This is a genomic window from Nocardioides sp. 31GB23, assembly GCF_040012395.1.
In the GTDB taxonomy this organism is placed as follows: domain Bacteria; phylum Actinomycetota; class Actinomycetes; order Propionibacteriales; family Nocardioidaceae; genus Nocardioides; species Nocardioides salarius.
Window position 1 is genome coordinate 1 of record NZ_JBDYKJ010000002.1, and the last position, 56,306, is coordinate 56,306.

Annotated in this window: 54 protein-coding genes (1 of these 54 running past the window's edge); 34 read left to right on the plus strand and 20 right to left on the minus strand. The window is 73.1% G+C overall.

Going from position 1 to position 56,306, the window contains the following annotated elements; genetic code table 11:
- Nucleotides 1-864, minus strand: an 864-nt coding sequence (locus ABKW28_RS00640; protein WP_348605626.1) for an aquaporin, incomplete at its 3' end; no start/stop codon positions are given.
- A 153-nt stretch (nt 865-1,017) separates the two neighbouring features.
- Here ABKW28_RS00640 and ABKW28_RS00645 point away from each other — a divergent pair.
- The 6 genes from ABKW28_RS00645 to ABKW28_RS00670 all read left to right on the plus strand — a co-directional run bounded on the left by ABKW28_RS00645 (nt 1,018) and on the right by ABKW28_RS00670 (nt 7,549).
- Nucleotides 1,018-3,228 carry an NADP-dependent isocitrate dehydrogenase gene (locus ABKW28_RS00645; RefSeq protein ID WP_348605787.1) on the plus strand — a complete coding sequence of 737 codons (2,211 nt, stop codon included), beginning with the start codon at nt 1,018-1,020 and terminating at the stop codon, nt 3,226-3,228.
- Nucleotides 3,229-3,354: 126 nt separating this feature from the next.
- Nucleotides 3,355-4,557, plus strand: a complete 1,203-nt coding sequence (locus ABKW28_RS00650; RefSeq protein WP_193667042.1) for an MFS transporter — start codon at nt 3,355-3,357, stop codon at nt 4,555-4,557.
- Nucleotides 4,558-4,629: 72 nt separating this feature from the next.
- Complete coding sequence (trpS, locus tag ABKW28_RS00655) at nt 4,630-5,694, plus strand: tryptophan--tRNA ligase (RefSeq protein WP_348605628.1); 1,065 nt, start codon at nt 4,630-4,632, stop codon at nt 5,692-5,694.
- 17 nt (nt 5,695-5,711) lie between these two features.
- Nucleotides 5,712-6,242, plus strand: a complete 531-nt coding sequence (locus tag ABKW28_RS00660; RefSeq protein ID WP_348605630.1) for a 2'-5' RNA ligase family protein — start codon at nt 5,712-5,714, stop codon at nt 6,240-6,242.
- A 3-nt stretch (nt 6,243-6,245) separates the two neighbouring features.
- Nucleotides 6,246-7,271 (plus strand): YihY/virulence factor BrkB family protein, encoded by a 1,026-nt coding sequence (locus tag ABKW28_RS00665; RefSeq protein WP_348605632.1) that lies wholly within the window; start codon nt 6,246-6,248, stop codon nt 7,269-7,271.
- 2 nt (nt 7,272-7,273) lie between these two features.
- Nucleotides 7,274-7,549, plus strand: coding sequence for a hypothetical protein (locus ABKW28_RS00670; RefSeq protein WP_193667046.1), 276 nt, complete (start codon nt 7,274-7,276; stop codon nt 7,547-7,549).
- A 9-nt stretch (nt 7,550-7,558) separates the two neighbouring features.
- Here the strand turns inward: ABKW28_RS00670 and ABKW28_RS00675 are convergent, their stop codons facing one another.
- The 5 genes from ABKW28_RS00675 to ABKW28_RS00695 all read right to left on the minus strand — a co-directional run bounded on the left by ABKW28_RS00675 (nt 7,559) and on the right by ABKW28_RS00695 (nt 13,257).
- Nucleotides 7,559-8,302 carry a succinate dehydrogenase/fumarate reductase iron-sulfur subunit gene (locus ABKW28_RS00675; protein WP_341228780.1) on the minus strand — a complete coding sequence of 248 codons (744 nt, stop codon included), beginning with the start codon at nt 8,300-8,302 and terminating at the stop codon, nt 7,559-7,561.
- Nucleotides 8,299-10,326 carry a fumarate reductase/succinate dehydrogenase flavoprotein subunit gene (locus ABKW28_RS00680; RefSeq protein ID WP_341228779.1) on the minus strand — a complete coding sequence of 676 codons (2,028 nt, stop codon included), beginning with the start codon at nt 10,324-10,326 and terminating at the stop codon, nt 8,299-8,301. The genes ABKW28_RS00675 and ABKW28_RS00680 overlap by 4 nt, the downstream gene beginning before the upstream one ends.
- Nucleotides 10,327-10,339: 13 nt before the next feature.
- On the minus strand, nt 10,340-11,047 hold the full coding sequence (locus ABKW28_RS00685; RefSeq protein WP_348605634.1) for a succinate dehydrogenase cytochrome b subunit: 708 nt from the start codon (nt 11,045-11,047) through the stop codon (nt 10,340-10,342).
- Between the two features lie 85 nt (nt 11,048-11,132).
- On the minus strand, nt 11,133-12,200 hold the full coding sequence (locus tag ABKW28_RS00690) for a glycosyltransferase (protein ID WP_348605636.1): 1,068 nt from the start codon (nt 12,198-12,200) through the stop codon (nt 11,133-11,135).
- Nucleotides 12,201-12,339: 139 nt separating this feature from the next.
- Nucleotides 12,340-13,257 carry a hypothetical protein gene (locus ABKW28_RS00695; RefSeq protein ID WP_348605638.1) on the minus strand — a complete coding sequence of 306 codons (918 nt, stop codon included), beginning with the start codon at nt 13,255-13,257 and terminating at the stop codon, nt 12,340-12,342.
- A gap of 275 nt (nt 13,258-13,532) precedes the next feature.
- Here ABKW28_RS00695 and ABKW28_RS00700 point away from each other — a divergent pair, with 275 nt between their 5' ends.
- The 14 genes from ABKW28_RS00700 to ABKW28_RS00765 all read left to right on the plus strand — a co-directional run bounded on the left by ABKW28_RS00700 (nt 13,533) and on the right by ABKW28_RS00765 (nt 31,365).
- Complete coding sequence (locus ABKW28_RS00700) at nt 13,533-15,287, plus strand: methylmalonyl-CoA mutase family protein (RefSeq protein ID WP_348605640.1); 1,755 nt, start codon at nt 13,533-13,535, stop codon at nt 15,285-15,287.
- Nucleotides 15,284-17,458 carry a methylmalonyl-CoA mutase gene (gene scpA / locus ABKW28_RS00705; RefSeq protein WP_193667053.1) on the plus strand — a complete coding sequence of 725 codons (2,175 nt, stop codon included), beginning with the start codon at nt 15,284-15,286 and terminating at the stop codon, nt 17,456-17,458. The genes ABKW28_RS00700 and scpA overlap by 4 nt, the downstream gene beginning before the upstream one ends.
- A gap of 8 nt (nt 17,459-17,466) precedes the next feature.
- The gene (gene meaB, locus ABKW28_RS00710; RefSeq protein ID WP_193667054.1) at nt 17,467-18,456 is read left to right on the plus strand and encodes a methylmalonyl Co-A mutase-associated GTPase MeaB; all 990 of its coding nucleotides are present in this window, start codon (nt 17,467-17,469) and stop codon (nt 18,454-18,456) included.
- A gap of 27 nt (nt 18,457-18,483) precedes the next feature.
- A complete protein-coding gene (locus tag ABKW28_RS00715) occupies nt 18,484-19,614 on the plus strand; it encodes a ScyD/ScyE family protein (protein ID WP_348605642.1) in 1,131 nt (376 codons plus the stop codon).
- Between the two features lie 61 nt (nt 19,615-19,675).
- Entirely contained in the window at nt 19,676-20,905 is a 1,230-nt protein-coding gene (locus ABKW28_RS00720; protein ID WP_193667056.1) for an amidohydrolase, read from the plus strand.
- A gap of 173 nt (nt 20,906-21,078) precedes the next feature.
- Entirely contained in the window at nt 21,079-22,125 is a 1,047-nt protein-coding gene (locus ABKW28_RS00725) for a BMP family ABC transporter substrate-binding protein (protein WP_193667057.1), read from the plus strand.
- A gap of 121 nt (nt 22,126-22,246) precedes the next feature.
- Nucleotides 22,247-23,779, plus strand: a complete 1,533-nt coding sequence (locus ABKW28_RS00730) for an ABC transporter ATP-binding protein (protein ID WP_193667058.1) — start codon at nt 22,247-22,249, stop codon at nt 23,777-23,779.
- Nucleotides 23,776-24,897, plus strand: a complete 1,122-nt coding sequence (locus tag ABKW28_RS00735) for an ABC transporter permease (RefSeq protein WP_193667059.1) — start codon at nt 23,776-23,778, stop codon at nt 24,895-24,897. Before ABKW28_RS00730 ends, ABKW28_RS00735 begins: the two co-directional genes overlap by 4 nt.
- Complete coding sequence (locus tag ABKW28_RS00740; protein ID WP_193667060.1) at nt 24,894-26,153, plus strand: ABC transporter permease; 1,260 nt, start codon at nt 24,894-24,896, stop codon at nt 26,151-26,153. Before ABKW28_RS00735 ends, ABKW28_RS00740 begins: the two co-directional genes overlap by 4 nt.
- Nucleotides 26,153-26,551, plus strand: a complete 399-nt coding sequence (locus ABKW28_RS00745) for a cytidine deaminase (RefSeq protein ID WP_307823048.1) — start codon at nt 26,153-26,155, stop codon at nt 26,549-26,551. The genes ABKW28_RS00740 and ABKW28_RS00745 overlap by 1 nt, the downstream gene beginning before the upstream one ends.
- The gene (locus tag ABKW28_RS00750) at nt 26,523-27,692 is read left to right on the plus strand and encodes a cytochrome P450 (RefSeq protein ID WP_193667061.1); all 1,170 of its coding nucleotides are present in this window, start codon (nt 26,523-26,525) and stop codon (nt 27,690-27,692) included. The genes ABKW28_RS00745 and ABKW28_RS00750 overlap by 29 nt, the downstream gene beginning before the upstream one ends.
- A 14-nt stretch (nt 27,693-27,706) precedes the next feature.
- Nucleotides 27,707-29,002: a thymidine phosphorylase gene (locus tag ABKW28_RS00755; RefSeq protein ID WP_348605644.1), complete on the plus strand. Its 1,296-nt coding sequence runs from the start codon at nt 27,707-27,709 to the stop codon at nt 29,000-29,002.
- A 25-nt stretch (nt 29,003-29,027) separates the two neighbouring features.
- Complete coding sequence (locus tag ABKW28_RS00760; protein ID WP_348605646.1) at nt 29,028-30,482, plus strand: fused MFS/spermidine synthase; 1,455 nt, start codon at nt 29,028-29,030, stop codon at nt 30,480-30,482.
- A gap of 28 nt (nt 30,483-30,510) precedes the next feature.
- Nucleotides 30,511-31,365, plus strand: a complete 855-nt coding sequence (locus ABKW28_RS00765; protein ID WP_348605648.1) for a hypothetical protein — start codon at nt 30,511-30,513, stop codon at nt 31,363-31,365.
- Nucleotides 31,366-31,368: 3 nt separating this feature from the next.
- Here the strand turns inward: ABKW28_RS00765 and ABKW28_RS00770 are convergent, their stop codons facing one another.
- Complete coding sequence (locus tag ABKW28_RS00770) at nt 31,369-31,824, minus strand: MaoC family dehydratase (RefSeq protein WP_193667064.1); 456 nt, start codon at nt 31,822-31,824, stop codon at nt 31,369-31,371.
- 51 nt (nt 31,825-31,875) lie between these two features.
- Here ABKW28_RS00770 and ABKW28_RS00775 point away from each other — a divergent pair, with 51 nt between their 5' ends.
- The 4 genes from ABKW28_RS00775 to ABKW28_RS00790 all read left to right on the plus strand — a co-directional run bounded on the left by ABKW28_RS00775 (nt 31,876) and on the right by ABKW28_RS00790 (nt 35,441).
- Nucleotides 31,876-32,979, plus strand: coding sequence for an adenosine deaminase (locus tag ABKW28_RS00775; protein WP_348605650.1), 1,104 nt, complete (start codon nt 31,876-31,878; stop codon nt 32,977-32,979).
- A complete protein-coding gene (locus ABKW28_RS00780) occupies nt 32,976-33,437 on the plus strand; it encodes a DUF3592 domain-containing protein (protein ID WP_348605652.1) in 462 nt (153 codons plus the stop codon). The genes ABKW28_RS00775 and ABKW28_RS00780 overlap by 4 nt, the downstream gene beginning before the upstream one ends.
- A gap of 188 nt (nt 33,438-33,625) precedes the next feature.
- The gene (locus tag ABKW28_RS00785) at nt 33,626-34,903 is read left to right on the plus strand and encodes a DUF222 domain-containing protein (protein ID WP_348605654.1); all 1,278 of its coding nucleotides are present in this window, start codon (nt 33,626-33,628) and stop codon (nt 34,901-34,903) included.
- Between the two features lie 61 nt (nt 34,904-34,964).
- Nucleotides 34,965-35,441 (plus strand): hypothetical protein, encoded by a 477-nt coding sequence (locus tag ABKW28_RS00790; protein WP_348605656.1) that lies wholly within the window; start codon nt 34,965-34,967, stop codon nt 35,439-35,441.
- A 16-nt stretch (nt 35,442-35,457) separates the two neighbouring features.
- On the opposite strand, the gene ABKW28_RS00795 is transcribed toward ABKW28_RS00790, so the two are convergent.
- The 5 genes from ABKW28_RS00795 to deoC are packed head-to-tail and all read right to left on the minus strand — an operon-like array spanning nt 35,458 to nt 39,924.
- On the minus strand, nt 35,458-36,015 hold the full coding sequence (locus ABKW28_RS00795; protein WP_348605658.1) for a hypothetical protein: 558 nt from the start codon (nt 36,013-36,015) through the stop codon (nt 35,458-35,460).
- Entirely contained in the window at nt 36,008-36,622 is a 615-nt protein-coding gene (locus tag ABKW28_RS00800) for an ATP-binding protein (RefSeq protein WP_307823049.1), read from the minus strand. Before ABKW28_RS00800 ends, ABKW28_RS00795 begins: the two co-directional genes overlap by 8 nt.
- Nucleotides 36,619-37,491, minus strand: a complete 873-nt coding sequence (locus ABKW28_RS00805; RefSeq protein ID WP_348605660.1) for an aldehyde dehydrogenase family protein — start codon at nt 37,489-37,491, stop codon at nt 36,619-36,621. Before ABKW28_RS00805 ends, ABKW28_RS00800 begins: the two co-directional genes overlap by 4 nt.
- Nucleotides 37,488-38,924 (minus strand): aldehyde dehydrogenase family protein, encoded by a 1,437-nt coding sequence (locus tag ABKW28_RS00810; protein WP_348605662.1) that lies wholly within the window; start codon nt 38,922-38,924, stop codon nt 37,488-37,490. Before ABKW28_RS00810 ends, ABKW28_RS00805 begins: the two co-directional genes overlap by 4 nt.
- A 4-nt stretch (nt 38,925-38,928) precedes the next feature.
- Nucleotides 38,929-39,924: a deoxyribose-phosphate aldolase gene (deoC, locus tag ABKW28_RS00815; RefSeq protein ID WP_348605665.1), complete on the minus strand. Its 996-nt coding sequence runs from the start codon at nt 39,922-39,924 to the stop codon at nt 38,929-38,931.
- An 81-nt stretch (nt 39,925-40,005) separates the two neighbouring features.
- On the opposite strand from deoC, the gene ABKW28_RS00820 reads away from it, so the two are divergent.
- On the plus strand, nt 40,006-40,632 hold the full coding sequence (locus ABKW28_RS00820; protein ID WP_348605667.1) for a hypothetical protein: 627 nt from the start codon (nt 40,006-40,008) through the stop codon (nt 40,630-40,632).
- Nucleotides 40,633-40,639: 7 nt separating this feature from the next.
- On the opposite strand, the gene ABKW28_RS00825 is transcribed toward ABKW28_RS00820, so the two are convergent.
- On the minus strand, nt 40,640-42,310 hold the full coding sequence (locus ABKW28_RS00825) for a phospho-sugar mutase (RefSeq protein ID WP_348605669.1): 1,671 nt from the start codon (nt 42,308-42,310) through the stop codon (nt 40,640-40,642).
- Nucleotides 42,311-42,392: 82 nt separating this feature from the next.
- On the opposite strand from ABKW28_RS00825, the gene ABKW28_RS00830 reads away from it, so the two are divergent.
- Complete coding sequence (locus ABKW28_RS00830) at nt 42,393-42,665, plus strand: hypothetical protein (protein WP_348605671.1); 273 nt, start codon at nt 42,393-42,395, stop codon at nt 42,663-42,665.
- Between the two features lie 30 nt (nt 42,666-42,695).
- Here the strand turns inward: ABKW28_RS00830 and ABKW28_RS00835 are convergent, their stop codons facing one another.
- Genes ABKW28_RS00835 through ABKW28_RS00845 form a run of 3 tightly spaced genes read right to left on the minus strand, consistent with a single transcriptional unit; the run spans nt 42,696 to nt 44,839 of the window.
- On the minus strand, nt 42,696-43,712 hold the full coding sequence (locus tag ABKW28_RS00835) for an aldo/keto reductase (protein WP_348605673.1): 1,017 nt from the start codon (nt 43,710-43,712) through the stop codon (nt 42,696-42,698).
- A gap of 8 nt (nt 43,713-43,720) precedes the next feature.
- Entirely contained in the window at nt 43,721-44,122 is a 402-nt protein-coding gene (locus ABKW28_RS00840; RefSeq protein WP_193667075.1) for a MerR family transcriptional regulator, read from the minus strand.
- Between the two features lie 54 nt (nt 44,123-44,176).
- Nucleotides 44,177-44,839 carry a biliverdin-producing heme oxygenase gene (locus ABKW28_RS00845; RefSeq protein WP_348605675.1) on the minus strand — a complete coding sequence of 221 codons (663 nt, stop codon included), beginning with the start codon at nt 44,837-44,839 and terminating at the stop codon, nt 44,177-44,179.
- A 185-nt stretch (nt 44,840-45,024) separates the two neighbouring features.
- Here ABKW28_RS00845 and ABKW28_RS00850 point away from each other — a divergent pair, with 185 nt between their 5' ends.
- From ABKW28_RS00850 to ABKW28_RS00875, 6 genes are read left to right on the plus strand one after another with little or no spacing between them, the layout of a single operon-like run.
- Complete coding sequence (locus tag ABKW28_RS00850) at nt 45,025-46,155, plus strand: ABC transporter substrate-binding protein (RefSeq protein ID WP_348605677.1); 1,131 nt, start codon at nt 45,025-45,027, stop codon at nt 46,153-46,155.
- Complete coding sequence (locus ABKW28_RS00855; RefSeq protein ID WP_348605679.1) at nt 46,152-47,222, plus strand: iron ABC transporter permease; 1,071 nt, start codon at nt 46,152-46,154, stop codon at nt 47,220-47,222. The genes ABKW28_RS00850 and ABKW28_RS00855 overlap by 4 nt, the downstream gene beginning before the upstream one ends.
- A 20-nt stretch (nt 47,223-47,242) precedes the next feature.
- Nucleotides 47,243-48,055 (plus strand): heme ABC transporter ATP-binding protein, encoded by an 813-nt coding sequence (locus ABKW28_RS00860; RefSeq protein ID WP_348605789.1) that lies wholly within the window; start codon nt 47,243-47,245, stop codon nt 48,053-48,055.
- The gene (locus ABKW28_RS00865; protein WP_348605682.1) at nt 48,028-49,200 is read left to right on the plus strand and encodes a hypothetical protein; all 1,173 of its coding nucleotides are present in this window, start codon (nt 48,028-48,030) and stop codon (nt 49,198-49,200) included. The genes ABKW28_RS00860 and ABKW28_RS00865 overlap by 28 nt, the downstream gene beginning before the upstream one ends.
- A complete protein-coding gene (locus tag ABKW28_RS00870; protein ID WP_348605683.1) occupies nt 49,184-50,419 on the plus strand; it encodes a hypothetical protein in 1,236 nt (411 codons plus the stop codon). The genes ABKW28_RS00865 and ABKW28_RS00870 overlap by 17 nt, the downstream gene beginning before the upstream one ends.
- A complete protein-coding gene (locus tag ABKW28_RS00875) occupies nt 50,419-51,810 on the plus strand; it encodes an HtaA domain-containing protein (protein ID WP_348605685.1) in 1,392 nt (463 codons plus the stop codon). The genes ABKW28_RS00870 and ABKW28_RS00875 overlap by 1 nt, the downstream gene beginning before the upstream one ends.
- On the opposite strand, the gene ABKW28_RS00880 is transcribed toward ABKW28_RS00875, so the two are convergent.
- Genes ABKW28_RS00880 through ABKW28_RS00895 form a run of 4 tightly spaced genes read right to left on the minus strand, consistent with a single transcriptional unit; the run spans nt 51,797 to nt 54,374 of the window.
- Nucleotides 51,797-52,360: a TetR/AcrR family transcriptional regulator gene (locus tag ABKW28_RS00880; RefSeq protein WP_341229027.1), complete on the minus strand. Its 564-nt coding sequence runs from the start codon at nt 52,358-52,360 to the stop codon at nt 51,797-51,799. The genes ABKW28_RS00875 and ABKW28_RS00880 overlap by 14 nt on opposite strands.
- 26 nt (nt 52,361-52,386) lie before the next feature.
- Entirely contained in the window at nt 52,387-53,022 is a 636-nt protein-coding gene (locus tag ABKW28_RS00885) for a TetR family transcriptional regulator (protein ID WP_193667083.1), read from the minus strand.
- A 1-nt stretch (nt 53,023) separates the two neighbouring features.
- Nucleotides 53,024-53,863, minus strand: a complete 840-nt coding sequence (locus ABKW28_RS00890) for a purine-nucleoside phosphorylase (protein WP_341229029.1) — start codon at nt 53,861-53,863, stop codon at nt 53,024-53,026.
- A gap of 58 nt (nt 53,864-53,921) precedes the next feature.
- On the minus strand, nt 53,922-54,374 hold the full coding sequence (locus tag ABKW28_RS00895) for a gamma-glutamylcyclotransferase family protein (RefSeq protein ID WP_193667085.1): 453 nt from the start codon (nt 54,372-54,374) through the stop codon (nt 53,922-53,924).
- 46 nt (nt 54,375-54,420) lie between these two features.
- Here ABKW28_RS00895 and lpdA point away from each other — a divergent pair, with 46 nt between their 5' ends.
- Both lpdA and ABKW28_RS00905 read left to right on the plus strand, forming a co-directional pair.
- Nucleotides 54,421-55,824 (plus strand): dihydrolipoyl dehydrogenase, encoded by a 1,404-nt coding sequence (lpdA, locus tag ABKW28_RS00900; RefSeq protein ID WP_348605687.1) that lies wholly within the window; start codon nt 54,421-54,423, stop codon nt 55,822-55,824.
- 28 nt (nt 55,825-55,852) lie between these two features.
- A protein-coding gene (locus tag ABKW28_RS00905; RefSeq protein ID WP_348605689.1) for an NAD(P)H-quinone dehydrogenase crosses the window boundary here: on the plus strand, nt 55,853-56,306 show its beginning. Its footprint extends 941 nt past the window's final position; 454 of the gene's 1,395 nt are visible here — the first part of the coding sequence; the start codon lies at nt 55,853-55,855; the stop codon falls past the right edge of the window.

Consider the following 56,306-nt stretch of genomic DNA (forward strand, 5'->3'; position numbering starts at 1 on the left):
CGCCCGCGCGACGCGCGGGCGGCGCCTGGTCGAGCGGGCGCCACTGGTGGGCCACCGGGTCCCACTGCCAGCCGTCCTGGATGATCGGCGCCTGCTGGCCCGCCTGACCGGCCTGGCCCGCCGCGGCACGCCCGACCCGGCGACCGGCTCGGCGTCGTGCCCGAAGATCATCGGGTAGGCCAGCCCGGCCACCGCCGCCCCGAGCAGCGGGGCCAGCACGAAGAGCCACAGCTGGAGCACCGCGTCGGTCCCCGAGAGCAGGCCCGGGCCGATCGAGCGGGCCGGGTTGAGCGAGGCGCCGGTGGCCGGCAGCGCGACGAAGTAGCCGGCCGCCAGGCTCAGCCCGATCACCACCGGCGCCAGCGCGCGGTGCTCCTGGCGTGCGTCGGTCGCGGCCAGCACCACCCCGACGACGACCGCGGTCAGCAGCATCTCGAGCGTGAAGGCCGCCCAGGCGGCGTACCCGCTGCCCTGGTCGCCGAACGAGTTCTGGGCCAGCCCGCTGCCCGCCTCGAAGCCCGCGAACCCCTGCGCCAGCCCCAGCAGCACCGCGGCGCCGGCGACGGCGCCCGCCAGCTGCGCACCGACGTACGCCGGCACCTCGCGCCAGGCGAGCCGCCCGCTCAGCGCCGTCGCCAGGGTGGTGGCCGGGTTGAAGTGGCCGCCGGAGACCCGCCCGAAGGCGTGGACCATCACCACCATCGCCAGCCCGAAGGCCAGGGCGATGGTGGTGGTCGTGCTGATCGCGCCCACCTCGCGGGCGTAGACGATCGAGCCGCAGCCGAGGAGCACCAGGACGAACGTCCCGATGGCCTCGGCCGCGGCCTTCTGTGCGGTGGTGGGGGTGGCGCCGAGCTCGCTCATGGGCAGGAGACTAGTGCCGCGGAGGTCGCCCCGAGGGGCGTTGCCGGGTGAGCCCCCGGCTGCGAGGGTGGGGACGGATCGCGCGGCGCGCGGTCAGGTATCTTGACGTCAAGAAATCACTTGCACTCGATCGCCGAGGAGTCGCCCCGCACCATGGCCACCATCATCTACACCCACACGGACGAGGCGCCGCTGCTGGCGACCTACTCCTTCCTGCCGATCATCCAGGCGTACGCCGCGAAGGCGGGCGTCGAGGTCGAGACCCGCGACATCTCGCTGGCCGGCCGCATCCTCGCGCAGTTCCCCGAGCGCCTCACCGAGGAGCAGCGCATCGGCGACCACCTCGCCGAGCTCGGCGAGCTGGCCACCAAGCCCGAGGCCAACATCATCAAGCTGCCCAACATCTCCGCCTCCACCCCGCAGCTCAAGGCCGCGATCAAGGAGCTGCAGGAGAAGGGCTACGACCTGCCGGCCTACCCCGAGAACCCGCAGAACGACGAGGAGAAGGGCGCCCGGGCCAAGTACGACAAGGTCAAGGGCTCCGCGGTCAACCCGGTCCTGCGCGAGGGCAACTCCGACCGCCGTGCGCCCGCCGCGGTCAAGGGCTACGCCAAGAAGTACCCCCACCGCATGGGCGAGTGGAAGAGCGACTCCAAGACCGCCGTGGCCACCATGGACGGCGGCGACTTCCGCTCCAACGAGCAGTCGGTGGTCATCGAGTCGCCCGACATCCTCTCGATCGTGCACGTCGGCGCCGACGGCACCGAGACCGTGCTCAAGGACGCCCTGCCCGTCGAGGCCGGCGAGGTCGTCGACTCCACCTTCATGAGCGTCGCCGCGCTGCGCCGCTTCCTGACCGAGCAGATCGCCCGCGCCAAGGCCGACGACGTGCTCTTCTCGGTGCACCTCAAGGCCACGATGATGAAGGTCTCCGACCCGATCGTCTTCGGCCACGCCGTGCAGGCGTTCTTCCCCACCCTCTTCGAGCAGTACGGCGAGCAGCTGGCCGCCGCGGGCATCTCGCCCAACGACGGCCTCGGCGCCCTGATGTCCTCGCTCGACCAGCTGGCCGACGGCGAGGCGATCAAGGCCTCCGTCGAGCAGGGCCTGGCCGAGGGCCCGCGGATGGCCATGGTCGACGACCGCAAGGGCATCACCAACCTGCACGTGCCCTCCGACGTCATCATCGACGCCTCGATGCCGGCGATGATCCGCATCGGCGGCCACATGTGGGGTCCCGACGGCCAGGAGGACGACTGCCTGGCGGTCATCCCCGACTCCTCCTACGCCGGGGTCTACGCCGCGGTGATCGAGGACTGCAAGGCCAACGGCGCCTACGACCCCTCGACCATGGGCTCGGTGCCCAACGTGGGCCTGATGGCCCGCAAGGCCGAGGAGTACGGCTCGCACGACAAGACCTTCGAGATCCCGGCCGCGGGCACCGTCGAGGTGCGCAGCGGCGCCGGCGAGGTCCTCACCTCCCACGTGGTCGAGCCGGGCGACATCTGGCGCGCCTGCCAGACCAAGGACGAGCCGATCCGCGACTGGGTCAAGCTGGCCGTGACCCGGGCCCGCGCCAGCGGCTCGCCGGCCGTGTTCTGGCTCGACGAGACCCGCGCCCACGACGCGAACCTCATCGAGAAGGTCCGCACCTACCTCCAGGACCACGACACCGACGGGTTGACCATCGAGGTGATGGCCCCGGCCGAGGCGACGACGTACTCCGTCGAGCGCATCCGCCGCGGCGAGGACACCATCTCGGTGACCGGCAACGTGCTGCGCGACTACAACACCGACCTGTTCCCGATCCTCGAGGTCGGCACGTCGGCGAAGATGCTCTCGATCGTCCCGCTAATGAACGGTGGCGGCCTCTTCGAGACCGGTGCCGGCGGGTCGGCGCCCAAGCACGTGCAGCAGCTCATCGAGGAGAACTACCTGCGCTGGGACAGCCTGGGCGAGTTCTTCGCGCTGGCCGCCTCCTTCGAGCACCTCGCCGGGTACGCCGACAACCGCGGCGCGCAGGTCCTGGCCGACACCCTCGACGCCGCGACCGCGACGTTCCTGGAGGAGGACAAGTCCCCGACCCGCAAGATCGGTGGCATCGACAACCGCGGCTCGCACTTCTACCTGGCGCTCTACTGGGCCCAGGAGCTGGCGAAGCAGGACGTCGACGCCGACCTGGCGGCCGCGTTCAAGCCGCTGGCGGAGAAGCTGGCCGCCGCGGAGGAGGCCATCGTCTCCGAGCTCAACGGCGTGCAGGGCAGCCCGGCCGACGTCGGCGGCTACTACCAGCCCGTCGACGAGAAGGCCGACAAGGTGATGCGTCCCTCGAGCACGCTCAACGAGGCGCTCGCCTCGCTCTGAGCCACCCGCACCACCCCGCACGAGCCCCGGACCGGCCACGGTCCGGGGCTCGTCGTGGAATAGCGGTAAACCATGGCGGTGTTGGACCATGGTGACCCGCCCTCCCACGTCTCGGAAGTCCCTCGCATGACTGCTCTCGCCCAGGCCGCCCCGGCCGCCGAGCCGGTGACCCGCGCCCGCTTCGTGCTGGCCGTGGTGGCCCTGGCCACCGGTGGCTTCGCCATCGGCACCACCGAGTTCGTCACGATGGGCCTGCTGCCCCAGATCGCGGGCGGCATCGGGGTCACCATCCCGCAGGCCGGCCACCTGATCTCGGCGTACGCCCTCGGCGTGGTCGTCGGCGCCCCGACCCTGGCGGCCCTGGGGGCGCGGCTGCCCCGGCGCGCCCTGCTGGTGTGGCTGATGGTCGCCTACGCGGTGCTCAACCTGCTCAGCGCGGCCGTCTCCCACTACGGCCTGCTGGCCTTCGTGCGCTTCCTCGACGGCCTGCCGCACGGCGCCTACTTCGGCGTCTCGGCGCTGGTGGCCTCCGGCATGGTCAGCCCCGAGCGGCGCGGGCGCGCCCTGGCGCTGGTGATGATGGGCATCCCGGTCGCCAACCTGGCGGGTGTCCCCGCCGCGACCCTGCTCGGCCAGGCCTACGGCTGGCGCGCGGCGTACGTCGCGGTCGGGCTGGTCTCGGTGCTCACCGTCGTGCTGATCCTGGCCTTCGTGCCCAGCACCCCCGGTGACGCGAGCGCCACCGGTCGGCGCGAGCTGGCCGCGCTGCGCCACCCCCAGCTCTGGTACGCCGTCGGGGCCGGCGCGATCGGCTTCGGCGGCCTCTTCGCCCTGGTCTCCTACATCGCGCCGATCACCACCGACGTCGGCGGCCTGCCCGAGTCGGCCGTCGCGGTCTTCCTGCTCGTCCTGGGCGTCGGCATGGTCGTGGGCAACGTGGTCGCCGGCCGGCTCGTCGACTGGTCGATCGAGAAGTCGCTGCGCGGTGCTGCCGTGGGCCTCGCGCTGGCGCTGATGCTCTACTTCGTGCTCGCCCCCACCGGCTGGTGGGCGGTGCTGGCCGGCTTCCTGGTCACCGTCATCGGCTCGGTGCTGGCGCTGGGCTTCATGGCCCGGCTGATGGACGCCGCCGAGCACGCCCAGACCCTGGGTGCGGCGATGAGCCACGCCAGCCTCAACATCGGCAACGCCCTCGGCGCCTGGCTCGGCGGCCTGGTGATCGCGGCCGGCTACGGCCTGCGCGCGCCGCTGGTCGTGGGCGCCGGGCTCGCGCTCGCCGGCCTGGTCGTGCTGGTCCTGGCGCGCCGCGCCCACCTGCTCGCCGACTAGCCCCCACGACCAGCGGCCCGGGGCGTCGACCCCGGCCCCGCGGGTGTGGCGGCAGTCGGGGAGAATGGCGCCATGGCAGCCACCACCCAGCCCGAGGTGTCCGTGCCGGCAGCACCGCCCTCGGGTGCCCGACCGCGGGTGCTCTCGGGCATCCAGCCGACGGCCGACTCCTTCCACTTCGGCAACTACCTGGGCGCCCTGCGCCAGTGGGTGGGCCTGCAGCACGACCACCAGCCGTTCTTCTTCATCGCCGACCTGCACGCGATCACCGTCGAGCAGGACCCCAAGGTGCTGCGCGAGCGGACCCTGCGCGCGGCCGCCCAGCTGCTGGCCATGGGCATCGACCCCGAGCGCTCCGCGATCTTCGTGCAGAGCCAGGTGCCGGCCCACGCCCAGCTCGGCTGGGTGCTGCAGTGCCTGACCGGCTTCGGCGAGGCGCGCCGGATGACCCAGTTCAAGGACAAGTCCGCCAAGGGCGGCGAGGGCGCGGCCAGCGTCGGGCTGTTCACCTACCCCGTCCTCCAGGCCGCCGACATCCTGCTCTACCGCCCGCACTTCGTGCCCGTGGGCGAGGACCAGCGCCAGCACCTCGAGCTGACCCGCGACCTCGCGCAGCGCTTCAACCACCGCTACAAGAAGACCTTCCGGCTGCCCGAGCCCTACATCCTCAAGGCGACCGCCAAGATCGCCGACCTGCAGGAGCCCACGGCCAAGATGTCGAAGTCGGCCTCGTCGGCCGCCGGCATCATCGACCTGCTCGACCAGCCGTCGGTCAGCGCGAAGAAGATCCGCTCCGCCGTCACCGACTCCGACAACGAGATCCGCTTTGACCGCGAGGCCAAGCCGGGCGTGAGCAACCTGCTCACCATCTACTCGGCCCTGACCGGCGAGGGCGTGGCCGACCTCGTCGAGCAGTACGCCGGCCGCGGCTACGGCGACCTCAAGAAGGACCTCGCCGAGGTGGTGGTCGACGTGGTGACGCCGTTCCGCGACAAGACCCTCGAGCTGCTCGACGACCAGGCCCACCTCAGCGACGTGCTCCGCCGCGGCGCCGAGCAGGCCGGCGCGGTCGCCGAGGCCACCCTGCGCGACGTCTACCAGCGCGTCGGGTTCGTGGCACCGAGCCGCACCTCGTGACCGCTAGGGTCGCAGGCGTGGTCACGATCGGAGTCGCCGTCGCCATCCCCGAGCCCTGGGGGAGCGAGCTGCAGGACTACCGCACCGCCATCGGTGACACCACCGCCACCCAGATCCCGACCCACATCACGCTCGTCCCGCCGACCGAGGTCGACGCCGAGGCGGTGCCCGACGTCGAGCAGCACCTCGCCCAGGCCGCGGCCGTGGTCGATCCGTTCGTGGTCCGACTGCGCGGCACCGGCACCTTCCGCCCGGTCTCGCCCGTGGTCTTCGTGGCCGTCGCCGAGGGCATCGCCGGCTGCGAGCAGCTGGCCGGCGCCGTACGCCGCGGCCCGCTCGACATCGAGCTCTCCTTCCCCTACCACCCGCACGTGACGGTGGCCCACGAGCTCGACGACCCGGTGCTCGACGAGGTCTTCGAAGACCTCGCCCGCTTCGAGTGCCGCTTCGACGTCGACGCCTTCCACCTCTACGTCCACGACCACCAGCACGGCTGGCAGCCGACACGTGAGTTCCCGCTCGCCGAGAGCCCCCACGGGCAGGAGTGAGCCGTGACCTCCCTCAAGGAGCGGGCCAGCGACGTCCGTGAGCAACGCCCGCTCGTCGACCACCTGGTGCGGATGCAGGCGCACTACGGCGAGGCGCGGGCCAGCCAGCACGCCGGCGCGATCACCTACTTCGCGTTCCTGTCGTTCTTCCCGATCCTCGCGCTGTCCTTCTTCGTCGTCGGCGTGGTCTCCGAGGTCTGGCCCGATGCCAACCAGACGCTCGTGGAGGCGATCCAGTCCCTCTTCCCGGGCATCATCGGCACCGGGGAGGGCCAGCTCGAGCTCGCGGACTTCCGCACCTTCACCGGCCTCGCCGGTGTGGCCGGCTTCCTGGGTGTCCTCTACTCGGGCCTGGGCTGGATCTCGGCGTTGCGCCTGGCGCTCTTCGCGGTCTTCGAGCCGCCCGAGCAGGCGATCCCCAACTTCGTGATGGGCAAGCTGCGCGACCTGATGACGCTGGCCGTGATCGGGCTGACGCTGCTGGTGGCGGTCGCGGTGACGGGGCTGGTCGCCTCGTTCTCCGAGGAGATCCTCGGCTGGGTCGGGCTCGGCGAGGAGCTGGCCTGGCTCGTCGTGCTGATCACCGTGGTGCTGGGCCTGATGGCCAACGCGCTGCTGTTCTTCACCATGTTCCGGCTGCTGGGCCAGCCGCGGGCCCCACGGATCTCGCTCGTCAGGGCCTCGCTGCTCGGTGCCGTGCTCTTCGAGGTGCTCAAGCAGCTCTCGAGCAAGCTGATCGCCGCCACGCAGGGCCAGCCCGCCTTCCAGGCCTTCGGCATCGCGCTGGTGCTGGTGGTGTGGATCAACTACTTCAGCCGGGTGGTGCTCTACGCCGCCGCCTTCGCGCACACCTCGCCCGAGGCCCGCGCGCTGCGCCCCGACGACGAGCCCGCCCCCGTGCAGGGCCCGGCGCTGCCCAGCGGCCCCGACGCGATGGCCGTGCTGGTCGCCAGCGCGGCCCCGGCGCAGCCGGAACCAGGTCCCCGGCGGGGGCTGCTGCGGCGTCTTCGAGACCGCGGGAGGGGCTGAGCGTGCGGTTCGAGCGCAAGCACGGCTGGTTTCTGCTGGCCGTCGCGGGCTGGGGCTACTACAGCTGGGCCATGTTCGCGCGGAACCTGTGGAACGCGTGGTCGGCTGGGGAGGAGCGCCCAGGCGGCTACTGGGTGGCCCACACCGGCCTGATCGTGGTCAACGTGGCGCTCGCCGTCGTCTTCACCGTGTGGGGCCTGCGGGTGCTGCGCGCGGTCCGCGACGCCGAACGCCCCGCCTCCCCGGCCGAGGCCGGGCAGACGGGGCGTCAGGAGTAGCGCTGCTGCTCAGTACCCCGCGCGCAGGGCGTCGCGCAGGTCCTTGTTGAGCTGCGAGATCACGTCGAGCGGGATCTCCTTGGGGCAGGCGGCGGTGCACTCGCCGATGTTGGTGCAGCCGCCGAAGCCCTCGGCGTCGTGCTGGGCGACCATGCTGGCCACCCGGCCCATCCGCTCGGGCTGGCCCTGCGGGAGCTCGCCGAGGTGGGTGATCTTCGCGCCCAGGAACAGCGAGGCCGAGCCGTTGGGGCAGGCCGCGACGCAGGCGCCGCAGCCGATGCAGGTGGCGACGTTGAAGGCACGCATGGCCTTGTCACGCGGGGCCGGCACCGAGTTGGCCTCGGGGGCCGAGCCGGTGTTGACCGAGATGTAGCCGCCGGACTGGATGATCCGGTCGAAGGCCGAGCGGTCGACGATCAGGTCCTTGACGACCGGGAACGCACCCGCGCGCCACGGCTCGATGGTGATCGTCTGGCCGTCGGAGAACGAGCGCATGTGCAGCTGGCAGGTCGTGGTGACCTCCGGGCCGTGCGCCTGGCCGTTGATCATCAGGTCGCAGGACCCGCAGATGCCCTCGCGGCAGTCGTGGTCGAAGGCGATCGGCTCCTCGCCGCGCTCGTTGAGCTGCTCGTTGAGGGTGTCGAGCATCTCCAGGAACGACATGTCCTCCGAGATGCCCTCGACGGCGTACGACTGCATCGAGCCGGACGACTGGGCGTCCTTCTGACGCCAGATCTTGAGAGTGAGGTTCACTTGTAGCTCCGCTGCTTCATCTCGATGGCGGTGTAGATCAGGTCTTCCTTGTGCAGCACGGGCTGGCCGCCCTCGCCGCCGAACTCCCAGGCCGCGACGTAGGCGAACTCCTCGTCGTGGCGCAGCGCCTCGCCGTCCTCGGTCTGCGACTCCGCGCGGAAGTGGCCACCGCACGACTCGCGGCGGTTCAGCGCGTCGATGCACATCAGCTCACCGAGCTCGATGAAGTCGATGACGCGACCGGCCTTCTCGAGGCTCTGGTTGAGGGAGTCGGCGGTGCCGAGCACCTTCAGGTTGCTCCAGAACTCCGCCTTGAGCTCGCGGATCATGTCGATGGCCTTGCGCAGGCCCTCCTCGGAGCGCTCCATGCCGCAGTACTCCCACATGATGTTGCCGAGCTCCTTGTGGAAGGAGTCGGCCGAGCGGGAGCCGCCGATCGAGAGGAACTTGTCGATGCGCTCCTCCACCGAGGTGCGCGCCTCGACCACGGCCGGGTGCGACTCGTCGACCTGCTCGAACGGGCCGTCGGCGAGGTAGTCGCGGATGGTGTTCGGCAGCACGAAGTAGCCGTCGGCCAGGCCCTGCATCAGCGCCGAGGCGCCGAGGCGGTTGGCGCCGTGGTCGGAGAAGTTCGCCTCGCCGGTCACGAAGAGGCCCGGGATGTTGGACTGCAGGTCGTAGTCGACCCACAGGCCGCCCATGACGTAGTGCACGGCGGGGTAGATCCGCATCGGGACCTGGTAGGGGTTCTCACCCGTGATCCGCTCGTACATGTCGAAGAGGTTGTCGTACTTCTCGCGCACCGCGTCCTCGCCCAGGCGGGCGATCGCGTCGGCGAAGTCGAGGTAGACGCCGCGACGGAAGTCGCCGACCATCGGGCCCACGCCGCGACCCTCGTCGCACATGTTCTTGGCCTGGCGCGAGGCGATGTCGCGGGGCACCAGGTTGCCGAACGAGGGGTAGATCCGCTCCAGGTAGTAGTCGCGGTCCTCCTCGGGGATGTCGCGCGGGTCCTTGGTGCAGTCCTCCTTGTTCTTCGGCACCCAGATCCGGCCGTCGTTGCGCAGCGACTCCGACATCAGCGTCAGCTTCGACTGGTGGTCGCCGGAGACCGGGATGCACGTGGGGTGGATCTGCGTGTAGCAGGGGTTGGCCATGTAGGCGCCCTTGCGGTGCGCGCGCCACGACGCGGTGACGTTGGAGCCCATCGCGTTGGTGGAGAGGTAGAAGACGTTGCCGTAGCCGCCGGAGGCCAGCACGACCACGTCGGCCAGGTGGGTCTCGATCTCGCCGGTGACCAGGTCGCGGGCGATGATCCCGCGCGCCTTGCCGTCGACGACGATGACCTCGAGCATCTCGTGGCGGGTGTACTGGGTGACGGTGCCGGCCGCGACCTGGCGCTCCATGGCCTGGTAGGCGCCGATCAGCAGCTGCTGGCCGGTCTGCCCGCGGGCGTAGAAGGTGCGCGAGACCTGCACGCCGCCGAAGGAGCGGTTGTCGAGCAGGCCGCCGTAGTCGCGGGCGAAGGGAACGCCCTGGGCGACGCACTGGTCGATGATGTTGGCGCTGACCTCGGCCAGGCGGTAGACGTTCGACTCGCGCGAGCGGTAGTCGCCGCCCTTCACGGTGTCGTAGAAGAGGCGGTAGGTGGAGTCGCCGTCCTCCTTGTAGTTCTTGGCCGCGTTGATGCCGCCCTGGGCGGCGATCGAGTGCGCCCGGCGCGGGGAGTCCTGGTAGCAGAAGGACTTCACGTTGTAGCCGGCCTCGCCGAGGGTGGCCGCGGCGGCGCCGCCGGCCAGACCGGTGCCCACGATGATGATGTCGAGCTTGCGGCGGTTGGCCGGGTTGACCAGCCGGTTGTCCATCTTGCGGGTGGTCCAGCGGTCCTTGATCAGGCCGGTGGGCGCCTTCGCGTCGACGAGCTTCTCGGGCGCCGGCGTGTAGTAGCCGTGGGCGTCGTCGGAGCGCTGCTCGGGAGGGCCGTTGAGGACGGTCAGGCCGCTGACGTCTGCGGTGGATGCCATGAGTCGATCTCCCTTAGTCGATGACGCCGAAGAGCGTGAAGAGGGGCACCAGCGAGAAGCCGCCGGCGACCACGACCGCCAGCACCCAGCCGGCGGTGCGGGCGCGGGTGCGGGACGCGGCGGTGTTGGTCCAGCCGAGCGTCTGGGCGGCGCTGAAGGTGCCGTGGTGCAGGTGCAGGCCGAGGGCGGCCATCGCGGCGAGGTAGATCAGCGTCATCCACCACACGCCGAAGGTGTCGACCATCAGCTGGTAGGGGTTGTTGGTCTCCCCACCGGTCGGGTTGACCTTGACGATCGTGAAGTTCAGCAGGTGCCAGACCAGGAAGAGCAGCAGCGTCAGCCCGCCCCAGCGCATGGTGCGCGAGGAGAGGGAGGAGTTGCGGCGCTTGCTCACCTCGTACTTGACCGGCCGGGCCGCCTGGGCGCGCTTCCACAGCACGACCGCGGCGTAGACGTGCACCACGAGCGCGATGATCAGCGCCGCGCGGAACACCCACAGGAAGCCGGAGTAGGGGAGCATCGGCTCGCCCAGCTCGCGCAGGTGCTCGGCGTACTCGTTGAAGGCGCTCTCTCCCGAGAACGCCTTCAGGTTGCCGTACATGTGCGCGAGCACGTAGAGGATGAACAGCGCTCCGCTGCCAGCCATCATGATCTTCAGGGTGATCGTCGAGCGCGAAGCGCGCGCTCCTCTGACGAGAGTCGAGGTTGCCACGGCGGTCACGTTACCTCTCGGCGCACGGACGTTCGGTCGCCGGGAGTGTGACAAATGCCCCTTCGGGGCTTGCGTACTGCTGGGTGAGGGTACCCTAACCCGCTGCCCTGGCCCCGGCCCCGGGGCGGAGCAGCGTCTCGAGCTCGTCGACGGCGACCGCCCAGGTGCGCTGCGTGGCCAGCTCCCGGGCGCGTGCGCCGAGCAGGGAGCGGTGCGGGTCGGCGGCCACGGCCGCCACCGCGCGGGCCAGGGCGTGGGCGTCGCCGGGCTCGTGCAGCGCGCCCGTCTCGAGGTGGCGCACCACCTCGAGGGCACCTCCGGCGCGCGGCGCCACGACCGGCACCCCGCTGGCGGCGGCCTCGCGCAGCACGTGCGCGCAGGTCTGCGCCTCGCCGGGGTGGACCACCAGGTCGGTGCTGGCCAGCGCCACCGCGAGGTCGCCGGTGGCCAGGGTGCCGGTGAGCTTGGCGCCGGGCAGCCGGCTGCGCAGCCACTCGCGCTGCGGGCCCTCGCCGATGACGACCGGCCGGATGCCGGGCACCTGCGCCAGCGCCGCGAGCCGTCGTACGCCGTGACGCTTGTGCAGGCTGCCCACGAACGCCACCACGACCAGCGGGCCGTCCTTCGACGACGCCCGCGACCAGTGCCGGTGCAGCCACTCGTCGCGCAGGGCCGGGGTGAAGGCGTCGGTGTCGACGCCGGGCAGCCAGGTGGTCGTGCGCACCCCCAACGACTCCAGCCGCGCCGACATCCACGACGCGGTCACCACCACCGTGTCGGCGCGGTCGGCGACCCGGGTGCGCCAGTAGTCCCAGGCCAGGTCGGGCACCGGCTGCTGCTGCAGGACCACGGTGCGCACCCCCGCGGCACGGGCGTGCTTGAGCGCCTTGCGGCCCAGGCCACCGGGGGTGGTGGCGGGGCTGGTGGCGACCACGACGTCGGGACCGAAGCCGTCGACGGCGGCGCGCACCTGGGCGCCGGGCTGCGCCAGCGGGCTGATCCGCACCACCGCGCTGCCCCGGTAGCAGCGCAGCCCCGGCGCGGGCGCCACGAACCGGACCTCGTGGCCGCGGTCGATCAACCGGTCGGCCAGCGCCTTGACGGTCGTGGTGGTCGCGTCGCTCGCCGGGAAGAAGGTCTCGGTCACCAGCAGGATCCGCACGCCGCCACCCTCCACCCCCCGCCGGGCCCCCCGGCCACACCGCGGTGACGACCAGACGAACGCCACGTGACCGGCGGCGTCCGAGTGGTCACGAACGACAGGGGAGCCCAGCTCGGAACCGTCGTTCGTGACCACTGCGTCAGCTGAGGTCGGGTCGCCAGGTCTTGACCAGCGCTCGAGTGCCCGCCGCGCTGAAGAGGGAGCACTTCAACAGGTCGTGCCAGGCCCGGATCCGCTCGGGGTCGTGCTGACGTCCGAGCGCCTCGTCCGCCGCGCGCAGGATGCTGACGGCGCGGTGCAGGACGTCGCCCGACGTGTAGCCGTTGCGCCGCCAGCCCACGTCACCCAGCCTTCGCTCGCGGCGTCGGTCGTCGGCGTACTGCCCCGCCTCGAGGTGGACGCCGCCGTCGTACTCCTGCAGGCTGCGGCTGCCCACCACCCAGAGGTCGCCGCGGGCGACGAACCCGCCGTGCTCGTCCCGCACCTCGTGCTGGCTGACCACAGGGACCTCGCACACGACGTGCAGGACTCGCAGCAAGCTCTCCCACGCTGACTCCGACGCCGGGTCTGCGAGATCGAGGGCCCGCAGGAGGCGGGGGGAGCCACGCCGGCGCCGGGCTGCGGCGAGGATCTCCTCCCTGGTCGTGCCGGCTCGCAGCGCCGCGTCGAGAAGGACCACGAGATCGAGCACGCCGAGGTCCCGGGCGCAGGACGCCAGCGTCTCAGCGGGCGACGTCACCCGGAGAGCGTCGATGGTGACCGAGGTCGGAGGTGCCGGGTGGCGGGTCACCACCAGCTCCGGGCGCCGAACGCGGGGGGCGGACCGTGGCATGGCGACGAAGACCGGGAACTCGTCCGGAAGGGGAGGCAACCACCAGCCGTGGACCTGCGCGGCACTGAGGTGGCTGAAGACGGCCGACGACGGGAGGACCTGCTGCCAGGCGTGCAGGTCGGCGTACGGCGCCGTGCTCGCGACGCGACGGTGCACCCCGTGGCCCACCCGCTGCCACTCCTTGGACCGCGTCCTGCCCAAGCGCACCTCGACCACCTCGTCCATGCCCTGACGCTGCCCGGCAACGACGACGGGCGCCTTCCCGGGTCCTGTCGCTGGGGATCGACCGGTCGCGCCGCGAGTACGTGGAGAAATGGTGGCTCACCGGGTGGTGGGGGCACGCTGGTGTAGCCGAGTGGTCACAGACGACAAGGGCAGGTGCCCCTGGGTGTGACCACTGCGAGGCCAGCTGCCTCTCGCGCAACCACTCGGTGGACTGCCGGCGCGGAAAACATCACACTCTGTGGCCGACGCCACGCCGGGCTCCTAGGGTTCGGCTCATGACCTCACCCGAAGGTGCCGTGGAGGGCGGACTCGACGAGCCCACCGGCCTGGAGCCGGAGCAGGGCTCGCTGGAGCTGCTCGGACCCGACGACGACTGGCGACCGGCCGACTGGGAGCAGGCGACGGCGGCGGTGCTGCGCAAGTCGCGCCGGATGCGCGAGGAGGACCCCGACTCGCTGGTCTGGGAGAAGCTGACGCGCACCACGCTCGACGACATCCCCGTCACCCCGCTGGGCACCGCCTCGCTGCTCGACGACCTGCTCACCGCCGGGCGGCCCGCCCGCGCCGGCGACTGGGACGTGCGCGCCCACCTGGCCGCCGGACCGGAGAAGGCCGGCAACGAGGCGCTGCTGGTCGACCTCGAGGGCGGGGTCACCTCGGTGTGGGTCGAGGCCGACGCCGGCACCGACCTGGGGGTGCTGCTCGACGGGGTGCTGGTCGACCTGGCCCCCGTCGTCCTCGACGCGCCGACGGCCCCGCTCGTGGTCGCCGAGGCGTTCCTGGCCCACGTCGGCGACACCGACCTGCCCGCCGGCACCAACCTCGGGGTCGGCGCCACCGCCCCGGCCGACGACCTGGTCGCCGTGGCCCGTCTCGCCGCCGAGCGCGGCGTGCTCGGCGTGGTCGTCGACGGCACCGCCGTGCACGACCGCGGCGCCTCCGACGCCCAGGAGCTCGGCTGGTCGATGGCCGCCGCGGCCCGGGTGCTGCGGGTGCTCACCGAGGCCGGCATGGGCGTCGACGACGCAGCCGGCCTCGTCGAGCTGCGCTACGCCGTCACCGACGAGCAGTTCGCCTCGATCGCCAAGCTGCGCGCCGCCCGCCGGCTCTGGGCCCGGGTGCTCGAGCTCAGCGGAGCCACGAGCAGCGCCGCGCAGCGGGTGCACGCGGTCACCAGCCGGCCGATGATGAGCCGCTACGACCCCTGGGTCAACATGCTGCGCACCACCGTGGCCGCCTTCGCCGCGGGCGTGGGCGGCGCCGACGCCGTCACCGTGCTGCCCTTCGACGCGCCCCTCGGGCGCCCCGACGCCTTCGGGCGCCGGATCGCTCGCAACACCTCGCACCTGCTCGTCGACGAGGCGCACGTCGCCCACGTGGCCGACCCCGCCGGCGGCTCGTACGCCGTCGAGAAGCTCACCGACGACCTGGCCGTCGCCGGGTGGGAGGTGCTGGGCCGGCTCGACACCCCCGAGGGCCCCGACGAGCAGGCGCTCGAGGAGATGGTCGCGCGCACCGTCGAGCGGCGCGACCAGCAGGTCGCCACCCGCGAGCGCCCGCTGACCGGCCTCACCGAGTTCCCGAACCTGGCCGAGGAGCTGCCCGAGCGCGAGCCGTACGACGGCTGGGCCGGGGTCCGCTCCTACGGCGCGGCGTTCGAGGCGCTGCGCGACGAGCCGCCGGCCGCCCGCGTGCTGCTGGCCACCCTGGGCCCGGTCGCCGCGCACACCGCGCGCGCCACCTTCGCCACCAACCTGCTGGCCGCCGGCGGCGTGGCCGTCGACGTGGCCGGCCCCACCGAGGGTCCCGACGACCTCGTGGCCGCCCACGACGGCCACACCGTGGTCTGCCTGGCCGGTGCCGACGCGGCGTACGACGAGTGGGGCCAGGCCGCGGCCGAGGCGCTGCGCGCCGCGGGCGCCACCCGCGTCGTCGTCGCCGGCAAGCCCCGCGAGTGGGCCGACGACTCCTGCGCGACGGGCGTCGACGCCCTTGCCTTCCTGACCCGCACCCGAGAGGCGCTGGCATGAGCATCCCGAAGTCCTTCAGCGGCCTGCCCCTGGTCGGCGACGGCCCGGCGCCGTCGACCGGCACCCCGGCCCACGACCTGTGGACCGCGCCCGAGGGCATCCAGATCAAGACGTCCTACGGCCCCGAGGACCTCGACGGCCTCGACGCGCTCGACACGCTGCCGGGCCTGAGCCCGTTCCTGCGTGGGCCCTACCCGACGATGTACACCACCCAGCCGTGGACCGTCCGGCAGTACGCCGGCTTCTCCACCGCCGAGGAGTCCAACGCGTTCTACCGGCGCAACCTGGCCGCGGGCCAGAAGGGCCTCTCGGTCGCCTTCGACCTGGCCACGCACCGCGGCTACGACTCCGACCACCCGCGGGTGCGCGGCGACGTCGGCATGGCCGGCGTGGCGATCGACTCGATCTACGACGCGCGCACCCTCTTCGACGGCATCCCGCTGGACAAGATGTCGGTGTCGATGACCATGAACGGCGCGGTGCTGCCGGTGCTGGCGCTCTACATCGCCGCCGCCGAGGAGCAGGGGGTGGCGCCGGAGCAGCTCGCGGGGACCATCCAGAACGACATCCTCAAGGAGTTCATGGTCCGCAACACCTACATCTACCCGCCGGCGCCGTCGATGCGGATCATCTCCGACATCTTCAGCTACACCTCGGCGAAGATGCCGCGCTTCAACTCGATCTCGATCTCCGGCTACCACATCCAGGAGGCCGGGGCGACCAACGACCTCGAGCTGGCCTACACGCTGGCCGACGGCGTGGAGTACATCCGCGCCGGCCTGGAGACCGGGATGAGCATCGACCAGTTCGCCCCGCGCCTGTCGTTCTTCTGGGCGATCGGGATGAACTTCTACATGGAGGTCGCCAAGATGCGCGCGGCCCGGGCGCTGTGGGCGCGGCTGGTGCGCCAGTTCGACCCGCAGAACCCCAAGTCGCTCTCGCTGCGCACCCACTCGCAGACCTCCGGCTGGAGCCTGACCGCGCAGGACGTCTTCAACAACGTCCAGCGCACCTGCATCGAGGCGATGGCCTCCACCCAGGGCCACACCCAGTCGCTGCACACCAACGCCCTCGACGAGGCGATCGCGCTGCCGACCGACTTCTCGGCCCGCATCGCCCGCAACACCCAGCTGCTGCTGCAGCAGGAGAGCGGCACCACCGGCACGATCGACCCGTGGGCCGGCTCGTACTACGTCGAGCGGCTGACCCACGACCTGGCCGAGCGGGCCTGGGCGCACATCCAGGAGGCGGAGAAGGCCGGCGGCATGGCCAAGGCCATCGAGCAGGGCATCCCCAAGATGCGCATCGAGGAGGCGGCCGCCCGCACCCAGGCGCGCCTCGACTCGGGCGCGCAGAAGCTCATCGGCGTCAACACCTACCGCCTGGCCGCCGAGGACAAGCTCGACGTGCTGCGCGTCGACAACGACGACGTCTACCGCCAGCAGGTCGCCAAGCTCGAGCGGCTGCGCGCGGAGCGCAACGACGACGACGTCCGCTCGGCCCTCGAGGCGCTGACCCGCTCGGCCGAGCAGGGCCCGCGCCAGGGCTCGCTCGAGGGCAACCTGCTCGCGCTGGCCGTCGACGCCGCCCGCGCCAAGGCGACCGTCGGCGAGATCTCCGACGCCCTCGAGAAGGTCTACGGCCGCCACCAGGCCGTGATCCGTACGATCAGCGGCGTGTTCCGCGACGAGTCCGCCAACGCCGGCGAGGGCGGTAGCCTGGTCACCCAGGTGCTCCAGGCCACCGAGGAGTTCGAGGAGGCCGAGGGTCGGCGCCCGCGCATCCTGGTCGCCAAGATGGGCCAGGACGGCCACGACCGCGGCCAGAAGGTGATCGTCTCCGCCTTCGCCGACATGGGCTTCGACGTCGACGTGGGGCCGCTGTTCTCCACGCCCGAGGAGGTCGCCCAGCAGGCCGTCGACGCCGACGTGCACATCGTCGGCGTCAGCTCGCTGGCCGCCGGCCACCTCGCGCTGCTGCCGGCGCTGCGCGAGGCGCTGGCCGAGCAGGGCCGCCCCGACATCATGGTCGTCATCGGCGGGGTGATCCCGCCCGACGACGTCCCGACGCTGCGCGAGATGGGGGCCGCCGAGGTGTTCCTGCCCGGCACCGTCATCGCCGAGTCGGCGCTGTCGCTGCTGGCCAAGCTCCGCGACGCGCTCGGCCACTGAGGAGCGGCGTGGCAGAGGACCGCGTCGCGGCGCTCGTCGCCGGCATCCGCGAGGGGCGCCGGGCGGCGGTGTCGCAGGCCATCACCCTGGTGGAGTCCTCGCGCCCGCAGCACCGGCTGCAGGCGCGCGAGCTGCTCACCGCCCTGGCCGAGGAGTCGGGGGGCGGCGACGTGGTGCGGGTGGGGATCTCGGGCGTGCCCGGGGTCGGCAAGTCCACCTTCATCGAGGCGCTCGGCACCCGGCTCACCGCGGCCGGGCACCGAGTGGGCGTGCTGGCCGTCGACCCCTCCAGCGTGCGCACCGGTGGCTCGGTGCTGGGCGACAAGACCCGGATGGGCCGCCTGGCCACCGACCCCGACGCGTTCATCCGTCCCTCGCCCTCGGCCGGCACCCTGGGCGGCGTCGCCCGTGCCACCGTGCAGGCGATGGCGGTGCTCGAGGCCGCCGGCTACGACGTCGTGCTCGTCGAGACCGTCGGCGTCGGCCAGTCCGAGGTCACCGTGGCCGGCATGGTCGACACCTTCCTGTTCCTCACCCTGGCCCGCACCGGCGACCAGCTGCAGGGCATCAAGAAGGGCATCCTCGAGATCGCCGACGTGATCGCGGTCAACAAGGCCGACGGCGACCGCGCCCAGGAGGCGCGCGCCGCGGCCCGCGACCTGGCCGGCGCGCTGCGGATGGTGCGCGGCAAGGGGGAGTGGGCCCCGCCGGTGGTGACCTGCTCGGCGCTGGAGGACGTCGGCGTCGACGACCTGTGGGAGCGGGTGCTGGCCCACCGCGACCACCTCGGCGACGAGGGCCTGCTCGCCAAGCGCGCCGAGCAGCAGCTCGACTTCACCTGGGCGATGGTGCGCGACGAGCTCGACCAGCGACTGCGCCTCTCGCCGGGGGTGCGCGGGGTGCGCGACGAGGTCCGGGCCGCGGTGCTCGCCGGCGAGCTGCCCGCCACGGTCGCGGCCGACCGGCTGCTCGCGGCGTACGACGCCGACCCGAGGTAGCGCAACCCCGGTTCACCACTACTGGGCATGCCCAGGCGCCCGCCGAGGTCCACCATCGAGTCGACCTTGAGCGTGGAGGGCCCCCCTCCACCCGACAGTGGAGGAACCCCATGCACCGTCTCGTCTCGGCCCTCGTGCTCGTCCCGGCGCTCGGCGCGCTGGCCACCGGCCCCCTGCTCGTCCCCGCCGCGACCGCGGCCGCTGACGGCCAGGCTCAGGGGGGTCGTCCACGTCTCCCAGAACTTCGCCGGGCTGCTGACCCGTCAGTCGCCGGGCGGCAAGCAGCGGGTGATCGCCTCGGCCGCCCGCGGCGGCGAGGTCGGGGCCGTCTCGGTGCGCCGCGGCGTCGTGACGTACGCCGTCTCGCGCGGAGAGAACGAGGTCGGCAAGGTCCGCCAGGTCCGGCGCGACGGCACCGACCGCGGGCTCGCCGACCTCGGCAGGCACGAGCGCCGCCACAACCCCGACGGGGCGACGACCTACGGCTTCGAGGGCCTGGGCGAGAAGTGCGAGTCCCGGCTGCCCGACGACCTGCTCCCGGCGACGTACGACGGCCGCGTCGAGACCCACCCCTTCGCGACGACCAGCGTGGGCGAGACGGTGTACGTCGCCGACGCGGGCGCCAACGCCGTGCTGGCGATCGACGGTGACGGCGACGTCTCCACCGTGGCGGTCGTGCCCCCGGCGGTGGCGAAGGTGACCAAGAAGGTCGCCCGCGCCACGGGCCTGCCGGGCTGCACGGTCGGCTCGCGCTACCGCTTCGAGTCGGTGCCCACCGACGTGGAGGTCGGCCCCGGCGGCCAGCTCTACGTGACCTCGCTGCCCGGTGGCCCCGAGGACGGCAGCGTCGGGCGCCTGGGCTCGGTGCACCGCGTCGACCCCGCCACCGGCACGACCACCCGGGTCGTGCGCGGCCTGCTGAGCGCGACCGGGCTGGCCGTGGCCGACGACGGCGACCTCTACGTCGCCGAGCTCTTCGGCGGTCGCATCGTGCGGGTCCCGGCCGGCACGGCGAGACCGACCACGCTGCGCCGCGTGAGCATGCCCGGTGACCTCGAGATCGCCGGCGGCCGGCTGTGGGCGACCACCGACGTGCTGGTCGGCACCGCTCCCGGGCAGCGCCCCGGTGGCACGGTGCGCAGCTTCCCGCTGCCCTAGCGGCGGGCCAGCGGCGGGCCAGCAGCGGGGCGGTCGGGCGCGGCGCACTAACCTGGGCCCGATGTCCAGCGACGCACGCCCCGACGCCCGGCTCCGCGACCTCGTCCGCGACGAGGTGGAGTCGGGTGCCGAGGCGCTCTCGCTGCTGCGCCGCGACCTGCACGCCCACCCCGAGCTGTCGTGGCAGGAGACCCGCACCACCGCGGTGGTCGCCGAGCGGCTCGAGGCCCTGGGCTGGCGCATCGAGCGGCTGGCCGGCTCGGGCCTGGTCGCCGACCTGGGGGAGCCGGGCGCGCGCCCGGTCGTGGGGCTGCGCGCCGACATCGACGCGCTGCCGGTGCAGGAGACCACCGGCGACCCGTGGAGCAGCACCGTGCCCGGTGTGGCCCACGCCTGCGGCCACGACGTGCACACCACGGCCCTGGTCGGCGCCGCGGGCGCGATCGCGCGCGCCCACGCGGAGGGGTTGCTGACCGGGCGGGTGCGGCTGTTCTTCCAGCCGGCCGAGGAGGTGATGCCCGGGGGCGCCCTGCGCCTGATCGGGCTCGGCCTGCTCGACGGGGTCGACCGCGTCTTCGCGCTGCACTGCGACCCCGGCGTCGACGTGGGCCAGGTGGGCCTGCGCCTGGGCCCGATGACCAGCGCGGCCGACCAGGTCGACGTGCGCTTCGAGGGCGCGGGCGGGCACACCTCGCGGCCCCACCTGACCGCCGACCTGACCTTCGCGCTGGCCAAGGTCACCACCGAGCTGCCCGCGATCCTCTCGCGCCGCTTCGACCCCCGCTCCGGCGTCTCGGTCGTGTGGGGCCGCATCGAGGCCGGCAGCGCCCCCAACGTGATCCCCGAGCGGGGCCTGCTGTCGGGCACGGTGCGCATCCTCGACGCCGCTGCCTGGGCCGACGCCGAGAAGATGGTGCGCGAGATGGTGCACGAGATCGTGCGCCCCTACGGCGTCACCGCCCACGTCGACTACGTGCGCGGGGTCCCGCCGGTGGTCAACGAGGCGGTCTCCCACAAGTTGCTCGGCGACGCCGTGGCCTCCGTGCTCGGCCCCGACGGCCGGGTCCTGGCCCCGCAGAGCCTCGGGGGCGAGGACTTCGGCTGGTACGTCGACGAGGTGCCCGGCGCGATGATGCGCCTGGGCACCCGCACGCCCGGGGGTGCGACGTACGACCTGCACCAGGGTGACCTGCGCGTCGACGAGCGCGCCATCACCATCGGCGCGCGGCTGCTCGCCGAGGTGGCGCTGCGCGCGCAGACGGTGGGCAAGCGCGGTTCTCGACAAGGCTGAGGCGTCGGTCTTGGCGGAGGTTGGCGTGGCTGCGGGGTCCTTGGTCACCGCCAGGTAACAACAGGGACAAGAACGGCCGTTCGCCACCCCCGCGCGGGTGCGTGCGTCCTAGGGTGACCCGATGTGCCCCCTGGCGTGAGGGGGCGGCGTGATCAACCCTTCAGGAGGATGCCGTGAAGAAGACGGCCCGTTTTGCCGCGGTGGCGATGGTTGCCGCACTTGCCCTGTCCGCGTGCGGTTCCGACGACACCGAGTCGTCGACCGGCACCGACGGCGGCGACGCCCCCAGCAGCGACGTCAAGGTCGGCATGGCCTACGACGTCGGTGGTCGTGGCGACCAGTCCTTCAACGACTCCGCCGCCGCCGGTCTCGACCAGGCGATGGAGGAGTTCGGCATGGAGTCGCAGGAGTCCGAGGCCGAGGACGGCGAGGCCGAGGCGGCCCGCGAGGAGCGCCTGCGCACCTTCGCCGACGCCGGCTACGACCCGATCATCGCCGTGGGCTTCGCCTACGGTCCCTCGGTGGGCAAGGTGTCCGAGGAGTACCCCGACGTGCACTTCGCCATCATCGACGACTCCAGCGTCGAGGCCGACAACGTCGCCAGCCTGGTCTTCGCCGAGGAGCAGGGCTCCTTCCTCGTCGGTGCCGCCGCCGCCCTCGAGAGCGAGACCGACCAGGTCGGCTTCATCGGTGGCGTCGAGACCCCGCTCATCCAGAAGTTCGAGGCCGGCTACGTGGCCGGTGCCGAGGCCGTCAACCCCGACATCCAGGTCGACGTCACCTACCTGACCCAGGCCCCCGACTTCTCGGGCTTCGCCGACCCGGCCAAGGGCAAGACCGCCGCCCAGGGCATGTTCGACAACGGTGCCGACGTGGTCTACCACGCCGCCGGTGGTTCCGGCGGCGGTGTCTTCGAGGCCGCGTCGCAGTCCGACAACTGGGCCATCGGCGTCGACTCCGACCAGTACGAGACCGCTGACTCCTCGGTGCAGGACGCGATCCTGACCTCGATGCTCAAGAACGTGAACGTCGCTGTCTTCGAGTACCTCTCCGAGGTCAACGACGGCACCTTCCCGGCCGGCATCACCACCTACGACCTCGCGGTCGACGGTGTGGGCTACTCCACCAGCGGTGGCTTCGTGGACGAGTACACCGACCAGCTCGACGAGTTCAAGCAGCAGATCATCGACGGCGAGATCACGGTCTCCACGACCCCGTGACCTGCGCCTGACCCGTTCGGACGACGACGGGGTCACGGGCCCGCCTACCGCGGGCCTGTGGCCCCGTCGTCGCGCGGCGGCTAGCGTCACCCCGAGCCCGACCATCCCGAAAGGGGACCGCGTGTCCGAGACCGCACCCGCCCCGGCGTCCTCCGCGCCTGCCGTCCGCCTGCGCGGCATCGGCAAGCGCTTCCCGGGCGTGATCGCCAACGACGACATCAACATCGACGTTGAGCCGGGCACCATCCACGCCGTCGTCGGCGAGAACGGCGCCGGCAAGTCGACGCTGATGAAGATCCTGTACGGCGTGCAGGCGCCGGACTCGGGGACCATCGAGATCAACGGCCGCCCGGTGTCCCTGGGCTCGCCCGCCGACGCCATCGGGCACGGCGTCGGGATGGTCTTCCAGCACTTCATGCTGGCCGACAACTTCACCGTGCTCGAGAACGTCGTGCTGGGCGCCGAGAAGCTGCACGGCATCGGTGCTGCGGCCAGGGCCGAGATCATGCGCATCTCCGACGCCTACGGCCTCGACATCGAGCCCGACCGCCTCGTCGAGGACCTCGGCGTCGGCGCTCGCCAGCGCGTGGAGATCCTCAAGGTCCTCTACCGGGGCGCGCGCATCATCATCCTCGACGAGCCGACGGCGGTGCTGGTGCCGCAGGAGGTCGACGAGCTGTTCGACAACCTGCGCGAGCTCAAGGCCGAGGGGCTGGCCGTCATCTTCATCTCCCACAAGCTCGACGAGGTGCTGGCGGTCGCCGACACCATCACCGTCGTGCGCCGTGGCACCACGGTCGCCACCGTGTCCCCCGACGAGGTCGACTCGCGCCAGCTCGCCGAGCTGATGGTCGGCTCCGAGCTGCCGAGCCCCTCGACGGAGTCCTCGACGGTCACCGACACCGTCACCCTCTCCGTGCGCGGGCTGCGGCTGCGTGGCGAGGGCCGCCCGCTCCTCGACGACGTGGGCTTCGAGATCCACGCGGGCGAGGTGCTGGGGATCGCCGGTGTCGAGGGCAACGGCCAGGCCGAGCTGGTCGAGGCCATCATGGGCATGCGCCCGGCCGCCACCGGCGCCGTCGAGCTCGCCGGCCGCGACCTGACCAAGACCTCCACCCGCCAGCGGCGCGAGGCCGGCATCGGCTACGTGCCCGAGGACCGGCACCGCCACGGGCTGCTGCTCGACTCCCCGCTGTGGGAGAACCGGGTGCTGGGCCACCAGTCGCGCGAGCCCGTGGTGCGCCGCGGCCTCATCGACCGGCGCGCCGCGCGTGCGGACACCCAGCGCATCATCGAGCAGTACGACGTGCGCACGCCCGGCACCGACGTGCTCGCGGGAGCGCTGTCCGGCGGCAACCAGCAGAAGCTGATCGTGGGCCGCGAGATGAGCGGCGACCCGATCCTGCTCATCGCCGCCCACCCCACCCGTGGTGTCGACGTCGGCGCCCAGGCCGGCATCTGGGACCACATCCGCGACGCGCGCCGCGCCGGGCTCGCGGTGCTGCTGATCTCCGCCGACCTCGACGAGCTGATCGGCCTCTCCGACCGCATCGAGGTCATCCTCCGGGGCCGCCTCGTCGGCTCCTTCGACCCCAGCCAGGTCACTCCCGAGCAGCTCGGCTCGGCGATGACCGGCGCAGGAGGTGCCGCATGAGCGGCCTGTCGCCCCGTCTGACCCGGCTGCTCCTGGGGCTCAGCGCCCCGGTGCTGGCCCTCCTGGCGGCGTTCGCCATCACCAGCCTGGTGCTCATCGTGGCCGGCGACCCGGTGGGCGGGGTCTGGGGCGAGATCCTCACCCTCCCCGAGACGCGCAACCTGGCCAACATCCTCAACAACGCCACGGTGCTCTACCTCTCCGGGCTCGCGGTGGCGGTCGGCTTCCGGATGAACCTGTTCAACATCGGTGTCGACGGCCAGTACCGCGTGGCCGCCTTCGTGGCGGCCGTCGTGGCCGGCGAGGGCTGGCTGCCGGGCGCGGCCAACATCGTGCTGGCGATCGCCGCGGCGATGCTGGCCGGCGCCGCGTGGGCGGGCATCGCCGGCGTGCTGCGCGCCAGCCGTGGCGTCAGCGAGGTGATCGCCACGATCATGCTGAACTTCATCGCCACCGGCCTGGTCGCCTTCTTCCTGCGCAAGGTCGCGGTGCGCGAGGCCGGCAGCAACACGATCGGCACCAAGGAGATCCCCGAGGGCAGCCGCATCCCCGGCTTCGAGATCGGCGACGGCTCGACCACCGAGGTCTACGGCTTCATCTTCATCGCCGCGCTGGCCGGCTTCGCCTACTGGTTCGTGCTCAACCGCACCCGCTTCGGCTTCGAGCTGCGCGCCACCGGCGCGTCGACGACCGCCGCGGTGGCCAGCGGCATCAACGTCAAGCGGATGACCATCACCGCGATGCTCATCTCCGGTGGGCTGGCCGGCCTGGTCGGGCTGCCGATCCTCTTCGGCGACGCCTACGCCTACGGCTCGACCTTCCAGAGCGGCCTGGGCTTCGCGGGCATCGCGATCGCGCTGCTGGGCCGCAACAACCCGATCGGCATCGCCGTCGGTGCGCTGCTCTTCGCGTTCCTCGACGAGCAGTCCAACGCCCTGCAGATCCTGGTCGGGGTCTCGCCCGACATCGTGGCCATCACCCAGGGCGTCATCGTGCTGACCGTGGTGATCTCCTACGAGGTGGTGCGCCGCTACGGCGTCCGTCTCGAGCAGCAGCGCGTCGCCGGCGCGCTCGAGCAGGAGCACCGTTCCGCCGCCGAGCAGGAGACCTCCGCATGAGCACCACCACGTCCCCTCGTCCGGGCACTCCCGCGAAGCCCACCAAGCGGCGCCTGCCGCGCTGGTGGTGGCTCGGCGCCATGCTCGGCGTGCTCTTCGTCGTCTCGGTGCTCGAGGTGGTCACCGGCGCCGACGACCTGGCCTCCTCCGGCACTGTGCGCGCCACCCTGATCGCCCTGGTGCCGATCATGCTGGCCGGTCTCGGCGGCCTGTGGTCGGAGCGCGCGGGCATCGTCAACATCGGCCTCGAGGGCATGATGATCCTGGGCACCTACGGCGCCGGCTTCTTCGGCTACCACTACGGCGCCTGGGCCGGCATCGCCGGCGCCCTGCTGATGGGCGCCCTCGGCGGCCTGGTGCACGCCATCGCCACCGTCGTCTTCGGCGTCGACCACATCATCTCGGGCGTGGCGATCAACATCATCGCGCTCGGTGCGGTGCAGTACCTGGCCTCCCTGACCTTCGCCGGGCTGCCGGGCGGCGGGTCGACGCAGTCGCCGAAGCTCGAGAACGTGCCATCGGTGACGATCGGGCCGCTCAGCGACGCGCTGGGCGACCTCGAGGGCCAGGACATCTTCTTCCTCTCCCAGCTGGCCGCGGTGCTGCGCGCCATGGTCACCAACCTCTCGCTCTTCGTGCTGCTGGCCTTCGCGCTGCTCCTGCTGACCTACGTCGTGCTGTGGCGCACCACCTTCGGCCTGCGGCTGCGCTCGGTGGGCGAGAGCCCCTCGGCCGCGGAGTCGCTCGGCGTCGCGGTGCTGCGCTACAAGTTCAGCGCCGTGCTGGTCTCGGGCGCGATGGCCGGCCTGGCCGGTGGCTTCCTGGCGATGGTCGCCTCCTCCAACTACCGCGACGGGCAGACCGGTGGTCGTGGCTACATCGGCCTGGCGGCGATGATCTTCGGCAACTGGCGCCCCACCGGCCTGCTGGCCGGCTCCGGGCTCTTCGGCTACACCGAGAGCGTCGGGCTGCGCCAGGGCGGCACCTCGGTGCACGCGCTGCTGCTCGGCGTCGGGGTGCTCGCGATGGGCCTGGCCGCCTACCAGCTCTACCGGCGCAACGTGACCCAGGCCAGCGTCATCCTGGGCATCGGTGCGCTGGTGATGGTCGTCTGGGCCTCCATCGACACCGTGCCGGGCGACTTCACCAGCATCACGCCCTACGTGATCACGCTGCTGGTCCTGGCCTTCGCCTCGCAACGACTACGGATGCCCGCCGCCGACGGACAGATCTACCGCAAGGGGAGCGCGGGCTAGTGGGCACGAGCGACGACTTCGACTGGGCGGCCCTGCAGGGGGCGGCGACCGAGGCCATGCGCCACGCCTACGCGCCGTACTCGCGCTACCGCGTCGGGGCGGCCGCGCGCGTCGACGACGGGCGGCTGGTCACCGGCTGCAACGTCGAGAACGCGGCGTACGGCGTCGCGCTGTGCGCCGAGTGCGGCCTGGTCAGCCAGCTGCACCTGACCGGCGGCGGCCGGCTGACGCACTTCGTGTGCGTCGACGGCGAGGGCGCGGTGATCATGCCGTGCGGGCGCTGCCGCCAGCTGCTGTGGGAGAACGGCGGGCCCGACCTCGAGCTGATGACCGTCTCCGGGCTCCGATCGATGAAGGAGGTCCTGCCCGATGCGTTCGGTCCCGACGACCTCGCTTGACCTGACCGACCCGGCCGTCGCCGCCGACCCCTACCCCTTCTTCGCCGAGGAGCGCGCGCAGCACCCCGTCGCCTGGCACGAGGGCACCGGACGCTGGCTGACCTTCGCGCACGCGAGCGTGGGTGCGGTCCAGCGCGACCGGCGACTGGGCCGGCTCTGGACAGACAAGGAGCCCGCCTCCTACCTCGAGCCGTTCAACCTGCTGCACCGCAACCAGATGATGGAGAACGAGCCGCCCGAGCACACCCGGCTGCGCCGCCCGGTGGCCTCGGCCTTCAGCCGCGGCCACGTGGAGCGGCTGCGCCCGCGGGTCCGCGAGATCGCCGCCGGCCTGCTCGCCGAGGTGGGCCACGACGACTTCGACGTGGTCGGCGCCTACGCCGAGCCGCTGCCGGTGCTGGTGATCGCCGAGCTGCTGGGCGTGCCCCGCAGCCACGTCGACGACCTGCGCGACTGGTCGCAGGCGATCGTGCGGATGTACGAGGTGGCGCCGTCGGCCGAGGTGGTCGACGACGCGGTGCAGGCCTCGGTCGACTTCGCCTCCCTGGTGCGCGACCTGGTCGCCGTACGCCGCCGCGTGCCGGCCGACGACCTGGTCACCGACCTCGCGGCCACCGACCTCAGCGACGACGAGGTGGTCGCGGCGGTCGTGCTCCTGCTCAACGCCGGTCACGAGGCCTCGGTGAACGTCTTCGGCAACGGGCTGGTCGCGATGCTGCGCCGCGGGCTGCGTCCCGGCGCCGACGTGGCGGCCTGCGTCGAGGAGATGCTGCGCTTCGACTCGGCCCTGCAGCTCTTCGAGCGCACCGCCACCGAGCCGGTCGAGATCGGCAGCGGCGCGCAGGCGGTGGTGGTCGAGCCCGGCCAGCGCATCGCCGCCCTGCTGGGCGCCGCCAACCGCGACCCGGCGGTCTTCGAGCAGCCCGACGAGTTCCGCGTCGACCGCGAGCGCAACCCGCACCTGGCCTTCGGGGTCGGCGTGCACTTCTGCCTCGGTGCGCCGCTGGCTCGCATGGAGCTCGCCGAGTCGCTGGCGGTGCTCTTCGAGCGTCTGCCGGGCCTGTCGCTGGCGGGAGAGCCCGAGAGCCGGGGCACCTTCGTGCTGCGCGGGTTCCGTAGGGTGCCCGTGGCAGCACGGTGAGGGAGAGGAACCCCATGAGCAAGCACGACGCGGTCGAGGTCATCCAGGCCAAGCGCGACGGCCACGGCCTGAGCGACAGCCAGATCGACTGGGTGGTCGACGCCTACACCCGCGGCGAGGTCGCCGACGAGCAGATGTCGGCGCTGGCCATGGCGATCCTGCTGCGCGGCATGGACCGTGGCGAGATCAGCCGGTGGACCCGCGCGATGATCGCCTCGGGCGAGCGCATGGACTTCTCGTCCCTCTCCCGGCCCACCGCCGACAAGCACTCGACCGGCGGCGTGGGCGACAAGATCACCCTGCCGCTGGCGCCGCTCGTCGCGGCCTGCGGCGTGGCGGTGCCCCAGCTCTCGGGGCGCGGCCTGGGCCACACCGGCGGCACCCTCGACAAGCTCGAGGCCATCCCCGGCTGGCAGGCCGACCTGTCCAACGCCGCGATGCTCGAGCAGCTCGAGGAGATCGGGGCCGTCATCTGCGCCGCCGGCTCCGAGCTGGCCCCGGCCGACAAGAAGCTCTACGCGCTGCGCGACGTCACCGGCACCGTCGAGGCGATCCCGCTGATCGCCTCCTCGATCATGAGCAAGAAGATCGCCGAGGGCACCGGCGCGCTGGTCCTCGACGTCAAGGTCGGCACCGGCGCGTTCATGAAGTCCCTCGAGGACGCCCGCGAGCTGGCCGAGACCATGGTGGCGCTGGGCAACGACGCCGGGGTCACCACCGTCGCGCTGCTCACCGACATGTCCACCCCGCTGGGCCTGACCGCCGGCAACGCGATCGAGGTCGCCGAGTCGGTCGACGTGCTCGCCGGCGGTGGCCCCGCCGACGTGGTCGAGCTGACCGTGGCCCTGGCCCGCGAGATGCTGACCGCCGCCGGCGTCACCGACGTCGACCCCGCCGACAAGCTCGCCGACGGCTCGGCGATGGACGCCTGGAAGGCGATGATCCGCGCCCAGGGCGGCGACCCCGACGCCGAGCTGCCCCGCGCCGAGGAGGAGCACGTCGTCGAGGCGCCCGCCAGCGGCGTGCTGACCCGTCTCGACGCGATGGCCGTGGGCATGGCCGCCTGGCGCCTGGGCGCCGGCCGCGCCCGCAAGGAGGACCCGGTGCAGGCCGGGGCCGGTGTCGTGTGGCACGCCCGCCCGGGCGACGAGGTCACCGCCGGCCAGCCGCTCTTCACGCTGCTCACCGACGAGCCCGCACGCTTCGAGCGCGCGCTGGCCTCGCTCGAGGACGGCTACGACATCAGCGACATCAGCGACGCGGGAAGTGACTTCACCCCCGACCCGCTGGTGATCGACCGCATCGGCTGAGCGGGCAAACCGTGGACGAGCAGCCGTGAACGAGAAGGGCGCCGTCGCCCTGGTGTTCGGCTCCTCGGCGGCCGTGCTGGTCGTCGAGCTGGTGGCGCTGCGGCTGCTGGCGCCGTACCTGGGGCTGACGCTCGAGACCAGCACCCTGGTCATCGGGCTGGCGCTCTCGGCGATCGCGCTCGGCTCCTGGGCCGGCGGCCGGGCCGCCGACCGGGTGCCGCCGCGGCGCACCCTGGGGCCGCTGCTCGGCATCTCCGGGGTGGTCGTGGCGCTGACGCCCCTGCTGGTGCGCGGGGGCGCCGAGACCGGGGCCGGCACCCTGGTCGTGCCGGCCGCGATCGTCACGATCGTGGTGCCCGGAGCGTTGCTCTCGGCGATCACGCCGATGGTCACCAAGCTGCAGCTCACCAGCCTCGAGGAGACCGGCACCGTGGTCGGCCGGCTCTCCGGCATCGCCACCGCCGGCTCGATCGCGGGCACCGTGGTCACCGGCTTCTTCCTGGTCTCGCTGGTGCCGGTCAGCGCCATCCTCGTCGCCCTGGGCGTCACCCTCGTGCTCTGCGGGGTGCTGGTCGACTGGCGGGTGCGCGGCTGGCGCACCGTGGCCGCGCCGGTGGCCCTGCTGGTGCTCGGTGGCCTGGGGGCGGCCGCCGCGCCCGGGGGGTGCGACGTCGAGACGACCTACCACTGCGCGGTGGTGCAGCAGGACCCCGAGCGCGACGGCGGGCTGGTGCTGGTCCTCGACGGCGTGCGGCACTCCTACGTCGACCCCGGCGACCCGACCCACCTCGAGTTCGCCTACGTGCGCGCGGCGGCGGCCGCGATCGACTCGGTGCGACCGGCCGGCGAGCCGCTGGAGGCCTACCACCTGGGCGGCGGCGGGCTGACCCTGCCGCGGTGGCTCGAGGCGACCCGCCCCGGCACCCGCAGCCTGGTCTCCGAGATCGACCAGGGCGTCGTCGACCTCGACGTCGAGCGGCTCGGGCTCGAGACCGGCCCCGACCTCGAGGTGCGCGTCGAGGACGGCCGGCTGGGGATCGAGCGCCTCGACGACGCGGCGTACGACGTGGTGGTGGGCGACGCCTTCGGCGGGCTGAGCGTGCCCTGGCACCTGACCACGCTGGAGGCGGTGCGCGAGGTGCGGCGCGTGCTGGTCGACGACGGGGCCTACGTGCAGAACCTCATCGACCGCGGCCCGCTGGCCTTCGCTCGCGCCGAGCTGGCCACGCTCGACGCGGTCTTCCAGCACGTCGCCCTCCTGGCCGACCCCGCCACCCTCGCCCGCGAGGACGGCGGCAACCTGGTCGCCCTGGCCTCGCCCGCACCGCTCGACCTCGAGCAGGTGCAGGTCGGCCTCGACGAGCGCGGCACCGGCTGGGGCCTGCTCACCGGCGCGGACCTGCGGGAGTGGGTCGACGGGGCCGAGGTGCTCACCGACGACCACGCGCCGGTCGACCAGCTGCTGACGCCGTACGGCTGAGATCGCCAGGCCTGACAGCATGGGGCCCATGACCTCCCGTGTGCTGCTCGCGACGTTCTGCCTGATGCCCGAGGGGGAGCCCGGCGGCTCGCTGCTCGTCGACGCCCTCGCCGAGCGCGGCGTCGAGGCCGCCTGGGCGACCTGGGACGACCCGGCGGTCGACTGGGCCGGCGCCGACCTGGTCGCGGTCCGGTCGACCTGGGACTACCAGCGCCGGCTGCCGGCGTGGCGCGACTGGGTACGCCGGGTGGAGGCCTCGACGGGCCTGCTCAACGGGGGTGAGGTGTTCGACTGGAACACCGACAAGGCCTACCTCGAGACCCTCGGCGAGCACGTGCCGGTGGTGCCCTCCGAGCTCGTCGACGACGAGGACCTGGTCGGGGGGCTGGGCCGCGCCCTGGGCCGCTGGGGGAGCGTGGTGGTCAAGCCGCGCATCGGCGCCGGCGGCGTGGGCGTCGTGGTCGTCGACTCGGTGGAGGACGACCGGCTGGTCGGGCTGACCCCGGGGCCGTGGCTGGCGCAGCCGCTCGTGGAGTCGGTGCGCACCCGCGGCGAGACCTCCGTGGTGGTGCTCGACGGGGTGGCGCACACGCAGGTCGACAAGGTCCCCGGCGCGGGGGAGGTGCGGGTGCACACCGAGCACGGCGGGCGCAGCACCCTGGTCGAGGTCGACCCCGAGGCGGAGCGGCTGGCGCTCGACGCCGTGCGCGCGGCCGAGGCGCTGCTCGAGCAGCGCCTCGACTACGCACGCGTCGACATGATGGAGCTCGACGGCCGGCTCGCGGTCAGCGAGCTCGAGCTCATCGAGCCCGGTCTCTACCTCGACCTGGCGCCCGGATCGGCCGGCCCCTTCGCCGACCTGGTGGTCGACCGGCTGGGCTGAAGATCAGTCGGTGAGCAGCAGCACGACCGACTCGGCGACGCAGGCCGGCTTGTCGGCGCCCTCGATCTCGACGGTGTAGCGCACGGTGGCCTGCTTGCCGGCCGGGATGTCGGTGACCTCGCCGAGGGTGACCGTGGCGCGGATCCGGCTGCCGACGAGCACCGGGTTGGGGAAGCGCACCTTGTTGACGCCGTAGTTGAGCTTGGCGCCGGGGGTGTCGAAGCTGAAGACCTTGCTGCCCAGCCACGGCACCAGCGACAGCGTCAGGTAGCCGTGGGCGATGGTGCCGCCGAAGGGGCCCTCCTTCGCGCGGTCCACGTCGACGTGGATCCACTGGTGGTCACCGGTGGCGTCGGCGAAGGTGTCGACCCGCTGCTGGTCGATCTCGACCCACTCGCTGGTGCCGAGCTCCTGGCCGGCGGCCTCGGAGACCTCGTCGAGGGAGGTGAACACGCGCATGGACTGCTCCTGTCTGGGGGGTGCCCGGTGGTGGGGTGCGAGGATGCCGCCATGAGCGGCACTGCCACCGAACCTATCGTCCCCACCCCCGACCAGGTCGCCCGCGCGCCCAAGGTCGTCCTGCACGACCACCTCGACGGCGGGCTGCGCCCGGCGACGATCCTCGAGCTGGCTCACGAGGTGGGCCACGAGCTGCCGGCGGGCACCGTCGAGTCGCTCGCGCGCTGGTTCGCGGAGTCGGCCGACTCGGGGTCGCTGGAGCGCTACCTCGAGACCTTCGCCCACACGGTCGCGGTGATGCAGACGGCGCCGGCGCTGACCCGGGTGGCCCGCGAGTTCGTCGAGGACCTGGTCGCCGACGGGGTCGTCTACGCCGAGGTGCGCTACGCCCCCGAGCAGCACGTCGAGGAGGGGCTGAGCCTCGACGAGGTGGTCGCGGCGGTGCAGCAGGGCATCGACGAGGCGGTCGTCGCCGCCGACGGCGCGATCGTGGTGCGCCAGCTGCTGACGGCGATGCGCCACCAGGCCCGGTCGATGGAGATCGCCGAGCTCGCGGTGGCCTGGCGCGACCGCGGCGTGGCCGGCTTCGACATCGCCGGCGCCGAAGCCGGCTACCCCCCGACCCGCCACCTCGACGCCTTCGAGTACCTCCAGCGCGAGAACGGGCACTTCACCATCCACGCCGGCGAGGCCTTCGGGCTGCCCTCGATCTGGCAGGCGCTGCAGTGGTGCGGGGCCGACCGGCTCGGGCACGGTGTGCGCATCGTCGACGACATCGAGGTCGCGGGCGACGGCAGCGTCAAGCTGGGCCGGCTGGCGGCGTACGTGCGCGACCGGCGGGTGCCGCTCGAGCTGTGCCCGGCCAGCAACGTGCAGACCGGGGCGGCGACCTCGATCGCCGAGCACCCGATCGGGCTGCTGACGCGGCTGCGCTTCCGGGTCACGGTCAACACCGACAACCGGCTGATGTCGGACACGTCGATGACCAAGGAGATGACCGCGCTCGTCGACGCGTTCGGCTACACCCTCGACGACCTGCGCTGGTTCACGATCAACGCGATGAAGTCGGCCTTCCTGCCCTTCGACGAGCGGCTGGCGATCATCGACGAGGTCATCAAGCCCGGGTACGCCGCCCTGGCCGCGGAGGGCGCATGAGCCTCGCGCTGAGCGTGGTGATGCTGGGCGCCGCGGTGCTGGCGCTGCTCGTCGGCGTGGTCCTGGCCGCCCGCGGCCTGCACCAGCGGCGCGAGGCGGCCGGCTTCGGCGAGCGCTCCGAGCCGACCACGGCCGAGGTGCTCGAGTCGCTGCCCAAGGACGTGGCGATGGCCGGCGAGCCGGTCACCATCTACTACCAGCAGCTGCGCTACCGCGCCGGTGAGCGCGACGTCGAGGCGCAGACCATGACCGGCGTCGAGCCGCCCGTGCCGCACGTGGGGGAGCAGGTCGAGGTCCGCTACGACCCCCGCCACCCCTCGCGGGTGGTGCTCGCCAGCGCCGACCCCACTGCCGGCGCCGGCGCCACCTCCCTCGCCCTGGCCCGCATCATGCTCGGCCTGGGCATGTCGCTGCCCGTCGCCTGGGTCGTCATCCTCGGCATCGCCCGCACGCTGTAGCGGCCGCCGCGTCGGGGGCGGCGTGCTGACGGCCGAGCAGTCACTTTTGCACCACCGACAGGTCAGTTCTGCACCATCGACCAGTCGCTTTCGCACCCTCGAGAAGGTCTCGAAAAAAGTTTCGATCCGCCTGTGGAAAACGGCTTCTGACCTGGTGCTTTGTCGGTGGGCCCTGAGATACTTCACTCATGGCCACCACCGCGACGCACCCCATCGGCGGCGCTGTCGCGCGGGTGCACGCCACCCTTGACGAGGTGGCCGGTACGCCGGCGTGGTCGATGAGCCAGGCCGCAACAGCAGAAGCGCTGGTCGAGATCGCTCGGGCCGAGGCCCGGTTGGTGGAGGTGCGCTCGCAGCTGTTGTCGCACGCCGAGACGGTGGCGGTGGCGGAGACGAATGCGTCGCCGTCGGTGGCGGTGTGGCACTCCAACGCGACGCGGTCGACGAAGCGGGAGTCGTTCCGCCAGGTCCGCCTGGCCGCGGGTCTGGATCGGTACGACCTGGTGCGGGAGGCACTGGGGCGTGGCGAGGTGGTCGCGGAGCAGGCGTCGGTGATCTGCACGGCGTTGGACGAGCTGCCTGACGACCTCGAGCCGTCGATCTTGGAGCAGGCGACCAAGGCGCTGGTGGCGTACGCGGAGGTCCACGACGCGAAAGCGCTGCGGGTGCTGGGGCGACGCATCCTGGAGGTGGTCGCACCCGAGGTCGCCGAGGCGTGGGAGGCCGAACAGCTCGACCGCGAGGAGCGCGAGGCGGAGAAGTCGGCGGTGTTCCGGATGCGCGAGGACGGCCACGGCCGGATCAAGGGGTCCTTCACGGTGCCGCTGCTGGCCGGGCAGATGCTGGAGCGGGCGCTACTGGCGTTCGCCGCCCCGAAGCACCAGATCGCGAATCGCGCCGCCGCCGATGAAGGCGAGCACGAGGGGCAGAGCGAGGCGCCGGTGCCGGTACGCCGCCCCAGCGCCCAGCGGTTGGGCGCCGCGTTCGTCGAGCTCGTCGAAAGGCTCGACCCCAAGGACCTGCCGAAGGCGGGCGGGGTGAACGCGACCGTCGTGGTGACGATGACCCTCGACTCGCTCAAGGACGGCCTGGCGGCCGCCACTCTCGACACCGGTGACCGGCTCAGCGCCGCCACCGCACGCCGCCTGGCGTGCGAGGCCGGCGTCGTCCCTGTCGTGCTGGGCGGCAAGAGCCAGCCGCTCGACGTAGGTCGCGCGAAGCGGTACTTCACCCCGGGCCAGCGGATCGCGATGGGTATCCGTGACGGCGGCTGCACCGCGAAGGGCTGTGATGCCCCACCGGCGATGTGCCACGGCCACCACGACGACCCCTGGTCGTGCCACGGCCACACCGACCTCGACCGGGGGCGGCTGTTGTGTCCCTACCACCATCGCCGCATTCACGATCCCGAGTACGAGGCCGACGTCGGCGCCGACAACCAGGTCACCTTCCACCGACGAACCTAGGCTCCTCCTGAGTGGCGGCGAGGCGACAGCTCTCGCGCCGCCGTGGTGCGAGAGTGCCGTCGTGCGTCTCTTGCGATCCGAGGTGGCCCGGTGGCTGCTGGTCAGCGTGGCGGTCCTCTGCCTCGGGGTGGGTGGCATGGTGCGCACGCCCGGCACCGCGCACGCCACCTGGGGCGAGGTCGCCGGCTTCGGGTTCACGATGGGTAGCGGCGAGTGCTACCTGACGGTCTCCTACTCCGTCGACGGCACCGCCTTCCGTCTCCGGACCCCCCAGCAGGAGCGATGGTGCGACTACAGCCTGGCGAGCCGGCCCCGCGGATTCGTCGGCACCGTCCCCCTCCCCGTCCTCGTCTACTACGACGCAGCCGATCCCGGGTCCGCGACGCTGACCCCCCGGGGTGCTGTCCCCGGCGCGACGGCGCTCGTCGGCCTGTCCGGCATCGCCGTCGTCGGTCTGCATCTGCTGCGTCGCCGGCGCCGGAGCGATCTTCCTCGCTCGGCCCCGGACCCTGCCGAGCACGCGGCTCCCGAGCACTGAGCGGGACGCCGTGGCGTCAGCCGGCGAGCCAGCGTGGGGTGACCACGAACCACGGCGTGCGCCAGCGACCGAACGGCAGCCGGCCGGTCTCGAACGCCTCCCGGGTCACGCGCATCGTCGCGCCGCGCGCGGGGTCCCACACCACCAGCTCCTCGCCGCCGGCGCCGACCACCAGCACCACGTGGCGCGGCAACAGTCGGGAGCCGACGTACAGCGGCAGCGGCACACCGTGGCGCGCCAGCACCAGCAGCGAGTCGAATGACCCGGCGCCGAGGCGCAGCAGCCGGGTGCACCACCGCCCGCCGGGCCGGCGCCCCAGCCGCCGCCCGACCGCCCACGGGGGAGTGCCCAGCAGTCGCGGCCACGGGGCCCCCACCCGGCCGGCGTCCCGCAGCCCGGTCACCTCGCGGTGCGTGCGTTGCACCTCGGCGGGCCAGAGGCCGGGGTCGGCGCGCAGCCGGGCGTCGTACGACGCGTCGGTGAGCATCGTCGCCACGACCAGGCAGGCGGCGCCGCAGGAGCGCTGGTCGGGCTGGCGGTGCGGCCAGCGCCCGCCAGCCACGGAGTCAGACACGGTCGGGGCGCAGCGCCGCGACCTGCGCGAGCGCCTCGGTCGGCGAGACCGGCTCGCAGCCCTTCGCCACCGCGTCGGCGACCACACCGCGCTGGGCCCGGGCCAGGGCCAGACCGCGGCGTACCAGCACCAGCGGCGGCTTGCGCCGCTCGCGCAGGTCGCGGGTCAGCCGCAGCCAGAACGTGCGCGCCGTGCTGCGCCTGATGCAGTACGCCGCTCCCAGCAGGCCGGCGACGCGCGCCGGCTCCACCACGTCGGGCGCGAAGATGCCCTCGGCCACGAAGAGCGGGGCCCCGCCCAGGTCGACCGGGCGCCACCCGGTGCGGCCGTTGCGCGCGATCTCGTAGATCGGCACCTCGGCGCGGCCGGTCTCGCAGAGCTCGCGCATGGTCGCCAGGGCGTCGGCCGGGAGCCACGAGTCGGGGTGGTCCCAGTCGACGATCCCGGCGTTGGGGCCCTCGGTGATGCGGGGCAGCGTCGGGTCGTCGCCGTCCTTGTAGAAGTCGTCGAGGCGCAGCACCGGCAGGCCGAGGCGTTCGGCGAGCCGGGACTTGCCCGACCCCGAGGGGCCGGCCAGGACGATGACCTGGGCGAGCAGGGCGCTCACACCCCCATGGGGTGCCAGACCGTCTTGGTCTCCAGGAACGCCGTCATCGGCTCGAGGCCGGGCTCGGCGCTCCAGTCGGGCTCGGCGGCGGGCGCGCGGCGCACCCGCTTGAGGTTGTCGGCGGCCGCGACCTCGAGGTCGGTGGCCAGGGCGGCGTCACCCGCGACCCCGGTCAGGTCGATGGCGTTGACGTCCATGTGGGCGGCCAGCCACGGCGCCACGGTGGCCGCCTTGCCGGTCAGGACGTTGACCACGCCGCCGGGCACGTCGCTGGTGGCGAGCACCTCGGCGAGGTTCACCGCGGGCAGCGGGCGCGAGTAGGAGGAGACCAGCACGGCGGTGTTGCCGCTGACGATCACCGGCGCCAGCACCGAGACCAGGCCCAGCAGCGAGGAGCGCTCGGGGGCGAGCACCGCCACGACACCGGTCGGCTCGGGGGTGGAGAGGTTGAAGAACGGCCCGGCGACGGGGTTGGCGTTGCCGACCACCTGGGCGAGCTTGTCGGCCCACCCGGCGTACCAGACCCAGCGGTCGACGGCCTCGTCGACGACCCGCTCGGCCTTGCTGCCCGAGAGGCCCTCGGACTGCTGGACGGCCTGCACGAACTGCGGGCGGCGGTCCTCCATCACCTCGGCGACGCGGTAGAGGATCTGCGCCCGGTTGTAGGCGGTGCGCCCGGCCCAGCCGGCCTGGGCCTTGCGGGCGGCGCCCACGGCGTCGCGGGCGTCCTTGCGCGAGGCGAGGGCGGCGTTGGCCACGAAGGCCCCCTTGTGGTCGTTGACGACGTAGGAGTAGCCCGACTCCGAGCGGGGGAAGGCCCCGCCGATGAAGAGCTTGTAGGTCTTGCGGACGTCGATGCGGCTGCTCACGCGTCGGCTCCCTTCAGGTAGGCGGCGAGGCCGTGGCGCCCGCCCTCGCGGCCGTAGCCCGACTCCTTGTAGCCGCCGAAGGGGCTGGTGGGGTCGAACTTGTTGAACGTGTTGGCCCAGACCACGCCGGCGCGCAGGCGCCCGGCGATGTCGAGGATGCGCGAGCCCTTGTCGGTCCAGATCCCCGCCGACAGCCCGTACGGCGTGTTGTTGGCCTTCTCGACCGCCTCGCTGGGGGTGCGGAAGGTCAGCACCGACAGCACGGGGCCGAAGATCTCCTCGCGCGCGATCCGGTGCGCCTGGCTGACCCCGGTGAAGACCGTGGGCGGGAACCAGAAGCCGTTGGCGGGCAGCTCGCACTCGGGCGACCAGCGCCCGGCGCCCTCGGCCTCGCCGATGTCGGAGAGCTCGTGGATGCGGGCGAGCTGGGCGGCGGAGTTGATGGCGCCCACGTCGGTGTTCTTGTCGAGCGGGTCGCCCAGGCGCAGCGTCGACATCCGGCGCTTGAGGCGCTCGAGCACCTCGTCGGCCACCGACTCCTGCACCAGCAGCCGCGAGCCGGCGCAGCACACGTGGCCCTGGTTGAAGAAGATGCCGTTGACGATGCCCTCGACCGCCTGGTCCATCGGTGCGTCGTCGAAGACGATGTTGGCGGCCTTGCCGCCCAGCTCGAGGGTGACCTTCTTGTTGCTGCCGGCGACGGTGCGGGCGATGGCCTTGCCGACGCCGGTGGAGCCGGTGAAGGCGACCTTGTCGATGCCCGGGTGGCCCACCAGCGTCTCGCCGGTGGCGCCGGCGCCGGTGATGATGTTGACCACGCCCGGGGGCAGATCGGCCTGCTGGCAGATCTCGGCGAAGAGCAGCGCCGTCAGCGGCGTCGTCTCGGCCGGCTTGAGCACCACGGTGTTGCCGCAGGCCAGGGCCGGGGCGATCTTCCAGGCCAGCATCAGCAGCGGGAAGTTCCACGGGATGACCTGGCCGGCGACGCCGAGCGGGGTGCTGCCGTAGCCGGAGTGCTCGAGCTTGTCGGCCCAGCCGGCGTAGTAGAAGAAGAACGCGGCCGCGGTCGGCACGTCGACGTCGCGCGACTCCTTGATCGGCTTGCCGTTGTCGATCGTCTCCAGCACCGAGATCTCGCGGGCGCGCTCCTGCAGGATGCGCGCGATCCGGTAGAGGTACTTGGCGCGCTCGCGCCCGAGCATCGGGCCCCAGACCTTGTCGTAGGCCTTGCGGGCGGCCTTGACCGCGGCGTCGACGTCGGAGGCGTCGGCCTCGGCGACCTCGGCGAGCACCTCCTCGGTGGCCGGGTTGACCGTCTTGAAGGGGGTGCCGTGGCCGTCGGTGAACTCGCCGTTGACGAAGAGCCCGTAGGAGCCCTTGATGTCGACGATCGAGCGGGACTCGGGGGCGGGGGCGTACTCGAAGATGCTCATGCGATCAGTCCAGGGTGAAGTAGTCGGGGCCGGAGTAGCGGCCGGTGCGCATCTTGGTGCGCTGCATCAGCAGGTCGTTGAGCAGCGTGGAGGCCCCGAAGCGGAACCAGTCGGGGTCGAGCCAGTCGGGGCCGGCGACCTCGTTGACGGTCACCAGGTACTTGATCGCGTCCTTGGCGGTGCGGATGCCGCCGGCGGGCTTGACGCCCACCATCTGCCCGGTCGCCGCGCGCCAGTCGCGCACCGCCTCGAGCATGATCATGGTCACCGGCAGGGTCGCTGCCGGCTGGGTCTTGCCGGTGGAGGTCTTGATGAAGTGGCCGCCGGCCATCATCGCCAGCCACGAGGCACGACGGACGTTGTCGTAGGTCTGCAGCTCGCCGGTCTCGAAGATGACCTTGAGGTGCGCGGGCCCGCAGGCCTCCCTGACGGCCACGATCTCCTCGAAGACCTCGAGGTAGCGACCCGAGAGGAACGCGCCACGGTCGATGACCATGTCGATCTCGTCGGCGCCGGCCGCGACGGCGTCACGGGTGTCGGCGAGCTTGATCTCGCGCGAGGCGCGGCCGCTGGGGAACGCGGTGGCCACGGCGGCGACGTGGACGCCGCTGTCGCCGAGGGTCCGGCGGGCGGTGGCCGCCAGGTCGCCGTACACGCACACGGCCGCGACCGACGGGCAGGTCGGGTCGGCGGGGTCGGGGCGCACGGCCTTGGAGGCCAGCGCGCGGACCTTGCCGTCGGTGTCGGCCCCCTCGAGGGTGGTCAGGTCGACCATCCGGATGGCCAGGTCGAGCGCCTGCGCCTTCGCGGTCGTCTTGATCGACCGCGTGCCGAGCGAGGCGGCGCGGGCGTCGGCGCCGACCTGGTCGACTCCGGGCAGACCGTGCAGGAACCGGCGCAGGGAGGCGTCGGAGCGGGTGACGTCCGAGAAGTCCCCGCCGGGTGCGGAGCCGGTGGCGGCGGTGGCGGCCGGGGCGTCCGTGGTGGGCGTGGTGGGCATTGGACCAGCATAGGGTTGGCGGCCGACGGCGCCACAACCGTCGGATCGCACGTGCACGCCCCACGACAGGAGCACCCCCGGATGAGCGCCCCGCAGGAGTACGTCGAGGTCTTCAAGCCGACCAGCGGTCGCATCCTCGGCGTGGTCGGCGTGCTGGTCTGCGCCGGGGTGGTCGCGATCGCCCTGGTCGACCCCGGCTCCGGCATCGGGGTGACGGGCATCGCGGTGGCGGTGCTCGTCGGGGTGCTGGTGCACGGCTCGATGCTCAAGCCGCTCGTGCGCGCCACCGACGACGAGCTCGAGCTGGTCAACCTCTTCGAGACCGTGCGGCTGCCGCTGGCGGCGGTCGAGTCGGTCGTGGTGCGCCAGGTGCTGGCCGTCCGGGTCGGTGACAAGCGCTACGTCTCCCCGGCGGTGGGGCGCACCTTCCGCCAGGCGCTGCGCAAGCCCCGATCGACCCGCGAGCTGGCGATGACCCCGGTGCCCGGCGAGGGCCTGGTCGCTGAGGAGGGCATGAGCTACGCCGACTACGTCGAGGACCGGCTGCGCGAGATGGCCGCGGGCGCCCGCAGCCGGCACCGCGTCAAGATCGCCAGCCCCGAGCAGGCCGCCCTGGCCGCCGACGTCGTACGCCGCCCGGCGCTGGTGCAGATCGGCCTCGTGGTCGCCGCCGGGCTGGTCGCGCTGCTCAGCCTGGTGCTGGGCTGAGCACCGGCTACAGCCCGAGCGCGGCCCGTACGTCGCCGCCGAGCGCGTCGAGGCGGGTGGCCGCCGAGATCCGCGCGGCCTCGACCGGCTCGTCGCGCACCGGCACCACGACCTCGAGGTAGGCCTTGAGCTTGGGCTCGGTGCCGCTGGGGCGCACCACCACCCGGGCGCCGTCGGCGAGGCGGTAGCGCAGCCCCTCGGTCGGGGGCAGGTCGCCGGAGCCCTCCGCCAGGTCGTCGACGCCCTCGACGGCCAGCCCGCCGAGCTCGGTGGGCGGCTGCTCGCGCAGCCGCGCCATGGCGTCGGTGATCAGCGCCAGGTCGTCGACGCGCACGCTGACCTGGTCCGTGGCGTGCAGGCCGTGCTCGGTGGTCAGGTCGTCGAGCAGGTCGAGCAGGGTGCGTCCCTGCGCCTTGGCGTCGGCGGCCATCTCGCAGAGCAGCAGCAGCGCCGAGACGCCGTCCTTGTCGCGCACGTGCTCGGGGTCGCAGCAGTAGCCCAGCGCCTCCTCGTAGCCGAAGGAGAGGCCCTCGACCCGGCCGATCCACTTGAAGCCGGTGAGCGTCTCGGCGTACGGCAGGCCGGCCGCGGCGGCGATCTTGCCGAGCAGGCTCGACGACACGATGCTCGTGGCCAGGGTGCCGGTGACCCCGCGGCGCACCAGGTGCGAGGCCAGCAGCGCGCCGACCTCGTCGCCGCGCAGCATCCGCCAGCCGGTCGGGGTGGGCACGGCGGCGGCGCAGCGGTCGGCGTCGGGGTCGTTGGCCACCACGAGGTCGGCGCCGCAGCGCGCGGCCAGGTCGAGCGCCAGGTCCATCGCCCCCTCCTCCTCGGGGTTGGGGAAGGGCACGGTGGGGAAGTCGGCGTCAGGCTGCTCCTGCTGCTCCACGACCCGCGGGGCCGCGAAGCCGGCGGTCTCGAGCACCTGCGTCACGGTGCTGCCGCCGACTCCGTGCAGCGGCGTGTAGACGACGTCGAGGTCGCGGGGGCCGTCGCCGGCCAGCCCGGCGACGGTGTCGAGGTAGGAGTCGAGGATGTTCTCGTCGAGCACCCGGGCGCCGTCGGCGCGCGGCACCGACGTCAGGTCGCCGACCGCGGCGATCCGCTCGGCGATCTCGGCGTCGGCGGGCGGCACGATCTGGCTGCCGTCGCCGAGGTAGACCTTGTAGCCGTTGTCCTGCGGCGGGTTGTGGCTGGCGGTGACCATCACGCCGGCGACGCAGCCGAGCTCGCGGATGGCGTAGGCCAGCACGGGGGTGGGCAGCGGGCGCGGCAGCAGCCACACGTCGAGCCCGGCGCCGTTGATGATCCCGGCGCTGTCGCGCGCGAACTGCTCGGAGAGGTGGCGGGCGTCGTAGCCGATCACCACCGCGCCGCGACCGGCGTGCCCGCCCTCGGCCTCGGCCACCAGGTACGCCGCCAGCCCGGCCGCGGCCCGCGAGACCACGACCCGGTTCATCCGGTTGGGGCCGGCCCCCATGGCGCCGCGCAGGCCGGCCGTGCCGAACTCCAGGGTGCCGTCGAAGCGGTCGGCGAGCTCGGCCGAGGCGGCCTCGTCGCCCGACCCGGCGGCCGCGACGAGCCGCTCGAGCTCCTCACGCGTCGTCGGGTCGGGGTCGGCGTCGGCCCAGGCGCGGGCGCGGTCGAGCAGCTCGGTCGAGGAGGTCGGCGAGGTCATGCCCGCACGCTAGCCCCTGGTGGGGGGTCCTGCCCGGGGGAGGTGTCGGCGCCCGCGCCTAGGATCGAGGGGTGAAGCGACGATGAGCAAGATGGACGCCCTGCGGGCGATGCGCGAGGCCAAGTACGAGGCTGCGCAGAAGGCCACCCAGAAGACCCAGAAGACGGGGCAGAAGCCGCCCCAGGCGCGCACCCGGCCCCCGGTGGCCCCGCCCGCCGCGAGGCCGGCGGCCGAGGCGCAGCCCGAGAAGACGGACGCCGCGCAGCCTGACGCCCTGTGCGGGCACCGCAACATGAGCGGGCGCACCTGCACCCGCGAGCACGGCCACGCGGCCAAGAGCCACCGCTACTCCTGAGCGACCCCAGGGGCCCGGGCGCGGGCGGCCTCAGCGGTCGATCGAGCTCATGTCGCCGTAGCGCTCGCCGACGACCGCCTCGCGCGGCACGGCGGCGGCCAGCGCGCCCAGGTCGTCGTCGGTGAGCACCACCTCGAGAGCGCCCACGTTCTCCTCGAGGTAGGGGATCCGCTTGGTGCCGGGGATCGGGGCGACGTCCGGCCCCTGGGCCAGCACCCAGGCCAGCGCCAGCTGGCCGGGCGTGCAGCCCTTGGCCGCGGCGAGCTCGCGCACCCGCTCGACCAGCACCAGGTTGGCGCGCAGCCCCTCGCCGTTCATGCGGGGGAAGTAGCCGGAGCGCCGCGAGTCGCCCTCCTCGAGCGAGTCCTCGGAGGTGATGGCGCCGGTGAGCAGGCCGCGCCCGAGCGGGGAGTAGGGGACCAGGCCGATGCCGAGCTCGCGCAGCGTCGGCAGCACCTCGTCCTCGAGGTCGCGGCTGAAGAGGGAGTACTCGCTCTGCAGCGCCGTGATCGGGTACGTCGCGTGGGCGCGGCGGATGGTCGTGGCCGAGGCCTCCGAGAGGCCGAGGTGGCGGACCTTGCCGGCCTCGACGAGCCCGGCCATCGCGCCCACGGTCTCCTCGATCGGCACGTCGGGGTCGACGCGGTGCTGGTAGTAGAGGTCGATGTGGTCGACGCCCAGGCGCTGCAGGGAGGCGTCGCAGGCGGCGCGGACGTAGTCGGGGCGGCCGTTGATGCCGACCCGGGTGCCGTCGGCGCGGCGCTCGTTGCCGAACTTGGTGGCCAGCTGGACCTCGTCTCGCCGGCCGGCGATGGCGGCCCCGACGAGCTGCTCGTTGGTGAAGGGGCCGTACATGTCGGCGGTGTCGAGGAGGGTGACGCCCAGGTCGAGGGCGCGGTGGATGGTCGCGGTCGCGGTCTGCTCGTCGGAGGTGCCGTAGAACTCCGACATGCCCATGCAGCCCAGGCCCAGGGCCGAGACGGTGAGCGGGGAGGTGGTGCCGAGGGTGCGGGGGTGGATGCCGGTGGAGCCTGTGGGAGTGGTCATGGCCCCACTCAAGACCCTGGAGCGCGCTCCAGGTCAAGCCCCGCCCCGAGGACGACGTCCTCGTAGATGCCGATCTTCTGGTCGATGGCCCCGAGGTGGTCGGTGACCTCGGCCAGCTGTGCCAGCACCACCTGGCGGTGCGCCTGCAGCAGGGTGAGCCGCTCGGCCTCGTTGCCGGCGCCGGCGCGCACCAGGTCGGCGTAGCGGCGCACGTCGCGGATCGGCATGCCGGTGGCGCGCAGCCGGGTCAGCAGCAGCACCCACCGCAGGTCCTGCTCGTCGTAGCGGCGGTGCCCGCTGCTCGCGCGCGGCACCGGGCGCAGCATCAGCCCGTCGCGCTCGTAGTAGCGCAGGGTGTCGGCGCTGAGCCCGCTGCGCTCGGCTGCCTGCGCGATCGAGTAGGTGGGCACCGGGCCAGTCTCGCGCCTGGAGTGCGCTCCAGGTCAAGGTGGCGCGGGGAAGGCTCAGCGTCGGAAGTCCTCGATCTGCCGGCCGAGCTCGACGAAGAGGGCCTGGTTGAGGCCGAAGGCGACCTTGACCTCGTCGACCACCCGGCGGGTGTCGTCGGGGCTGGTGCCGAGCGCGTCGAGGCGGGCCCGGTAGGCGTCCTTGTACGGCTTGGGCTTGGGGATGCCGGGGAAGGCGTAGAACGCGACGCCGCGACCGTCGAGGTCGTGCTCGCGGTCGAGGATGCGGCCGATCGCCTGGCCGCCCGAGAGGTCGCCGAGGTAGCGGGTGTAGTGGTGCGCGCCGAGGAGGCCGCCCCACTCGCCGGCGGCCCGCACCCGCTCGGCGTACGTCGACGCGGCGGGGGAGTCCACCTCGCGCGAGGAGCCCGGTGCCCAGTGCTCGAGGTCGGCGTCGATGGCGCCCAGCCGCTCGAGGGCGGGGTCGTGGACCGCCGCCACGTGGGGGTCGTCGAGGTGCTCGCGCACGGTCGACTCGAGTGCGTCGTAGACCAGCCGCAGCCGCAGCAGGTACGCCGTGTAGCCGGTCGCGCCGATGCGCCCGGCCAGCAGCTCGCTCATGAACAGCGACCCCTCGGCGGCCTCGTGCTCGGCCCGGGAGCCCAGCCGCATGGCGGTGGAGAGCGGCTGGTCGACCTCGGTCGGCTCGGTGATGGTCATCGGTCTCCCCGTGTGGTGGTGGCTCGCGCGCCGAACGGCGGCGTCGTGACGGATTGTCAGCACGTTCGTGACGATCTGTCACGACCGGTCTGGACAGGTCAGGTAAGGCTTGCCTCACTAATGTTAGCCTCACCTTACTTTACTCCCTGGAGCGCCGCTCCGCCGTCGACAGGAGCACGCCCGAGATGACGCAGCACCCCCGCCGAGCCGTCTCTCGGGCCCCGGGCGCCGTCCTGGCGGTGCTGCTGCTCGCGACGGGCTGCGGGGCGTCGTTGCCCGGCCCCGACGACCGGGGCGCCCGGGCGAGCAGCGCCGGTGGAGTCCCCACGCTCGCCGAGGTGGACGCGGCGGACCTGCTCACCGACCCCCGCGAGTGGCAGGGCCCGGGCACGGCCGTCGTCAGCGACACCGGCGCCGACCCGGTCGCCGACGAGCCGCGGCCCGAGCTGCCCGTGACCCTCACCGACGTGCAGGGCACCGAGGTGACGGTCACCGACGTCAGCCGGGTGCTGGCCCTGGACGTCTACGGCACCCTCTCGCGCACCGTCGTCGAGCTGGGTCTGGCCGACCGGCTGGTGGGCCGCGACGTGTCCACCCAGCTCGACGAGCTCGACGACCTGCCGCTGGTGACGCAGAACGGCCACGACCTCAACGCCGAGGCGATCCTGGCCCTGGACCCCACGGTGGTGCTGACCGACACCTCGCTGGGCCCCTGGGACGTGGTGCTGCAGCTGCGCGACGCCGGCATCCCCGTCGTCGTCACCGACGCCCACCGCGGCCTCGACAACCTCACCGCGCTCACCGAGCAGGTGGCGGCAGCACTGGGCGTGCCCCGCGCCGGGCAGCGCCTCGCCCGCCGCACCGAGCGACAGGTCGACGCGGTGCGCGCACGCATCGAGGAGGTCGCTCCCGACGCCCTCGACGAGCAGCTGCGCACCGTCTTCCTCTACGCCCGGGGCCAGGCGGGCGTCTACTACATGTTCGGCGAGGGATCCGGCGCGGACGCGCTCATCGAGGCCGTCGGTGCCTACGACGTCGCGGGCGAGATCGGCTGGGCGGGCATGAAGCCGGTGACCGACGAGGGCATCGTGGCCGCGCAGCCCGACCTGGTGCTGATGATGAGCGGTGGCCTCGAGTCGGCCGGCGGGGTCGAGGGCCTGCTCGAGCGCTTCCCGGCCCTGGCCAGCACCCCGGCCGGGGAGCGGCGCCGCTTCGTGGACATGGACGACGCCCAGGTCCTCGGCTACGGCCCCGGCACGGCGGCCGTGCTCGATGCCCTCGCCGTCGCGGTCTACGCGCCGGGAGCACTGCGGTGAGCCTGCTCGTCCAGCGCCCGGCCGCCGCCCACGGCGCGCTCGCCGGGGCGGCGCTGCTCGGAGGTCTGGTCGTGGCGCTGGCCGCCTCCCTGGTCGTCAGCGCCGGCCACGGCCTGCTCGACGTGCCACCGGCCGAGGTCGTCGGCTCGGTGCTGCACCGCCTCGGTCTCGACGTGGGCCCGCTGCCCGCCCATCCCCGCGGCGAGGACACGCTGTGGCAGGTCCGCTTCCCCCGCGTGGTCATGGCGGCGCTGGTGGGCGCCGCGCTGGCCACGGCCGGTGCGCTGATGCAGGGCGTCTTCGGCAACCCGCTCGCCGAGCCCGGCGTCGTCGGGGTGTCCTCGGGCGCGGCCGTCGCCGCCGCCTCGGTCATCGTGCTCGACCTGTCCTTCGCCGGCACCTGGACCATCGCGGTCTGCGCCTTCGTGGGCGGCCTGGTCACCACGCTCCTGGTCTACGTGCTCTCCCGCGACGGCGGGCGCACCGAGGTGGTCACCCTCGTGCTGACCGGCATCGCCATCAACGCGATGACCAGCGCCGGCCTGGCCTTCCTTCTCTTCCTGGGCGACCAGCAGGCCCGCGAGGAGATCGTGTTCTGGACGCTGGGCAGCCTCAACGGCTCGCGGTGGGAGTACGTCGCCGTGGTCGCGCCGCTGGCCGGCGCCGGCCTGGTGGCCGCGGTGCTGCTGACCCGCCAGCTCGACCTGCTCGCCCTCGGCGACCGCGCGGCCCGTCACGTCGGCGTGGACGTCGAGCGGCTGCGCCTGGGGGTCATCGTGGTCGTCGCCGTGCTCACCGCGGCCGCGGTCTCCTTCTGCGGCGTCATCGCCTTCGTCGGTCTCGTGGTGCCCCACCTGGTCCGGCTCGTCGCCGGGCCCGGCCACCGGTTGCTGGTGCCGGCCAGTGCGCTGGGAGGGGCGGTCCTGCTGGTGCTGGCCGACCTGGCCGCCCGCACCGCGGTGGCCTACGCCGACCTGCCCATCGGGATGCTGACCTCGTTGGTCGGCGGCCCGTTCTTCTTCTGGCTGCTGCGCCGGGCCCGGCGCAGCGCGGGCGGCTGGGCGTGAGCGCCGCGGCCGCGCCGGCCCTGCGGGCCACCGGCGTCGGGGTCGCCCTCGGCGGCGCCCGCATCCTCGACGGCGTCGACCTGACGGTGGGGCGCGGCGAGATGGTCGCGCTGGTCGGTCCCAACGGGGCCGGCAAGTCCACCCTGCTGGCGGCGCTCGCGGGCGACGTGGAGCCCACGCACGGCGTCGTCGAGGTCGACGGCGAGCCGCTGGGCTCGTACCGCCCGCGTGCGCTGGCCCGCCGCCGGGCGGTGCTGCTGCAGCAGCAGGGCCTGGCCTTCGGGTTCCGGGTGCACGAGGTGGTCCGGATGGGCCGCTCCCCGTGGCACCGCACCGAGCGGGCGCGGCACGACGACGACGTGGTGCTCGCCGCCATGGCGCGGACCGAGGTCGACCACCTGGCCGAGCGGCTCTTCCCGACCCTGTCGGGCGGGGAGCAGGCGCGCACCAGCTTCGGGCGGGTGCTGGCCCAGCAGGCGCAGGTGGTGCTGCTCGACGAGCCCACGGCCGCGCTCGACGTACGGCACCAGGAGGCCCTGCTGGCCGCGGCCCGCCGGCTCGTGCTGCGCGGCTGCGCGGTGGTCGTGGTGCTCCACGACCTCGCGCTCGCCGCCGCCTGGGCCGACCGGGTCTGCGTGCTGGCCGCCGGACGCGTGCGTGCCGACGGCCCCCCGCGCGAGGTGCTCACCTCCGCCCTGCTCAGCGAGGTCTACGAGCACCCCCTCGAGGTCGTCGACCACGGCGGCGCGCTCCTCGTGGTCCCCGTCCGCCCCGCTCCCGTCCCCGCCGACCACGAGGAGGACCCGTGCCCCACGCACCCCGCCACCTGCTGAGGTCCGTCCTGCTCGGCGCCCTGGCCGTGCTCGCGGCGCTCGCGCCGCTGGTCGTGCTGCCCGCCGCACCCGCCCGCGCCGACTCCCGGGTCAGCGTCGCCGGCCCCGACGGCACCGCGGCGGTCGACCCGACGTACGCCACCCGCCTGACCGTGCGGGGCAGCGGCTTCCAGTCGCTGGCCGGCGGCCACGGCGGCGTCTACGTCTTCTTCGGCCACGTCACCGACGGCTGGCGCCCCAGCCAGGGCGGTGCCACCGGACGTGACTACTTCTACGTGCCCGACGGCGAGGGCCGCGACAACCAGGGCTTCCAGCGCTTCGTGGCGTTCCCCGGGTCCGACACCGCGTCCTCGGCCAACGGCGGCTCGATGACCGCCGGTGGCGGCTGGTCGGCCACGATCACGGTGCCGGGCGCGGTCTTCGAGGCCTTCGACCGCGACGGCGGGGCCCGCACGATCGACTGCCGCAGGCTCACCTGCGGCATCCTGACGGTGGGTGCCCACGGCGTCGTCAACGCGCGCAACGAGACCTTCACGCCCGTCGCCGTCCGCGACCTGCAGGGCGGCGGCGAGCAGCAGGGCGCCGCCCCCACCAGCCCCGCGACGGACACCGCCGACGACGACACGGAGCCGGCCCCCACGACCGGTACGTCGAGCCCCGGCCCTGGCCGCGCCGGGGACGACGAGCCCGAGCCCGAGCCCGGGCTCGAGGTCGACCGCGCCTCGGCCGTCGCCGGACGGGTGCTGGCCTTCTCGGGCGCCGGGCTGGCCCCGGGAGCCCAGGTCAGCGCCGTGCTCGACGACGGGCTGTCGGCCGTCGGCCCGCTCCAGGCCGGTGCCGACGGCCGGCTGGCGGGAGTCATCACGCTGCCCGCCGACCTGCCCGCGGGCACCCACGAGCTGCGGCTGCACACGGGCGCGGACGCGGCGCCCACGGTGCGCTTCGCGGTGGCGGCGGCCCCGGTGCCCGTGGCTCCCGACGTCGAGCAGGCCCCGGGGCTCTTCGGCCAGGAGCGCGCGGCCGCCGCCTTCCTCGCCCTGGCGCTGGTGGTGCTGGCGCTGGCCGTGCTGCGCCTGCTGCTGCCCCGGCTCTCGTGGCTGCCCCGCCCCTCCGGACCGAGGAGGCGTCGTGCGGCGGCGGCCTGAGCGCGCCCTGGCCGGCCTCGCGGTCGCGGGAGCGGTGCTGCTCACGGCACTGCCCACCGCCACCGCCGCCACTTCCGCCACCGAGGAGCCGGTGGGCGTCGACGACGCGGTGCTGCGGTGGGGCATCAACAACGAGACGCACAACCGCGCCCACGCACCGGACACCTACAACTTCCTCTCGGCGGGGCGGACCCCCGACCCGGGCCGCGGCGGCCAGCGGCTCGACCGCGCCGACTGGCAGCGCCGGGCGGGAGCGGTGCGCATCGAGAAGTGGGACGGGCGGTCCTGGCGGCGCGCCACCTGGGCCGGGCTGTCCACCGACAGCGACGGCCGGACGCTGGGCTCCCCGGCCGGCGGCACGTTCAGCAACCACACCTTCGTCATCGAGGGCGGCGAGGGCGTCGTGGACGTCGCTGCCGGCACCGCCACGTTGTCGTGGGAGGGCGAGGTGAGCGTCCTCTACTACTCCGGGATGTCCTTCTTCCACCTCGCCGACCCCGAGCTCGTCGTCGAGGAGGGCGCCGCCACGCTGACCGCGACGATGAGCGGCTTCGCCTCCTCGCAGGCCGACCCCGACGTGTGGGAGGAGGTGGCGCCCTCGGAGGTGGTGGTCGCCGACCTGCCGGGCGTCGACGTCGCCGACCTGGTGGGCGAGGGCCTCAGCGCCCAGCCGGCGTACGAGGGCGTGCGCGTCAGCGGCGTGCCCCAGCAGACCGAGGGCTCGCAGTGGGGCTCGTTCCCGCAGTCGTGGGTCGACTACGCCGACCGGCTCGGTGCGGCCGCCTTCTGGTACTCCAGCGGCGGCACGACGGACGCCTTCAAGGTCCCGCTGCCGGTCTCCGTCGGCGTCGGTGGCGCCGAGCCCGAGACGCCGGTCGACACCCCCCAGACCCCGGCCCCGGGGCCGGCGGTGCCCACGGCGTCGTCGCCCCCGACCAGCGCACCGCCGGTCGCGACGACCGCTGCGCGAGCGTCGGCGACGAGCCCTGCGGCAACCCCGGCCCCGGTCGCGGCGCCCGCGGCGCCCACCCCCTCCACCGGTCCCACGACGTACGCCGCCCCGCCGGCGTGGTCCGCGACCGCCGCTCGTCCGACCGCGGCCACGCCGTCGTCGGCAGCCGGCCCCACCGCCCCTGCGTGGTGGGCCGGCGGTGCGCTGCTCCTCGTGGCCGCGCTCCTCCTGCTCGTCCCCACACCCCACCCCGGAAGGAAACCCTGATGCGACAGCTCCTGGTCGTGCCGCTCGTCGGCGCGCTGCTCGGTGCCGGTCTGTCGGTGCCGGCGCACGCCGCGCCGAGCGCCGCCACGTCGGACGTCGACACCCCCGCCCCCGTGCTGCGCTGGGAGGTCTCCCAGCAGTTCGACGACCACCTGTCCACCCACGTCCTGGAGGACGGTGCGAGCGAGGACGCCGAGGGCGTCATCACCTTCCCCGACGGCGTCGGCTCGCACGACCCGGTGACCGGCGTGAGCAGCGTCGCCTACCAGGGCGTGGTGCGCGGCTCGTTCGCCTTCGCGGGCACGGAGTACTACCACGTGCGCATCGAGGACCCGGCGCTCAGCGTCGACGAGGCCGGCCGCGGCGAGCTGACCGCAGTGGTCTCGGCCGGCAACGCGGCCGCGATGGGCAGCTCGGCCGAGGAGACCCAGCCGGCCCGGGTCGTGCTGACCACCTTCAGCGCCGGGACCGAGGACTGGAGCGGCGAGCCCGGTGACCTGGCCTCGCTGGCCGCGACCCCGGACTGGGCCGGCGTGCTGGCCCCCGGCAGCCAGGAGGCCGGCGACCTGGGCCTCGAGGGTGACGAGCCGGTCGACGGACAGGCCTGGAGCCCCGCCTTCCTGGGCCAGGTCACCAGCGGGGTGCGCGCCCACTTCTACGCCTCCGGGTCGGGCTCGGACGCCAAGAAGGCGCCGGCGTCGTTCGTGGCCGAGGCGAGCCGGGCCGCGGCGCCGCCCAGCACGTCGGTCTCGACCGTCTCCGCCGACCGCGACGCCCTGGTGCTGCGGGTCGAGGGCAGCGGCTTCACCGGCGTCACCAACCCCGGCGACGACGGCGTCTACGTGGGGCTCGCGCCGGCCGGCGGCCTGCCCGACGTCGACGACCGCGAGAGCGGCACCGAGGCATTCGCCGCGGTCGCCTGGGTGCCGGCGGCGCAGATGACCGACGGCACGTTCGGGGTCGACCTCGACGCCGACCCCGCCGACCTGGACGACTCCCAGGACTGGTCGGTCTACACCTGGCGGGCCCACACGCACTCGACGACCAGCCAGGACACCGAGCAGCCGGTCGAGATCGACTGGGTCGCCGTCGGCCTGCGCAAGGGGCGCTCGACCCTCCAGGTCGCCACGAAGCGGCAGCCGAGCGCCGCGCGGGCGGGGGTGCTGAAGGTGCGCGTCGCCGGGGAGCACGGGCGGGCCACCGGCACCGTGGTCACCAAGCTCACGAAGGGCGAGCGGACCCGCCGTGTCAGCGACACGCTCAACGGCCGGGGTCGCAGCTCGGTGCGGCTGCCGAAGGTCGCGAAGGGACGCTGGAAGGTGGTCGTGCGCTACACCGGCTCGAACACCTACCAGCGGGCCGTGGACCGCTCCCGCGTCACCGTGCGCTGAGCGCGCGGACCACGAAGTCCTCGACCCGCGCCACCGGCAGGTGGCGCGGGCCGAGGCACGAGTGCACGATCACCACGGCGGCGTCGAGGTCGTCGACCACCAGCTGCCCGCTGCTCGCGCCGCCGGCGAGGACCTCGCGCAGCACCGACTCGACGGCGACCACGTGCTCGCGGATGGCGCCGCGCGAGCGCTGCGGCAGAACGCCGTACAACGCCGGGCCCAGCCCCATGTGGAAGCGCTCGCCGTGCTCGAGGTGGTGACGCACGTAGGTGCGCAGCTGCTCGACAGCGTCCTCGCAGCCCGCGAGCCGCGAGCGCAGCTCGTCGACGTAGCGGTCGGTCTCGTGGCCCGCGAAGGCCACGACCACCGCCTCGGTGTCGGGGAAGTGGCGGTAGATCGCGGTGCGGCCCAGCCCGGCGCGCTCGGCCAGGAGCGCCATCGTGATGGCGTCGAAGCTGCGCTCGGCCATCAGCTCGGCGAACGCCGCGAAGACCCGCTGCCGCAGCTGGTCGCGGTGCTCCTGCAGGGAGCCGGCGTCGATGCGGGGCACGCCCGGATGGTAGTGCGGTGGCCGGCTCAGGGCAGGTCGGCGCGCAGCATCGCCACGCTCATCCGCACCAGGTTGTCGACGAACTCGTCGGTCGCCAGCTGCGGGCGCCCGGGCTGCTCGCGGTCCATCGCGCGGGCCCGGTCGCTGATGGCGCGCAGCAGGAAGCTGGTCATCAGCGCGATGCGCTCGTCGGTCAGGTGCTGGGGCATGGCCGGCATCCGCGCGCGGATCTCGTCGAAGACGGCCCACCCGCCGGTGCGCTCGAGCGCACCCCGCACGTCGGGGTGGATGTCGATGCGCTCCTCGGCCACCAGCTCGGCGACGATCTGCACGTAGTGCCGACCGCTGCTGCTGGCCTCGGCCAGCTCGGTGGTGGGCCGGGCTGCGGCCTCGACGGCCGCGCCCAGGTCGCCGGGCCGCTCCTGGGCGAGCGCCAGCAGGGCGAGCTCGCGCTCGGCCAGGAACGACGCGTGCTGGTCGAGCACCGCCGCGACCAGGCCCTCGCGGGAGCCGAAGTGGTAGTGCACGGCGCCACGGTTGCGCTGGCCGGCCTGCCGGGTGATGTCGAGCAGGGACGCGTTGGTCGTGCCGTGCTCGGCGAAGGCCCTGCTGGCGGCCGCGATCAGCAGCTGCCGGGTCTCGACCCCCGCCTCGGACGCCATGTCAGACCCGCGGGACGAGTCGGCCCAGCAGGCTGCCCATCCGCTCCGCCGCGGCCCGCCCGGCCTCGATGACCTCCTGGTGGTCGAGGGGCTGGTCGCTGATGCCGGCGGCCAGGTTGGTGACCAGGCTGATGCCGAGGACCTCCATCCCCGCCTCGCGCGCCGCGATCGCCTCGAGGGTGGTCGACATCCCGACCAGGTCGGCGCCGAGCACGCCGGCCATCCGCACCTCGGCGGGCGTCTCGTAGTGCGGGCCGGGGAACTGTGCGTAGACGCCCTCGTCGAGGGTCTCGTCGACCTCCTTGCACAGGGCGCGCAGACGGGCCGAGTAGAGGTCGGTCAGGTCCACGAAGGTGGCCCCGACGATGGGGGAGCGGCCGGTGAGGTTGAGGTGGTCCTTGATGAGCACCGGGGTCCCGGGTGTCCACGCCTCGTTGAGGCCGCCGCAGCCGTTGGTCAGCACGATGGTCGAGCAGCCGGCCGCGGCCGCGGTGCGCACCGGGTGCACGACCGCGGCGACGCCGCGGCCCTCGTAGTAGTGGGTGCGCGAGAGGAAGACCAGCAGGTTGCGCTCGCCGGAGCGCACCGAGCGGATCTTGCCCGAGTGGCCGGCCACCGCCGCGGCGCTGAAGCCGGGCAGGTCGGTGGTCTCGATCTCGGCGGTCGCCTCGCCCAGCGCGTCGACGGCGGGCAGCCAGCCCGAGCCGAGCACGAGCGCGACGTCGTGGCGCTCGACGCCGGTCAGCTCGGCGAGGCGCCGCGCGGCCGCCTGGGCGAGGTCGTACGGCGTGTCGCTGGGGGTCTCGCCGGGCGTGTCGGTGGGCGTGTCGCTGGGGTTCACGCCGTGAGCCTAGACGCTGGGGGTCCCCATCGTCAGACCCGTCGTCGGAGGCCCGTCGTCAGAGGCCCGTCGAGCGGCAGGGCCGCCGGCGCAGCGCCGCGACGTAGTCGTCGGGGGCGGCGGCCGCCTCCGCGGCGTCGGCCAGCACGCCCAGGTGCAGCGCCGAGGGCAGCCCGCCCTCGTAGGCGTCGAGGACGTAGGTCCAGGCCACCTCCTCGCCGTTCATCGTCGAGACCCGCACCTTGGTCTTGCGGTAGAGCCCGGAGTCGGCGGACTCCAGGGAGTCCAGCAGCCTGGCGTCCTCGGGCGTCACGTCGTAGAGGGCCACGAAGACCTGCTCGAAGGGATCCTGGACCAGCGTGGGCAGCGCGCCGTCCCAGCCGTGCTCCTCCCCGCCGAAGGTCAGGCGCCACCCTCCGAGCCAGCCGGTGGTGCGCAGCGGCGAGTGCGGGCAGCGCTCGCCCATGCGGGCCGGGTCGAGGTTGGTGCCGTAGGCGGCGTAGAGGCTCACGACACCGAAGGCTAGACCGTCGGGCGTCGGCATTAGGGTGGTGGGCGTGACCCACTTCGATGTTCTCGTTCTTGGTGCCGGCCCTGGTGGCTACGTCGCGGCGATCCGAGCGGCTCAGCTCGGCAAGTCGGTGGCGGTCGTGGAGGAGAAGTACTGGGGCGGTGTGTGCCTCAACGTCGGCTGCATCCCCTCCAAGGCCCTGCTGCGCAACGCCGAGATCTCCCACCTGATCACCCATGAGAAGAAGACCTTCGGCATCGAGGGCGACGCCACGATGTCCTTCGGCCCGACCCATGCGCGCAGCCGCAAGGTGGCCGAGGCCAGCGCCAAGGGCGTGCACTACCTGATGAAGAAGAACAAGATCACCGAGGTTGACGGCTGGGGCACCCTGACCGGCACCAAGGACGGCAAGCACGGCATCGACGTCAAGGGCGCCGACGGCGAGGTCACCTCCCACACCTGCGACGACCTCGTCATCGCCACGGGTGCCAAGACCCGCCTGATCCCCGGCACCGAGCTCAGCGAGCGGGTGGTCACCTACGAGGAGCAGATCCTCACCGACCAGCTGCCCGGCTCGATCATCATCGCCGGCTCGGGCGCCATCGGCGTCGAGTTCGCCTACGTGATGGTCAACTTCGGCGTGAAGGTCACCATCGTCGAGTTCCTCGACCGGATGGTGCCCACCGAGGACGCCGACGTGTCCAAGGAGCTGCTCAAGCAGTACAAGAAGCTCGGCGTCGACGTGATGCTCTCGACCAAGGTCGAGAAGATCGACGACTCCGGCGAGAAGGTCAAGGTCACCGTCACCAAGGACGGCCAGGAGCAGGTGCTCGAGGCCGACAAGGTGATGCAGGCCATCGGCTTCGCGCCGCGGGTCGAGGGCTTCGGCCTCGACGCCACGGGTGTCGAGCTGACCGAGCGCGGCGCGGTCGCGGTCGACGCGCGCGGGCGCACCAACGTCGACGGCGTGTGGGCGATCGGTGACGTCACCGGCAAGCTGATGCTGGCCCACACCGCGGAGTCGATGGGCGTCATCGCCGCCGAGACGATCGCCGGTGCCGAGACCGTCGAGATCGACTTCGACATGATCCCGCGGGCGACCTTCTGCCAGCCCCAGATCGCCTCCTTCGGCTACTCCGAGGAGCAGGCCAAGGAGAAGGGCTACGACGTGAAGACCGCGCAGTTCCCCTTCTCGGCCAACGGCAAGGCCCGCGGCATGGCCGAGAGCGTCGGCTTCGTCAAGATCGTCGCCGACGCCGAGCACAACGAGATCATCGGCGCCCACATGATCGGCCCCGAGGTCACCGAGCTGCTGCCGGCGCTGACGCTGGCGCAGAAGTGGGACCTCACCGCCGACGAGGTCGCCCGCAACGTCTTCGCGCACCCGACCCTGTCGGAGGCGATGAAGGAGGCCGTCGAGGGGATCGCCGGCCACATGATCAACCTCTGAGACACCCAGCGACGCGCGGAAGGAACAGATGAGCGACAAGGTCGTCATCGTCGGGGGAGGCCCCGGCGGGTACGAGGCGGCGCACGTGGCCGCCCAGCTCGGGGCCGAGGTGACCATCGTCGACCGCGACGGTCTGGGCGGCTCGGCCGTGCTCACCGACTGCGTGCCGAGCAAGACCCTGATCGCGACCAGCGAGGTGATGAGCGAGGTGGCCGAGGCCGCCGAGCTCGGCATCACCTTCAACGACCCGCAGGGTGACGCCGCGACGGCGATCAAGGTCGACCTGGGCCGGGTGAACCGTCGGGTTAAGCAGCTGGCCACCGACCAGTCCGGCGACATCCGCCGCCGCCTCGAGCGCGACGGGGTCGAGCTGGTCGTGGGCCGCGGTCGCCTCGACGGCCCGGGACGGGTCGTGGTCACCGACGACGAGGGCGCCGAGTCCGTCCTCGAGGCCGACGCGGTGCTGATCGCCACCGGCGCCG

Excerpts from the sequence above, each read along its gene's own strand:
- ABKW28_RS00820 (WP_348605667.1), top strand. The coding sequence starts at position 40,006 with ATGAGCGCCCCGCAGGAGTACGTCGAGGTCTTCAAGCCGACCAGCGGT.
- ABKW28_RS00830 (WP_348605671.1), top strand. The coding sequence starts at position 42,393 with ATGAGCAAGATGGACGCCCTGCGGGCGATGCGCGAGGCCAAGTACGAG.
- ABKW28_RS00825 (WP_348605669.1), bottom strand. The coding sequence starts at position 42,310 with ATGACCTCGCCGACCTCCTCGACCGAGCTGCTCGACCGCGCCCGCGCC.
- ABKW28_RS00765 (WP_348605648.1), top strand. The coding sequence starts at position 30,511 with ATGACCTCCCGTGTGCTGCTCGCGACGTTCTGCCTGATGCCCGAGGGG.
- ABKW28_RS00845 (WP_348605675.1), bottom strand. The coding sequence starts at position 44,839 with ATGACCATCACCGAGCCGACCGAGGTCGACCAGCCGCTCTCCACCGCC.
- scpA (WP_193667053.1), top strand. The coding sequence starts at position 15,284 with ATGAGCATCCCGAAGTCCTTCAGCGGCCTGCCCCTGGTCGGCGACGGC.
- ABKW28_RS00740 (WP_193667060.1), top strand. The coding sequence starts at position 24,894 with ATGAGCACCACCACGTCCCCTCGTCCGGGCACTCCCGCGAAGCCCACC.
- ABKW28_RS00780 (WP_348605652.1), top strand. The coding sequence starts at position 32,976 with ATGAGCCTCGCGCTGAGCGTGGTGATGCTGGGCGCCGCGGTGCTGGCG.
- ABKW28_RS00650 (WP_193667042.1), top strand. The coding sequence starts at position 3,355 with ATGACTGCTCTCGCCCAGGCCGCCCCGGCCGCCGAGCCGGTGACCCGC.
- ABKW28_RS00785 (WP_348605654.1), top strand. The coding sequence starts at position 33,626 with ATGGCCACCACCGCGACGCACCCCATCGGCGGCGCTGTCGCGCGGGTG.
- ABKW28_RS00875 (WP_348605685.1), top strand. The coding sequence starts at position 50,419 with ATGCGACAGCTCCTGGTCGTGCCGCTCGTCGGCGCGCTGCTCGGTGCC.
- ABKW28_RS00715 (WP_348605642.1), top strand. The coding sequence starts at position 18,484 with ATGCCCAGGCGCCCGCCGAGGTCCACCATCGAGTCGACCTTGAGCGTG.
- ABKW28_RS00680 (WP_341228779.1), bottom strand. The coding sequence starts at position 10,326 with ATGGCATCCACCGCAGACGTCAGCGGCCTGACCGTCCTCAACGGCCCT.
- ABKW28_RS00695 (WP_348605638.1), bottom strand. The coding sequence starts at position 13,257 with ATGGACGAGGTGGTCGAGGTGCGCTTGGGCAGGACGCGGTCCAAGGAG.
- ABKW28_RS00885 (WP_193667083.1), bottom strand. The coding sequence starts at position 53,022 with ATGGCGTCCGAGGCGGGGGTCGAGACCCGGCAGCTGCTGATCGCGGCC.
- ABKW28_RS00700 (WP_348605640.1), top strand. The coding sequence starts at position 13,533 with ATGACCTCACCCGAAGGTGCCGTGGAGGGCGGACTCGACGAGCCCACC.
- ABKW28_RS00775 (WP_348605650.1), top strand. The coding sequence starts at position 31,876 with ATGAGCGGCACTGCCACCGAACCTATCGTCCCCACCCCCGACCAGGTC.
- ABKW28_RS00810 (WP_348605662.1), bottom strand. The coding sequence starts at position 38,924 with ATGAGCATCTTCGAGTACGCCCCCGCCCCCGAGTCCCGCTCGATCGTC.
- ABKW28_RS00770 (WP_193667064.1), bottom strand. The coding sequence starts at position 31,824 with ATGCGCGTGTTCACCTCCCTCGACGAGGTCTCCGAGGCCGCCGGCCAG.
- ABKW28_RS00835 (WP_348605673.1), bottom strand. The coding sequence starts at position 43,712 with ATGACCACTCCCACAGGCTCCACCGGCATCCACCCCCGCACCCTCGGC.
- ABKW28_RS00720 (WP_193667056.1), top strand. The coding sequence starts at position 19,676 with ATGTCCAGCGACGCACGCCCCGACGCCCGGCTCCGCGACCTCGTCCGC.
- ABKW28_RS00645 (WP_348605787.1), top strand. The coding sequence starts at position 1,018 with ATGGCCACCATCATCTACACCCACACGGACGAGGCGCCGCTGCTGGCG.
- ABKW28_RS00850 (WP_348605677.1), top strand. The coding sequence starts at position 45,025 with ATGACGCAGCACCCCCGCCGAGCCGTCTCTCGGGCCCCGGGCGCCGTC.
- deoC (WP_348605665.1), bottom strand. The coding sequence starts at position 39,924 with ATGCCCACCACGCCCACCACGGACGCCCCGGCCGCCACCGCCGCCACC.
- ABKW28_RS00750 (WP_193667061.1), top strand. The coding sequence starts at position 26,523 with ATGCGTTCGGTCCCGACGACCTCGCTTGACCTGACCGACCCGGCCGTC.
- trpS (WP_348605628.1), top strand. The coding sequence starts at position 4,630 with ATGGCAGCCACCACCCAGCCCGAGGTGTCCGTGCCGGCAGCACCGCCC.
- ABKW28_RS00735 (WP_193667059.1), top strand. The coding sequence starts at position 23,776 with ATGAGCGGCCTGTCGCCCCGTCTGACCCGGCTGCTCCTGGGGCTCAGC.
- ABKW28_RS00755 (WP_348605644.1), top strand. The coding sequence starts at position 27,707 with ATGAGCAAGCACGACGCGGTCGAGGTCATCCAGGCCAAGCGCGACGGC.